53 protein-coding genes (2 of these 53 only partly in view) are annotated in these 56,149 nt (G+C 63.1%); 19 read left to right on the top strand and 34 right to left on the bottom strand.

Annotated elements, in window-relative coordinates; all coding sequences use genetic code 11:
* On the bottom strand, positions 1 to 775 hold the 5' portion of the coding sequence (treZ, locus tag OZ911_RS19330; protein ID WP_016488157.1) for a malto-oligosyltrehalose trehalohydrolase. Its footprint begins 968 nt before the window's first position; the window shows 775 of its 1,743 coding nt (coding positions 1-775); its start codon is at positions 773 to 775; its stop codon lies off the left edge, out of view.
* A gap of 14 nt (positions 776 to 789) precedes the next feature.
* On the bottom strand, positions 790 to 2,349 hold the full coding sequence (gene glgA / locus OZ911_RS19325; RefSeq protein WP_016488156.1) for a glycogen synthase GlgA: 1,560 nt from the start codon (positions 2,347 to 2,349) through the stop codon (positions 790 to 792).
* A gap of 620 nt (positions 2,350 to 2,969) precedes the next feature.
* Here glgA and OZ911_RS19320 point away from each other — a divergent pair.
* Complete coding sequence (locus OZ911_RS19320; protein WP_083283716.1) at positions 2,970 to 3,719, top strand: RHS repeat-associated core domain-containing protein; 750 nt, start codon at positions 2,970 to 2,972, stop codon at positions 3,717 to 3,719.
* A gap of 9 nt (positions 3,720 to 3,728) precedes the next feature.
* Here the strand turns inward: OZ911_RS19320 and OZ911_RS19315 are convergent, their stop codons facing one another.
* Positions 3,729 to 3,896 (bottom strand): DUF6026 family protein, encoded by a 168-nt coding sequence (locus OZ911_RS19315; RefSeq protein WP_016488155.1) that lies wholly within the window; start codon positions 3,894 to 3,896, stop codon positions 3,729 to 3,731.
* Between the two features lie 203 nt (positions 3,897 to 4,099).
* Between OZ911_RS19315 and gnd the strand changes: the two genes are divergently transcribed.
* The 5 genes from gnd (at position 4,100) to OZ911_RS19290 (ending at position 9,664) form a co-directional block, all read left to right on the top strand.
* The gene (gnd, locus tag OZ911_RS19310) at positions 4,100 to 5,083 is read left to right on the top strand and encodes a phosphogluconate dehydrogenase (NAD(+)-dependent, decarboxylating) (RefSeq protein WP_016488154.1); all 984 of its coding nucleotides are present in this window, start codon (positions 4,100 to 4,102) and stop codon (positions 5,081 to 5,083) included.
* The gene (gene zwf / locus OZ911_RS19305) at positions 5,080 to 6,585 is read left to right on the top strand and encodes a glucose-6-phosphate dehydrogenase (RefSeq protein WP_070086566.1); all 1,506 of its coding nucleotides are present in this window, start codon (positions 5,080 to 5,082) and stop codon (positions 6,583 to 6,585) included. The genes gnd and zwf overlap by 4 nt, the downstream gene beginning before the upstream one ends.
* A gap of 162 nt (positions 6,586 to 6,747) precedes the next feature.
* Entirely contained in the window at positions 6,748 to 8,544 is a 1,797-nt protein-coding gene (locus OZ911_RS19300; RefSeq protein WP_070086567.1) for a glycoside hydrolase family 15 protein, read from the top strand.
* A gap of 143 nt (positions 8,545 to 8,687) precedes the next feature.
* Complete coding sequence (locus tag OZ911_RS19295; RefSeq protein ID WP_023047436.1) at positions 8,688 to 9,044, top strand: VOC family protein; 357 nt, start codon at positions 8,688 to 8,690, stop codon at positions 9,042 to 9,044.
* Complete coding sequence (locus OZ911_RS19290) at positions 9,044 to 9,664, top strand: TetR/AcrR family transcriptional regulator (RefSeq protein WP_024717560.1); 621 nt, start codon at positions 9,044 to 9,046, stop codon at positions 9,662 to 9,664. The genes OZ911_RS19295 and OZ911_RS19290 overlap by 1 nt, the downstream gene beginning before the upstream one ends.
* A 177-nt stretch (positions 9,665 to 9,841) precedes the next feature.
* Here OZ911_RS19290 and preA read toward each other — a convergent pair whose 3' ends face one another.
* The 3 genes from preA to hydA all read right to left on the bottom strand — a co-directional run bounded on the left by preA (position 9,842) and on the right by hydA (position 13,991).
* On the bottom strand, positions 9,842 to 11,116 hold the full coding sequence (gene preA, locus OZ911_RS19285; protein ID WP_023047434.1) for an NAD-dependent dihydropyrimidine dehydrogenase subunit PreA: 1,275 nt from the start codon (positions 11,114 to 11,116) through the stop codon (positions 9,842 to 9,844).
* Positions 11,117 to 12,484, bottom strand: coding sequence for an NAD(P)-dependent oxidoreductase (locus OZ911_RS19280; protein WP_268968456.1), 1,368 nt, complete (start codon positions 12,482 to 12,484; stop codon positions 11,117 to 11,119). It lies immediately after the preceding gene.
* Between the two features lie 67 nt (positions 12,485 to 12,551).
* Positions 12,552 to 13,991, bottom strand: coding sequence for a dihydropyrimidinase (gene hydA, locus OZ911_RS19275; protein ID WP_016488147.1), 1,440 nt, complete (start codon positions 13,989 to 13,991; stop codon positions 12,552 to 12,554).
* 345 nt (positions 13,992 to 14,336) lie between these two features.
* On the opposite strand from hydA, the gene OZ911_RS19270 reads away from it, so the two are divergent.
* Positions 14,337 to 15,842, top strand: a complete 1,506-nt coding sequence (locus tag OZ911_RS19270; RefSeq protein WP_023047433.1) for an NCS1 family nucleobase:cation symporter-1 — start codon at positions 14,337 to 14,339, stop codon at positions 15,840 to 15,842.
* Positions 15,843 to 15,871: 29 nt separating this feature from the next.
* The gene (locus OZ911_RS19265) at positions 15,872 to 17,137 is read left to right on the top strand and encodes a Zn-dependent hydrolase (protein WP_269803297.1); all 1,266 of its coding nucleotides are present in this window, start codon (positions 15,872 to 15,874) and stop codon (positions 17,135 to 17,137) included.
* A gap of 141 nt (positions 17,138 to 17,278) precedes the next feature.
* Here the strand turns inward: OZ911_RS19265 and OZ911_RS19260 are convergent, their stop codons facing one another.
* The 6 genes from OZ911_RS19260 to nhaB form a co-directional block, all read right to left on the bottom strand.
* A complete protein-coding gene (locus OZ911_RS19260; protein WP_016488144.1) occupies positions 17,279 to 17,818 on the bottom strand; it encodes a P-loop NTPase family protein in 540 nt (179 codons plus the stop codon).
* Between the two features lie 35 nt (positions 17,819 to 17,853).
* Entirely contained in the window at positions 17,854 to 18,813 is a 960-nt protein-coding gene (locus OZ911_RS19255; protein WP_016488143.1) for an MBL fold metallo-hydrolase, read from the bottom strand.
* A gap of 16 nt (positions 18,814 to 18,829) precedes the next feature.
* A complete protein-coding gene (locus OZ911_RS19250) occupies positions 18,830 to 19,135 on the bottom strand; it encodes an NIPSNAP family protein (protein WP_016488142.1) in 306 nt (101 codons plus the stop codon).
* Positions 19,136 to 19,204: 69 nt separating this feature from the next.
* Positions 19,205 to 19,750, bottom strand: a complete 546-nt coding sequence (locus tag OZ911_RS19245; RefSeq protein WP_016488141.1) for a lipocalin family protein — start codon at positions 19,748 to 19,750, stop codon at positions 19,205 to 19,207.
* Positions 19,751 to 19,821: 71 nt separating this feature from the next.
* Positions 19,822 to 20,445 carry a dihydrofolate reductase family protein gene (locus OZ911_RS19240; RefSeq protein WP_016488140.1) on the bottom strand — a complete coding sequence of 208 codons (624 nt, stop codon included), beginning with the start codon at positions 20,443 to 20,445 and terminating at the stop codon, positions 19,822 to 19,824.
* Between the two features lie 258 nt (positions 20,446 to 20,703).
* Entirely contained in the window at positions 20,704 to 22,206 is a 1,503-nt protein-coding gene (gene nhaB, locus OZ911_RS19235; RefSeq protein ID WP_023047431.1) for a sodium/proton antiporter NhaB, read from the bottom strand.
* Positions 22,207 to 22,356: 150 nt separating this feature from the next.
* Between nhaB and OZ911_RS19230 the strand changes: the two genes are divergently transcribed.
* Positions 22,357 to 23,169, top strand: a complete 813-nt coding sequence (locus OZ911_RS19230; protein WP_023047430.1) for a crotonase/enoyl-CoA hydratase family protein — start codon at positions 22,357 to 22,359, stop codon at positions 23,167 to 23,169.
* A gap of 37 nt (positions 23,170 to 23,206) precedes the next feature.
* The gene (gene nudC / locus OZ911_RS19225; protein WP_016488137.1) at positions 23,207 to 24,037 is read left to right on the top strand and encodes an NAD(+) diphosphatase; all 831 of its coding nucleotides are present in this window, start codon (positions 23,207 to 23,209) and stop codon (positions 24,035 to 24,037) included.
* Here the strand turns inward: nudC and OZ911_RS19220 are convergent.
* From OZ911_RS19220 to OZ911_RS19170, 11 genes are all read right to left on the bottom strand, one after another.
* Positions 24,005 to 24,784, bottom strand: a complete 780-nt coding sequence (locus OZ911_RS19220; protein WP_024717416.1) for a TSUP family transporter — start codon at positions 24,782 to 24,784, stop codon at positions 24,005 to 24,007. The two genes, nudC and OZ911_RS19220, sit on opposite strands and share 33 nt — an antisense overlap.
* 201 nt (positions 24,785 to 24,985) lie before the next feature.
* Positions 24,986 to 25,816 carry an alpha/beta fold hydrolase gene (locus OZ911_RS19215; protein WP_016488135.1) on the bottom strand — a complete coding sequence of 277 codons (831 nt, stop codon included), beginning with the start codon at positions 25,814 to 25,816 and terminating at the stop codon, positions 24,986 to 24,988.
* 80 nt (positions 25,817 to 25,896) lie between these two features.
* A complete protein-coding gene (locus tag OZ911_RS19210; protein WP_016488134.1) occupies positions 25,897 to 27,186 on the bottom strand; it encodes an NAD(P)/FAD-dependent oxidoreductase in 1,290 nt (429 codons plus the stop codon).
* 153 nt (positions 27,187 to 27,339) lie between these two features.
* The gene (locus OZ911_RS19205) at positions 27,340 to 29,301 is read right to left on the bottom strand and encodes a DNA topoisomerase III (RefSeq protein ID WP_070086363.1); all 1,962 of its coding nucleotides are present in this window, start codon (positions 29,299 to 29,301) and stop codon (positions 27,340 to 27,342) included.
* 201 nt (positions 29,302 to 29,502) lie between these two features.
* Positions 29,503 to 29,931 (bottom strand): GNAT family N-acetyltransferase, encoded by a 429-nt coding sequence (locus tag OZ911_RS19200; RefSeq protein WP_016488132.1) that lies wholly within the window; start codon positions 29,929 to 29,931, stop codon positions 29,503 to 29,505.
* Complete coding sequence (locus OZ911_RS19195) at positions 29,924 to 31,090, bottom strand: ribosomal protein uL16 3-hydroxylase (RefSeq protein WP_016488131.1); 1,167 nt, start codon at positions 31,088 to 31,090, stop codon at positions 29,924 to 29,926. The genes OZ911_RS19200 and OZ911_RS19195 overlap by 8 nt, the downstream gene beginning before the upstream one ends.
* Positions 31,091 to 31,171: 81 nt before the next feature.
* The gene (gene purB / locus OZ911_RS19190; RefSeq protein WP_024717417.1) at positions 31,172 to 32,542 is read right to left on the bottom strand and encodes an adenylosuccinate lyase; all 1,371 of its coding nucleotides are present in this window, start codon (positions 32,540 to 32,542) and stop codon (positions 31,172 to 31,174) included.
* 214 nt (positions 32,543 to 32,756) lie between these two features.
* The gene (hflD, locus tag OZ911_RS19185; protein WP_016488130.1) at positions 32,757 to 33,383 is read right to left on the bottom strand and encodes a high frequency lysogenization protein HflD; all 627 of its coding nucleotides are present in this window, start codon (positions 33,381 to 33,383) and stop codon (positions 32,757 to 32,759) included.
* Positions 33,380 to 34,504 (bottom strand): tRNA 2-thiouridine(34) synthase MnmA, encoded by a 1,125-nt coding sequence (gene mnmA, locus OZ911_RS19180; RefSeq protein WP_016488129.1) that lies wholly within the window; start codon positions 34,502 to 34,504, stop codon positions 33,380 to 33,382. The genes hflD and mnmA overlap by 4 nt, the downstream gene beginning before the upstream one ends.
* Before the next feature lie 57 nt (positions 34,505 to 34,561).
* Complete coding sequence (locus OZ911_RS19175) at positions 34,562 to 35,002, bottom strand: NUDIX hydrolase (protein WP_016488128.1); 441 nt, start codon at positions 35,000 to 35,002, stop codon at positions 34,562 to 34,564.
* Positions 35,003 to 35,223: 221 nt separating this feature from the next.
* Entirely contained in the window at positions 35,224 to 37,449 is a 2,226-nt protein-coding gene (locus OZ911_RS19170; protein WP_016488127.1) for an NADP-dependent isocitrate dehydrogenase, read from the bottom strand.
* A 412-nt stretch (positions 37,450 to 37,861) separates the two neighbouring features.
* Here OZ911_RS19170 and icd point away from each other — a divergent pair, with 412 nt between their 5' ends.
* Positions 37,862 to 39,118, top strand: a complete 1,257-nt coding sequence (gene icd, locus OZ911_RS19165; RefSeq protein ID WP_268968455.1) for an NADP-dependent isocitrate dehydrogenase — start codon at positions 37,862 to 37,864, stop codon at positions 39,116 to 39,118.
* 71 nt (positions 39,119 to 39,189) lie between these two features.
* Here icd and cspD read toward each other — a convergent pair whose 3' ends face one another.
* Positions 39,190 to 39,456: a cold shock domain-containing protein CspD gene (gene cspD, locus OZ911_RS19160; RefSeq protein WP_016488125.1), complete on the bottom strand. Its 267-nt coding sequence runs from the start codon at positions 39,454 to 39,456 to the stop codon at positions 39,190 to 39,192.
* A 230-nt stretch (positions 39,457 to 39,686) separates the two neighbouring features.
* Between cspD and clpS the strand changes: the two genes are divergently transcribed.
* Positions 39,687 to 40,049, top strand: coding sequence for an ATP-dependent Clp protease adapter ClpS (gene clpS, locus OZ911_RS19155; RefSeq protein WP_016488124.1), 363 nt, complete (start codon positions 39,687 to 39,689; stop codon positions 40,047 to 40,049).
* Positions 40,050 to 40,079: 30 nt separating this feature from the next.
* A complete protein-coding gene (clpA, locus tag OZ911_RS19150) occupies positions 40,080 to 42,350 on the top strand; it encodes an ATP-dependent Clp protease ATP-binding subunit ClpA (protein ID WP_016488123.1) in 2,271 nt (756 codons plus the stop codon).
* Positions 42,351 to 42,524: 174 nt separating this feature from the next.
* Here clpA and infA read toward each other — a convergent pair whose 3' ends face one another.
* The 3 genes from infA to aat form a co-directional block, all read right to left on the bottom strand.
* Positions 42,525 to 42,743, bottom strand: coding sequence for a translation initiation factor IF-1 (infA, locus tag OZ911_RS19145; RefSeq protein WP_002553999.1), 219 nt, complete (start codon positions 42,741 to 42,743; stop codon positions 42,525 to 42,527).
* Between the two features lie 101 nt (positions 42,744 to 42,844).
* Positions 42,845 to 43,552, bottom strand: coding sequence for an arginyltransferase (locus tag OZ911_RS19140; protein ID WP_016488122.1), 708 nt, complete (start codon positions 43,550 to 43,552; stop codon positions 42,845 to 42,847).
* A 56-nt stretch (positions 43,553 to 43,608) separates the two neighbouring features.
* Entirely contained in the window at positions 43,609 to 44,289 is a 681-nt protein-coding gene (gene aat / locus OZ911_RS19135) for a leucyl/phenylalanyl-tRNA--protein transferase (RefSeq protein WP_016488121.1), read from the bottom strand.
* A 383-nt stretch (positions 44,290 to 44,672) separates the two neighbouring features.
* Between aat and OZ911_RS19130 the strand changes: the two genes are divergently transcribed.
* The 6 genes from OZ911_RS19130 to cysG all read left to right on the top strand — a co-directional run bounded on the left by OZ911_RS19130 (position 44,673) and on the right by cysG (position 52,317).
* Complete coding sequence (locus OZ911_RS19130; RefSeq protein ID WP_371918306.1) at positions 44,673 to 47,219, top strand: DNA translocase FtsK; 2,547 nt, start codon at positions 44,673 to 44,675, stop codon at positions 47,217 to 47,219.
* A gap of 62 nt (positions 47,220 to 47,281) precedes the next feature.
* Positions 47,282 to 47,905 (top strand): outer membrane lipoprotein periplasmic chaperone LolA, encoded by a 624-nt coding sequence (gene lolA / locus OZ911_RS19125; protein WP_016488119.1) that lies wholly within the window; start codon positions 47,282 to 47,284, stop codon positions 47,903 to 47,905.
* A gap of 12 nt (positions 47,906 to 47,917) precedes the next feature.
* Entirely contained in the window at positions 47,918 to 49,243 is a 1,326-nt protein-coding gene (locus tag OZ911_RS19120) for a replication-associated recombination protein A (RefSeq protein ID WP_016488118.1), read from the top strand.
* Positions 49,240 to 49,614, top strand: coding sequence for a fluoride efflux transporter CrcB (crcB, locus tag OZ911_RS19115; protein WP_016488117.1), 375 nt, complete (start codon positions 49,240 to 49,242; stop codon positions 49,612 to 49,614). The genes OZ911_RS19120 and crcB overlap by 4 nt, the downstream gene beginning before the upstream one ends.
* 30 nt (positions 49,615 to 49,644) lie before the next feature.
* Complete coding sequence (gene serS, locus OZ911_RS19110) at positions 49,645 to 50,925, top strand: serine--tRNA ligase (RefSeq protein ID WP_016488116.1); 1,281 nt, start codon at positions 49,645 to 49,647, stop codon at positions 50,923 to 50,925.
* Positions 50,926 to 52,317, top strand: a complete 1,392-nt coding sequence (gene cysG, locus OZ911_RS19105; RefSeq protein WP_016488115.1) for a siroheme synthase CysG — start codon at positions 50,926 to 50,928, stop codon at positions 52,315 to 52,317.
* Between the two features lie 130 nt (positions 52,318 to 52,447).
* Here the strand turns inward: cysG and OZ911_RS19100 are convergent, their stop codons facing one another.
* The 7 genes from OZ911_RS19100 to OZ911_RS19070 form a co-directional block, all read right to left on the bottom strand.
* A complete protein-coding gene (locus OZ911_RS19100) occupies positions 52,448 to 53,407 on the bottom strand; it encodes a glutathione S-transferase family protein (RefSeq protein ID WP_016488114.1) in 960 nt (319 codons plus the stop codon).
* A 94-nt stretch (positions 53,408 to 53,501) separates the two neighbouring features.
* The gene (locus OZ911_RS19095) at positions 53,502 to 54,503 is read right to left on the bottom strand and encodes a glycosyl transferase family protein (RefSeq protein WP_024717418.1); all 1,002 of its coding nucleotides are present in this window, start codon (positions 54,501 to 54,503) and stop codon (positions 53,502 to 53,504) included.
* Positions 54,504 to 54,514: 11 nt separating this feature from the next.
* A complete protein-coding gene (locus tag OZ911_RS19090; protein WP_016488112.1) occupies positions 54,515 to 54,850 on the bottom strand; it encodes a TusE/DsrC/DsvC family sulfur relay protein in 336 nt (111 codons plus the stop codon).
* Positions 54,847 to 55,143: a sulfurtransferase complex subunit TusB gene (tusB, locus tag OZ911_RS19085; RefSeq protein WP_016488111.1), complete on the bottom strand. Its 297-nt coding sequence runs from the start codon at positions 55,141 to 55,143 to the stop codon at positions 54,847 to 54,849. Before tusB ends, OZ911_RS19090 begins: the two co-directional genes overlap by 4 nt.
* Positions 55,143 to 55,502 carry a sulfurtransferase complex subunit TusC gene (tusC, locus tag OZ911_RS19080; RefSeq protein WP_016488110.1) on the bottom strand — a complete coding sequence of 120 codons (360 nt, stop codon included), beginning with the start codon at positions 55,500 to 55,502 and terminating at the stop codon, positions 55,143 to 55,145. The genes tusB and tusC overlap by 1 nt, the downstream gene beginning before the upstream one ends.
* A 1-nt stretch (position 55,503) precedes the next feature.
* The gene (gene tusD / locus OZ911_RS19075; RefSeq protein WP_016488109.1) at positions 55,504 to 55,896 is read right to left on the bottom strand and encodes a sulfurtransferase complex subunit TusD; all 393 of its coding nucleotides are present in this window, start codon (positions 55,894 to 55,896) and stop codon (positions 55,504 to 55,506) included.
* Positions 55,897 to 56,071: 175 nt separating this feature from the next.
* A protein-coding gene (locus OZ911_RS19070; protein WP_023047266.1) for a nucleobase:cation symporter-2 family protein crosses the window boundary here: on the bottom strand, positions 56,072 to 56,149 show its 3' portion. Its footprint extends 1,302 nt past the window's final position; only the last 78 of its 1,380 coding nucleotides appear in the window; its start codon lies beyond the right edge, outside the window; the stop codon is at positions 56,072 to 56,074.

Here is a 56,149-nt window from a genome sequence, read left to right as displayed (position 1 = left end):
GCTGGTCGATGGCATGCACGGCATCCAGGCGCAGGCCGTCGCAGCGGTAGTCGCACAGCCACATGAGCGCGTTCTGGATGAAGTACTCGCGCACCTGCGGGCGGCGGAAGTCGATGGCCGCGCCCCAGGGTGTCTGCCGGTCTTCGCGGAAGAACGCGCTGGCGTACTGGTGCAGGTAATTGCCATCGGGGCCAAAGTGGTTGTACACCACATCCACCAGCACCATCAGCCCTTCGCCGTGGGCCTGATCGACCAGTGCGCATAACTGCTCGGGGCTGCCGTAGGTATTTTGAGGCGCGTAGGGCAGCACGCCGTCGTAGCCCCAGTTGCGCTCGCCTGGGAACTGCCCCAGCGGCATCAGCTCGACAGCACTGATGCCCACCTCGGCCAGGCGCTGCAGGTGCCGGGCAACCCCGGCGTAGCCGTCGAGCAAACCGACATGCAGTTCCTGAATCACCGCTTCGTGCCACGGCCGGCCTTGCCACGGGTGTTGCCAGGGGTAACCGGCCACATCCACCACCTGGCTTGGGCCTTGTACGCCTTGGGGCTGATAACGCGAAGCCGGGTCAGCCACCTGGAGTTCGCCGTCGATACGGTAATGATAAAGGTCGCCAGCCTTGCACGGGGCAACGCCGGTGAACCAGCCATCGTCATCGGCCAGCAGCGCCACGGGCGGCTGCTGCTCCAGTTCCACGCTCACGCTGCGCGCATCCGGCGCCCAGAGGGCGAAGCGCGCCGACGTGGCGTCCATTAAGTGTGCGCCATGCCTGTGCATCTTCTGACCCTCGCTCAGTAATGGCTCAGCTGTGCCTGCTTGACCAGGTCCTCGTAAAGGCGGGCGTAGGGCTCAACCGCCTGGCACCAGTTGAAGGGTTGGGTCATCGACAGGCAGCGCATGGCGTTCAGCAAGTCCTTCTTGCCGTACACATAGAAGGCGCGGCTGAGTGCCTCGCGGTAGCTCTCCACGGTCGACTCGTTGAACAGAAAGCCCGTGACGCCGCACTCGATGGTGTCGGCCAGGCCACCGGTATTGCGCGCCACCGGCAGCGAGCCGAAGCGTTGCGCGTACATCTGGCTGAGGCCACAAGGTTCATAGCGTGACGGCATCAGCAAGAAGTCGCTGCCGGCGAACATGCGCCGGGCGTCGGTCTCGTTGAAGCCAATACGCACGCCGATGCGGCCCGGGTGGCGCAGCGCCAGCTCGCGCATGGCCTGTTCTTCTTCCGGCTCGCCACGGCCGATGATCGCGATCTGCCCACCTTGTTCGACGATGTAGTCGGCCACACCCAAGGTCAGGTCCAGGCCTTTCTGATAGACCAGCCGTGACACCACGGCGAACAACGGGCCTTCGGATTCCTCCAGGCCGAACAGCTCGCGTACCTCATGAGTGTTGCGCGCCTTGCCTTCCCAGTCGTTGATGCTGAAGTTGTGTTGCAGGTGTTTGTCGGTGGCCGAGTCCCAGCTTTCGTCGATGCCGTTGGGGATGCCGCCAAGCAGGCCTTGCTGGGCTTTGCTGGCGAGAAAACCGTCCAGGCCGCAGCCGAATTCCGGCGTGGTGATTTCCCGGGCATAGGTGGCGCTGACGGTGGTGATGTGGCTGGAGTAAGCCAGGCCAGCCTTGAGGAACGACAGCTTGCCGTAGAACTCCATGCCTTCCTGCTGCATGGCGTGATCGGGAATCGCCAGCTCCGGGCTGCAACCTCGGCTGTACACACCCTGGTAGGCCAGGTTGTGAATGGTGAACAGGGTGGGCGTGTTCAGCCCGCGCCAATGCATGTAGGCCGGGGCCAGGCCCGCGGGCCAGTCATGCGCGTGCACCACTTCTGGCGTCCAGTGGATCTTGCCTTCGCCAGCTGCGATTTCGGCAGCAGCCAGGCCCAGGCGTGCGAAGCGGATGTGGTTGTCGGGCCAGTCGCGACCATTGTTGGCACCATAGGGTGTGCCGTCGCGCTGGTACAGCTCGGGGCAGATCAGCACATAGATGACCAGGCCGTCGGCCATGTCCATACGCCCGATCTTGCACGGCGGCAGGGCCGCGTGGCCGCCTAGCTCACCCACGATGTGGATCGGGTTGTCACTTTCCATCACCTGCCGGTAGCCAGGGATCAGCACCCGCACATCGTGCAGGTGGGCCAGGGCACGGGGCAGGGCGGAGGACACGTCGCCCAGGCCGCCGGTCTTCACCAGGTCTGCGATTTCCGAGGTCACGAACAGAATCTTGCGCATGTTCGGGTTGTGCTGGCGCTGGGCGCCAGGTGCCTTGCCTGTCGTGGCGAAATCCGGGGTGAGCGGCTCGCGGTTGTCCGGTTTGAATGAATCTACGTGAGGCTCGACAGCGGCACTGATCATACTTCTCTCCGTCCCTATGCTTGACCGGGTGCTGGCACCCGTGACGATATTGCGTGTTGGTTCTCTCTGTTTCTGGATTCTGCGTAGTGCGTTCCATGCCCCAGGTTCGTGCGCGCAGGCACAACGCGATCAGCACTCCGGCCGAAGGCGATTGGACTGGTTGGGATGGGTGGGCCGAGCCAGGGAATGTCCCTTGCGTTTGGCCTACTTAGTTCCTGACCTGCCGGCGTTTGCGAAAGTTCGACTTTTTTTCGTCGCTCTTCCGTTGAGCAAATGGCGGGCCGAAACCCGAGTGTAGGAGAGAAAAAGATAAAAAGGTGACCCATTGGTCACTATTGCCATGCGCGGAATAGACGCAAACGTTGGCGTATGTGACCGGATGTGAAAAGAGGTGGGCGAAGGCAGTGCGGGGTGTTTGGAGGATGCGCCAAATTGTGGCTAGGGTGGGGTAACGCACCATGATGGTGCTAGCAGCAAGTCACTTCTTCATCGTGGACAACCCGGTCATCATGGCATTGGATTCTCTACGCGCAGTGAATCCCTTGGCTGGCATTTCTGACAGTTGTGTCATTCAGGGCTAGGGCACCACCATTGTGCCGATCTCCCCTAGGACGAAGGTCATGGAAAAAATTGATCAGCTGACCTCAGTGCATAAGCACTCTTCAGGCATCCCTTATGCACCCTATGGATACTCTGTGTGGCTCGACTCATCTCTGAGCTTCAACGCTCAACACAGGGACTTGCACTCAAAATTTTACCTGCTCGGTAACGGGTATCGGGGATATAAGCCCGAACTTATGCGGTTTAACTCACCCGATACGCTCAGTCCGTTCGGCAAAGGGGGGGCGAACGCATACGCCTACTGCGCTAACGACCCGGTGAATCGCCTGGACCCCTCAGGCCATGTCTTCAAATGGTTGAAACGGGGTGTAGCCAGCATTTTTGGCAACTCCGGCAGGTCGCCAGGACGCCGAACAGATTCAATCACCGCTATTACCCTAAGCGAACCCGGTCCAGTTAAGCGGAGTTCAGATCTCTCTTTTGGGGCGCCTTCGGGAGGTAGCGGTGCGAGTCACGTTCAAACAACGTTCGAGGAAATTCAGCGTCTTGAACGCGACATTATGGATGTGAGGGTTTTTTCGCCGCAAAATCCTCGTGAGGTCAATGCTCAGCTCGAAACCCTATCTGTTTTGCAGCATCGACTTGCTGATGCCCACAAGCGGATTAAACCGAGGGATCAGGTATGGCTAGCCTTGCATGTACGGGAAAGGATTCGTGAAACAAAAAATCACGGATTATCCGTCTCAGATTCAGCCAGCTGGCACAGCCATAGTGAGTTGCGATTGCGCATTACCAGAAGCCTGATTTGAAGAAATCGATCAGAGGCTTACAGCCTTTTCGCCATCACGTTGTTGCGCCAGCAGCAGGTTCAACTGGGCGACCTGTTGGCGCAACTGGTCACGTTCGTCTTTCAGTTTACGCAGCTCATCACGGCGCACGGAGACATAAAGTGTCTGGGTTGGGGTTGCAGGCATCAAGGTACCCATGAGCACACCTCGCGGTTTTGGCTGGTGACAAGTCAAAGCGTAGACGCTTCACGCGGGGCGCATTCTGAATTCTTTTGCAGTTGGTGGGAACTTTTTTGTTTATCGTGGTCTTGCCGTTCGTCGCTGAACCCTCGGGCGGCAGGCTGGACTAATCTGAAACGCTGGACTGTGTTGTCATCCATTTCGTAAGGGAGCATCGGCTCATGCAATTGGGAATCGTCGGGCTGGGCCGCATGGGCGGCAATATCGCAAGGCGCCTGATGCGCGCCGGCCACCGCACCGTGGTGCACGACCGCAACCGCGAGGCCATTACCGGGCTGGAGGGCGAGGGTGCCCAAGGCGCGCACGACCTTGGTGCGCTGGTACAAAAGCTGAAAGCCCCACGCGCAGTGTGGGTGATGCTGCCGGCCGGCGAGCCAACCGAGCAGACCATCGCGCAGTTGGCTGACCTGCTGGAACCGGGCGATGCGATCATCGACGGCGGCAATACCTTCTACAAGGACGACATGCGCCGTGCTGCCGAGCTGGCAAAACGCGGCCTGCATTACCTGGACGTCGGCACTTCTGGCGGCGTATGGGGCCTGGACCGTGGCTACTGCATGATGATCGGCGGCGAAAAGGACGTGTTCGAGCGCCTGGAGCCACTGTTCAAGGCGCTGGCCCCGGGCGTGGGTGACATCCCGCGTACTCATGGCCGCAGCGGCGAGCATCAGCGCGCCGAGCACGGCTATATCCACGCGGGCCCACCCGGCGCCGGGCACTACGTGAAAATGGTGCATAACGGTATCGAGTACGGCCTCATGCAGGCCTATGCCGAAGGCTTCGACCTGCTGCGCAGCAAAGGCGGCAACGAGCTGCCGCAAGACCAGCGCTTTGACCTGAACGTGGCCGAGATCGCCGAGGTGTGGCGGCGTGGCAGCGTGGTAACCTCATGGCTGCTCGACCTCACCGCCGATGCCTTGGTGGCCGACCCGCAGCTGTCGCAGTTCAGTGGCTCGGTATCCGACAGTGGCGAAGGCCGCTGGACCATCGATGCCGCCGTTGAGCAGGCGGTGCCGGTGCCGGTGCTGTCCAGCGCACTGTTTGCGCGCTTCCGCTCGCGCCAGCAGCAGGGCACGTATGGTGACAAGATCCTTTCGGCCATGCGCCTGGGCTTCGGTGGCCACGTCGAGAAGAAAGGCGAATGACCAAACAGACCATTCCAGCCGCACCTCCCTGTACCCTGTTCCTGTTTGGCGCCAATGGCGACCTGGTCAAGCGCCTGCTGATGCCGGCGCTGTACAACCTCAGCCGCGACGGTTTGCTGGACCGCAACTTGCGCATCGTTGGCGTGGACCACAACCCGGCCAGCGCCGAGGAATTTGCAGAGCGCCTGCATGCGTTCATGCTCGAGCGGGATAAAGGCGGCGAGGGCAGCGCCAAGTGCCTGGACGAAAAGCTCTGGGCACGCCTGGCCAAGCGCCTGGATTACCAGACGGGCGATTTCCTCGACCCGGCCACTTACCAGGCCCTCGCCAAGCGCATCGACAAAACCAGCCACGGCAATGCGATCTTCTACCTGGCCACCTCGCCGCGTTTCTTCCCCGAGGTGGCGCAGCGCCTGGGGCAGGCCGGCTTGCTCGACGAGTCTGGCGGCGGCTTTCGCCGCGTCGTGGTCGAGAAGCCATTCGGCACCGACCTGGCCAGCGCCGAGGCGCTCAACGCCTGCCTGTTGAAAGTGATGGGCGAACGGCAGATCTACCGTATCGACCATTACCTGGGCAAAGAGACGGTGCAGAATATTCTGGTGAGCCGCTTCTCCAACGGCCTGTTCGAATCGTTCTGGAACAACCACTACATCGACCACGTGCAGATCACCGCTGCGGAAACGGTCGGCGTCGAAACCCGTGGTGCGTTCTACGACAGCACCGGGGCCCTGCGCGACATGGTTCCCAACCACCTGTTCCAGTTGCTGGCGATGGTGGCCATGGAGCCGCCGGCTGCGTTCGGGGCTGACGCGGTGCGCGGCGAAAAGGCCAAGGTGGTCGGTGCTATTCGCCCATGGTCGGCGAAAATGGCCCTGAAGAACTCGGTACGCGGCCAGTACAGTGCCGGCAAGCAGGGGCGCAAGCCGCTGCCCGGTTATCGGCAGGAGCCCAATGTCGCGCCTGACAGCCAGACCGAAACCTACGTGGCGCTGAAGGTGATGATCGACAACTGGCGCTGGGCCGGCGTGCCGTTCTACTTGCGCACCGGCAAGCGCATGAGCGTGCGCGACACCGAAATTGCCATTTGCTTCAAGCCCGCGCCGTATGCGCAGTTCCGCGAGTCGGAGCTGGAGCGGCCCAAGCCCAACTACCTGAAAATCCAGATTCAGCCCAACGAAGGCATGTGGTTCGACCTGCAGGCCAAACGGCCAGGGCCGGAGCTGGTGATGGAGAATGTGGAGCTGGGCTTTGCCTATAAAGACTTCTTCAAGATGACCTCGGCGACCGGCTACGAGACGCTGATTTACGACTGCCTGACCGGTGACCAGACCCTGTTCCAGCGGGCTGACAACATCGAGAACGGCTGGCGAGCGGTGCAGCCGTTTCTCGATGCCTGGGCCCAGGATGGCGAGGTGCATCAGTACCCGGCCGGTGAAGACGGGCCTGACGCTGGCAATGAATTGCTGACCCGCGACAAGCGCGAGTGGCACCGCTTGGGCTGACCTGATCAAGCTGGGTTGCCTGTGCCGGCCGCTTCGCGGGGCAAGCCCGCTCCCACAGGGAACCCTACTGCACTTAAGCCGTGTGCAGTACCTGTGGGAGCGGGCTTGCCCCGCGAAGCGGCCGGCACAGGCAACAAACCGGTTCAACCGAAAGGAGACTCAATGCCTGCCCACATCGAAGACTATGCCCTGCTGGGCAATTGCCGCAGCGCCGCCCTGGTCAGCCGCGATGGCTCGCTCGACTGGCTCTGCCTGCCACGCTTCGACGCCCCCGCCGTGTTTGCGGCCCTGCTGGGCAACGAAGAAAACGGCCGCTGGCGCGTGGCCCCCTGCGACCCCGTCGAGCACAGCAGCCGCCAATACCTGGACGACACCCTCGTGCTGGAAACCACCTGGGTCACTGCCACCGGCCGTGCCCGGGTGCTCGACTTCATGCCGCTGGGCGAAGTCAATTCGGTGGTGCGGATCGTCGAGGGTCTCAGTGGCGAAACCAATTTTGAAATGGACCTGGTCATGCGCTTCGACTACGGTCGCAGTGTGCCATGGGTGGAACGGCTCGCCCCACTGACCCTCAGCGCCGTTGCCGGCCCTGACCGGCTGATCCTGTGCAGCACCGTCCCCCCGCATGCACTCGACCACCATACCGTCGCGCGCTTTCGTGTTGGCACGGGCGAGCGCCAAATCTTCAGCCTGCGTCACCAACCCTCGCACCTGCCCGTGCAGCCCGACTGCGATATCGACCAGGCTTTTGCCCAAACCGTCGAGCAGTGGCAGGCCTTCGCCACCCGCTGCCCGCAGGTAGGGCCATACACCGCCCTGGTGCGCCGCTCGTTGCTCACCCTCAAGGCCATGACCTACGCCCCCACCGGCGGTATCGTCGCCGCCGTCACCACCTCGCTGCCCGAGCGTGTGGGTGGGGAGCGCAACTGGGACTACCGCTTCTGCTGGCTGCGCGATGCCACCATGACACTGCTGGCCTTCATGAACCTCGGCTACTTTGACGAAGCCCAGGCCTGGCGCGAATGGCTGCTGCGCTCGGTGGCCGGCAACCCTGAGCAGATGCAGATCATGTATGGCCTGGCCGGCGAGCGTGACCTGCAGGAATACACCTTGCCGTGGCTGGCCGGTTACGAGCATTCGCAACCCGTGCGGGTAGGCAATGCCGCGTCGCAGCAGATGCAGCTGGACATCTATGGCGAACTGGCCGATGCCATGTCCCAGGCGATCAAGGGCGGCTTGCCGCGCCATCCGCGCAGCGCCGCCATCTCCCGCCTGATCATGCCTTACGTCGAAGGCATCTGGCGCGAGCCGGACGAAGGCATCTGGGAAGTGCGCGGCGGCCGGCAACAGTTCGTGCACTCCAAGGTGATGGCCTGGGTCGCCTTCGACCGTGCCGCAGGGTTGGCCGACACCACTGAAGAAGGCCGCGAGCGCGGGGACCATTACCGCCAGGTGGCTGACGACATTCACCGCGAAGTTTGCGAGAAAGGCCTGGACCCCAGTGGCCGTTTTTTTGTTCAGGCGTACGGCTCGTCCGAGATGGATGCCAGCCTGTTGCAGATCGCCCTGACTGGCTTCTTGCCCGCAGATGACCCACGCTTTTTGCGCACGCTGGAGCAGGTCGAACAGCGCCTGCTGAAGAACGGCCTGCTGATGCGCTACGACAGTGACAGCTGCAGCGACGGCCTGACGCCGGGGGAAGGCACCTTCCTGGTGTGCTCGTTCTGGCTGGCAGACGTTTATGTATTGTTGGGGCGCCAGGCTGAAGCCGAAGCGCTGTACCAGCACCTCACCGGCTTGAGCAACGACCTTGGCTTGCTGGCGGAACAGTACGACCCGGCCGGCCAGCGCATGCTCGGCAACTTCCCCCAGGCGTTCAGCCATATCGGCATCATCAACACCGCACTTAATCTTCATCGCGCACAGTGCCCGGTGCGGGACCGGGCGAGTTGCGGATAGACGTGCTTCTGATCGCAACCAATGGGTGACGCATCAAGCCATCGCCATCAGCCTGTAATCACACGGATGTTTCAGGCCGCCTGATATAAAAGTGTGAAACGACCGGAGTAGACTAGGCCAAACCCCTACGGCACGGAGCACACATGGGCATTCGCGGTACTGACCGGCAGATCGACAACATCGAGTTCAATGTCAGCGACATCGCAAGCAGCAAAGCCTTCTATGGCAGCGTGTTCGGCTGGGCGTTCACCGACTATGGGCCTGCCTATACCGAGTTCAGTGACGGCCGGCTGACCGGTGGCTTCACCACCGGCGAGCCAGTACGCCCGGGCGGGCCATTGGTCATCTTGTACGCCGACGACCTCGATGCCACACAGCAGCGGGTCGAGGCCGCCGGGGCGACAATCAGCCGGGCGACCTTTGCCTTTCCGGGCGGGCGTCGCTTCCATTTCATCGACCCGGACGGCTATGAACTGGCGGTGTGGACGGCCCAAGCCTGATGGCCAACCACAAGATCGAAATCCGCCGACGCAATATCGAGAAAATTTTGCAGGCGGCGGAAAAGGTGTTCGCCGACAAAGGTTATGGCGCCACGTCCATGGGCGATATCGCCGAGCAGGCCGAATTGCCGCGCTCCAACCTGCATTATTACTTCAGCACCAAGGACGAGCTGTTCCGCGCGGTGCTGCAGGACCTGCTGGATGTGTGGAAGCAGGACGCACTGTGCTTCGAGAACTTCGACGACCCGCGTGTGGTGCTGACCAGCTACATCAGGGCCAAGATGGGCCATTCGCGCTCGCGGCCACTGGGCTCGAAGATCTGGGCCGAAGAGATGCTGCACGGGGCGCCTGTGCTTGGGGTGAACCTGGATGACAGCCTGGTGCCCTGGGCGAAATTGAAAGAAGCCAAGATCCGCCGTTGGGTGGAGGAGGGGCGTATTCTGCCGGTTGAGCCGTCGGCATTGCTGTACATGATCTGGGCGTCCACCCAGCACTATGCCGACTTCGGTTACCAGGTGCAGTTGCTCAATGGCGGCGAGATGCTGTCGGACATGGCGTTCGAGAGTGCGGTGCAAACGGTGACCAGCGTGATCTTGCGGGGGATCGGGCTGGAGCCTTGAACCGAGGTTCCAGCCTGACGCGGTCCATTGTAGGAGCGGCCTTGTGCCGCGATGGGGCGCGAAGCGGCCCCGGCAATTTCGGCGGCGAAGCTCAAACCCCAGGGCCGCTTCGCGCCCCATCGCGGCACAAGGCCGCTCCTACACCGATCGCGTTGCGGGTTCAGGCAGTGATCTACCTCAACTGGCCTCGCGGTAGGGGTTACGCGGGTCCTGTGTCCAGTTCAGGTACGGTTTGCCGGTATCCTGCGCCTGCATCTCGATGCAGTTTTCAACCGGGCAGGTGATCTGGCACAGGTTGCAGCCCACGCATTCCTCCTCGATCACGCTGTAGGCATGGGTGCCATCTGCCTTCAGCGTGCTGGCAATGGCCTGGTGTGAGGTGTCCTCACAGGCAATGTGGCAGCGCCCACAGCCAATGCAGGCGTCCTGGTCGATGTGCGCCACCGATTTGTAGTTGATGTCCAGGTACTTCCAGTCGGTGGTGTGCCCTACCGCCTGGCCACGGAACGCCTCGAGGGTGCGATGCCCATGCTGGTCCATCCAGCGCGCCAGGCCGTCCTTCATGTCCTCGACAATGCGAAAACCATGCAGCATCGCTGCCGTGCACACCTGGACGGCGCCACTGCCCAGGGCCATGAACTCCGCCGCATCACGCCAGTTGCCGATGCCGCCAATGCCGCAGATCGGTAGGCCACGCGTCTGCGGGTCGCGGGCAATTTCTGCCACCATGTTCAGGGCAATCGGCTTTACGGCCGAGCCGCAGTAACCGCCATGGGTGCTTTGGTCGCCGACGATGGGGTGGGCCACCATACGGTCCAGGTCGACGCTGGTGATGGAGTTGATGGTGTTGATCAACGACACCGCATCGGCCCCGCCACGGTGGGCGGCGCGGGCCGACTGACGGATGTCGGTGATGTTGGGCGTAAGCTTCACGATCACCGGCAGCGAGCAGTAGGTCTTGCACCAGCGGGTGACCAGCTCCACATACTCAGGCACCTGGCCGACCGCCGCACCCATGCCGCGCTCCGGCATGCCGTGCGGGCAGCCGAAGTTCAGCTCGATGCCATCGGCACCGGTGGCCTCTACCAGCGGCAGGATGAACTTCCACGAGTCCTCGACGCACGGCACCATCAGCGACACGATCAATGCCCGGTCGGGCCAGTCCTTCTTTACCTGGGTGATTTCACGCAGGTTGATTTCCAGCGAACGGTCGGTAATCAGCTCGATGTTGTTGATGCCCTGCACCAGGCGGTTGGCGCCGTAGTGCGCCGAGTAGCGCGACGACACGTTGACCGCTGCCGGGTCCTCGCCCAGGGTTTTCCAGACCACGCCGCCCCAGCCAGCCTCAAAGGCGCGGACCACGTTGTAGGCCTTGTCGGTTGGCGGTGCGGAAGCCAGCCAGAAAGGGTTGGGTGCCTTGATGCCGGCAAATACGATAGACAAGTCGGCCATTTACGCTGCCTCCACGTTGAGCATGAGTTGGGCATGGATGGCTTCGGCGGCCAGCTTGCCGTGCTGCACAGCCTGGACAGTGAGGTCCTGGCCCAGGGCCGTGCAGTCGCCGCCGGCATATACGCCCGGCAAGCTGGTCTGCAGGGTGTGGTCAACGCGGATGCGCTCACCGTCCCGGGCCAGTTGTGCAGCCACCGGGTCGACGAGGCAGGCATCGTCGAAGCGCTGGCCGATGGCCTTGAAGATGGCATCGGCCTGCAGCTCGAAGGTTTCGCCAGTGTCGCGCAGTCGGCCGTCCGTTAGTTCGGTGCGAGCAAAGCGCATGCCGCGCACCTTGCCGGCGTCATCCAGCAGCACGGCGTCGGGGCGCGCCCAGGTGTGCAGGCGCACCTGGTTAGCCTTGGCGATGTCCTGCTCGTGGCCGGTGGCGCCCATGTCGGCGTGGCCACGGCGGTACACCAGGTTGACGTCGCGGGCGCCCAGGCGGCTCATCTGCACCGCCATGTCGATGGCCGTGTTGCCGGCGCCGATGACCAGGCAGCGGTCGGCCAGCGGCAGCTGGCTCAGGTCGTCTGCCTGGCGCAGTTCACGGATGTACTCGGTGGCGGCGAGCAGGCCGGGTGCTTCCTCGTCTGGCAGGCCTAGCTGGCGCACGGCATTCAGGCCGAGGCCGAGGAACACCGCATCGTACTGGTCGCGCAGTTCGCCCAGGCTGAGGTTGCCGCCCAGGCGCTGGCCATGGCGTATTTCGATGCCGCCAATGCCCAGCAGGAACTCCACTTCCCGCTGGGCGTAGTCGTCGACCAGCTTGTAGCGGGCAATGCCGTACTCGTTGAGGCCGCCCGCCTTGTCGCTGGCCTCGAACACCACCACGTCATGCCCGTGCATGGCCAGGCGATGGGCGCAGGACAACCCGGCAGGCCCGGCGCCGACCACGGCGATGCGCTTGCCGGTAGCCGGTGAGCGCGTGAACGGGTGCTCGGTGAAATGCGCGTTGTCCAAGGCGTAGCGCTGCAACTGCCCGATCAATACGGGTGCACATTCCTGCGCGTTGTTGCGCACGCAGGCCTGCTGGCAGAGGATTTCGGTGGGGCACACGCGGGCGCAGCTGCCACCCAGGATGTTGGCCGAAAGGATGCGCTCGGCGGCACCTTGCAGGTTTTCATCGCTGATGCGGTGGATGAACGACGGGATGTCGATGTCGCTTGGGCACGCATTGACGCAGGGGGCGTCATAGCAGTACAGGCAGCGCGCGCTTTCGACGGCGGCCTGGCGAGCGGTGAGGGGTGGGGCCAGGTCGCTGAAGCGCTCGGCCAGCTGGTCGGCGCCGGCCCGGGGGCGCGGCAAGTGGTTCAGGGCGTCGATCACGGTTGTAGCCTCTCTCTTTATTATATTTGGCTTGCCGGCGATGGGCTGCGCAGCAGCCCCAATGGCCTCAGCGCTGAACGGGCGTCGGGCGCTGCTGTTCGGCGCGTCGCCCCAGCACCTCGTACACGGACGGATACGCCGGCCGTTCCACATACCGCCCCGCCCCGGCCTCGGCGCGCAGGTCACCATCGGCCCAGAGCACCTTGCCCTGGCTGATGGTGTGGCTGGGGACCCCGCGCACGGTGCGGCCTTCAAAGATATTGAAGTCCACCCGCTGGTGGTGGGTCTGGGCCGATAGAGTGCGAGTGCCCTGCGGGTCCCACAGCACCAGGTCGGCGTCGGCACCCACGCGGATGGCGCCCTTGCGTGGGAAAAGGTTGAAGATTTTTGCCGTGTTGGTGGAGGTCAGCGCAACGAACTCATGCATCGACAGGCGCCCGCTGTTGACACCGGCATCCCACAGCACTGCCATGCGGTCTTCGATGCCGGCGGTGCCGTTGGGGATGCGACTGAAGTCGTCGCGGCCCATGGCTTTCTGTTCGGCGCAGAAACAGCAGTGGTCGGTGGCCGTGGTGTGCAGGTTGCCCGACTGCAAGCCACGCCACAGCGCCTCCTGGTGCTCGCGCGGGCGGAACGGCGGGCTCATCACGTAGCCAGCGGCTGTGGCCCAGTCCGGGTCACGGTAGACGCTGTCGTCCAGCAGCAGGTGGCCGGGCAAGACTTCGCCGTAAACCGGCTGGCCCTTGGCGCGTGCATAGGTGATTTCATCCAGTGCTTCACGGCTGGAAATGTGCACCACATACAGCGGCGTACCGATGGTTTCGGCAATACGGATGGCGCGGCTGGCCGCTTCACCTTCCACTTGTGAAGGGCGCGAAAGGGGGTGGGCCTCTGGTCCGGTCAGGCCCTGGGCAAGCAGTTTTTTCTGCAGGTGGTACACCAGTTCGCCGTTCTCGGCATGCACGGTGGGCACCGCACCCAGTTGCAGGCAGCGCTCGAAGCTGGCCACCAGGGTGTCGTCGGCGGCCATGATTGCATTCTTGTAAGCCATGAAGTGCTTGAAGCTGTTCACCCCATGCTTGGCTACCAGTTCGCCCATTTCTTCAGCCACCTGTTCGCTCCACCAGGTGATGGCAACGTGGAAGCCGTAGTCGCTGGCGCTCTTCTGCGCCCAGCCGCGCCAGGTGTGGAAGGCCTCCAGCAATGACTGCTGCGGGTTGGGGATGACGAAGTCGATGATCGACGTGGTGCCGCCGGCAAGGCCCGCTGCGGTGCCGCTGAAGAAATCCTCGCTGGCCACGGTGCCCATGAATGGCAACTGCATGTGGGTATGCGGGTCGATGCCGCCGGGCATCAGGTACTGGCCGCTGCCGTCGAGGATTTCACAGTCGGTGGGCGGTTCGAGGTTTGGCCCGATGGCACGGATCAGGCCATCGACACACAGGACATCGGCGGGGTAACTCTCTTCGTGGGTGACCACGGTGGCGCCACGGATCAACAGGGACATGCCGTTTTTCCTCGCAGGCTGACCGGTCTGGGCCGGTTCTTGGAATTGTCTCGGGTGCAGGGCAGGCAGGGCGGTTAATCCTGTCAGACCTGACAAGATTCGAGGCTAGATGCTGATTTGGGAATCTTCAAGAAAATTTTCCTATTATTTTTGTGGTTTTTAACTGTTTGAAATTTAACACTTAATTTTTATTGACCTGCTGACTTCGGGGGTTTCAGGGGTTATTGACTGACTTGACAAGATGGAATTCTGGTCAAGATTTCTAAGCACCAATACGCGTGTGTACTCCGGCCATCGAATTAGCCCGATGAGCAAACAACTACAAGAAAATCTGGAGAAGGGCCCATGCAACAGAGCAGATCGGAAGTGGTCGAGCAGGATGGCCTGTTTGAGCTGTCCGAGGGCAGTGATGTCCTCGACAGCCCGCGCTACAACCAAGACATCGCGCCGACCAAGGTGCACCAGCGCACCTGGAACAAATGGCACATCACTGCCCTGTGGGTGGGCATGTCCATTTGCGTACCCACCTACACCCTGGGTGGCGTGCTCACCGCCTACTTCGGCCTGAGCGTTGGCGAAGCGCTGCTGGCGATCCTGCTGGCCAACGTGATCGTACTGATCCCGCTTACCCTCAACGCCTTCCCAGGCACCAAGTACGGCATCCCGTTCCCGGTGCTGCTGCGTTCGTCGTTCGGCATCCTGGGCTCCAACGTACCGTGCCTGATCCGCGCCGTGGTTGCCTGTGGCTGGTTTGGTATCCAGACCTTGTTCGGCGGCTTGGCCATTCACCTGTTCCTGGGTTCGGTGTTCGATGGCTGGAAGGCCTTGGCCGGTACTGGCGAGGTGATCGGCTTCATGATCTTCTGGTGCCTGAACCTGTGGGTGGTGCTGCGCGGCGCCGAGTCGATCAAGTGGCTGGAAACGCTCTCGGCACCGCTGCTGGTGGCGGTGGGTGTCGGGCTGCTGTTCTGGGCCCTGCCGCACATGTCGATGACCGAGCTGCTGGCGCAACCGCCCAAGCGGCCGGAAGGGGCGAGCGTGGTCAGTTACTTCTGCGCCGGGCTTACGGCCATGGTCGGCTTCTGGGCCACCTTGTCGCTGAATATTCCCGACTTCAGCCGTTACGCACGTAGCCAGAAAGACCAGATTCTTGGGCAGATCTTCGGCCTGCCGCTGACCATGTTCCTGTTCGCTTCGCTGGGTGTGGTGCTGACCGCCGCGTCGGCGTCTCTGGTGGGCGAGACGGTGTCCGACCCGGTCAGCCTGATCGGCAAAATCCACAGCCCGTTCTGGGTGGCCCTGGCCATGGCGCTGATCGTGATTGCCACACTGTCGACCAATACGGCGGCGAACATCGTGTCGCCGACCAACGACTTCCAGAACATTGCCCCACGCCTGATCGGGCGCAGCCGTGCGGTATGGCTGACCGGCTTTATCGGCCTGGCGCTGATGGGCCATGAACTGCTTAAGAAACTGGGCCTGATTGTCTCGGACCTGAGCCTGGAGAGCGTGTACTCCAACTGGCTGCTCGGTTACTCCAGCCTGCTCGGGCCGATTGCCGGGATCATGGTGGTGGACTACTTCCTGGTCCGTCGGCAGCAGCTGGACCTGGCCGGGTTGTACCGCGATGACGTCTACCCGGCGTGGAACTGGGCCGGGTTTGCCGCCTTTGCCTTGCCCGTGGGGCTGACGTTACTGGCGATTGGCAACAGCAGTTTCAGCTGGTTCTACGACTACGGCTGGTTTACCGGCTCGCTGCTGGGCGGCGCGCTGTACTACGTTCTCGCCGGTTTGGCTGTGGGAGCGGGTTCACCCGCGAAGAGGCCCGCACCGACCACAAAAAAAGCCTGAAGGAGAAACCCGTGACCCCAGTCAAAGAGATGCTTGAAACCACCGCCCGGCACGTCGACAGCAACCGCCTGTGGCAATCGCTGATGGACCTGGCCCGCCTCGGTGCCACCGCCAAGGGCGGTGTCTGCCGCCTGGCCCTGACCGACCTCGACCGCCAGGCCCGCGACCTGTTCGTGCAGTGGTGCGAGGCGGCCGGGTGTGAGGTCAGTGTCGACGGCGTCGGCAACATCTTCGCCCGCCGCCCGGGGCGTAACCCCAAGCTGCCCCCGGTGATGACCGGCAGCCATATCGACACCCAGCCCACGGGCGGCAAGTTCGATGGCTGCTTCGGTGTGATGGCCGGGCTGGAGGTGATCCGTACGCTGAACGACCTGGGCGTGGAAACCGAAGCACCGCTGGAAGTGGTGGTGTGGACCAACGAAGAGGGCTCGCGCTTTGCACCGTGCATGATGGGTTCAGGCGTGTTCGCCGGCAAGTTCAGCCTGGCGGAAACCCTGGCCAAGCGCGATGCCCAGGGTATCAGCGTGGGTGAAGCCTTGAACGCCATCGGCTACGCCGGTACGCGCGCGGTGCTGGGCCATCCGGTTGGGGCTTATTTCGAAGCCCATATCGAACAGGGCCCGATCCTTGAGGACCAGGCCAAGACCATCGGCGTGGTGCTCGGAGCGCTGGGGCAGAAGTGGTTCGACCTGACCCTGCGCGGCGTCGAAGCCCACGCGGGCCCGACACCCATGCACCTGCGCAAGGACGCCCTGGTCGGCGCTGCCGCCGTGGTGGAGGCGGTCAACCATACCGCCCTCGGCCACCAGCCCCATGCCTGTGGCACTGTGGGTTGCCTGCAGGCGTATCCAGGCTCGCGTAACGTGATCCCGGGTGAGGTGCGCATGACCCTGGACTTCCGCCACCTGGAGGGCGAGCAACTGAGTGCGATGATCGCCGAGGTGCGCGGGGTGATCGAGGCAACCTGTACCAAGCATGGCTTGAGCCACGAACTGGTGCCTACGGCCGACTTCCCGGCATTGTACTTCGACAAAGGCTGTGTCGATGCCGTGCGCGCCTCGGCGCAGGCGCTGGGGTTGCCGCACATGGACATTGTCAGTGGCGCGGGGCATGACGCGATCTTCCTGGCCGAACTAGGGCCAGCGGGGATGATTTTCGTGCCCTGCGAAAACGGCATCAGCCACAACGAAATCGAGAACGCCACGCCCGATGACCTGGCGGCGGGCTGCGCAGTGTTGCTGCGGGCGATGCTGGCGGCGTCGGAGGCGATTGCCAGCGGGCGCTTGGCGGCCTAGCACCTCGGGCATCAGGCGACCGCGCTTTTTGTGGGAGCGGCCTTGTGTCGCGATCGGGCTGCGCAGCAGCCCCAGGGTTTGGAAGTAAACGCTGATATCGCTGGGGCTGCTGTGCAGCCCGATCGCGACACAAGGGCGCTCCTACAGGGACCGCGCTGCTGGTGCTGGTTGTGTGAGGCCTTCCACAAACGCCGCAATCTGCCGGTCACCACGCAGATGCACAACCGGCACCTGCGGGCCGATTGCCTGGCGGTTGGCTTCGATACCTGGCCGATAGCCCCGGTCGAACGTCCACACAAACTTCAGGAAGGTCAGAAACGCCCGGTCCAGCCGCTCGGTACACCCAGCCGGCAGGTCTGGCCGTGGCTTGTTCAGCACACTGCGCAGGATGACCCGCTTCAGGCATGTCAACCGTGGTGTATCCAGCCAGATAACCAGGTCGGCCCGTGGCAAGCGCAGGTCGAAGGTGCGGCGGCTGTAGTTGCCCTCGCATACCCACGCTTGCCCGCTAACCGCATCGCGTACCCGGCTGCGAAAGGTCTCGGCATCCGGCTCTACCCAGCCGGCCTCCCAGAACAACGTGTCAAGGTGTACCACCGACGCCCCCAGGCGGGCGCCGATCTGCCGGGCCAGGGTCGATTTGCCACTGCCGGCGTTGCCCAGAATCACGATGCGTTGCATGACCAAGTCCTTTTGGAAAAACCGGCCATGTTAATTCATCCGGTCAGCTCAAGACAGCCATCCCGGCCAAGGTGATAGCGCTGCAGGTCCTGCGCCAGGGTCAGGTGCCCGCTGTAGTGGACGAGGGCTTCGTCACGCACGTTGTCGATATTCGGGCTGCGCCTTGGGTCGCTCTGGTAGCGGGCGCTGAAATGCGTCAGCACCAGGTTGCGCACGCCCGCCGCTTCGGCAAAGCGCGCCACCGCCGCTGCAGTACTATGGCCGAAGGTGACCCCGGTGCGTTCGACCACGGCCTGGGTGAACGTGGCTTCGTGCACCAGCACATCCGCGCCTTGGGCAGCGTCGGCCAGCAGCTCGGGGGTATCGTTGTCGCCGCACACGATCACCCGCCGCGGTGGCCGGGAAGGGCGCAGGTAGTCGTTGCCATTCAGCAACTGCTCGCCATGCTGCACCGTCAAACCCCTGGCCAGCTCGCCCCACAGCGGGCCACGCGGTATGCCTTCGGCTTCCAGGCGGGGGATGTCCAGGCGCGGTTCGGGGTTGAGTTCGGTGAATATGAACCCGACGCTCGGAACGCGGTGTGACAGCTGAACGGTGGTTACCTGCAGAGTATCGTTGCGCCATTCGACCAGATCTTCCACGGCCAGCAGGCGCAGTTCGAACGGCAGGAAGGTATCGCTGGCGGCCAGGCCCTGGCGTACCCAGTCATGCAGCGCGGCGGGCAGGATCAGTTCCAGCGGCTGCGTACGCCCGCTCATGCCGGCACTGGCCAGCAGGCCGGGCAGGCCGAAGCAATGATCGCCGTGCACGTGGGTGATGAAAATGGCGCGCAGGTCGCGGATCGACAGCGGGGTGCGCAGCAGCTGGTGCTGGGTGCCTTCGCCGCAGTCGACCAGGTACCAGCCGCTGCCACTGGCTTCGATCACCGCCGTGGCGCTGACATTGCGTGCCTTGGTGGGCACCCCGGCGCAGGTGCCGAGGAACAGCAGGTCCATGTGCAACCTCCTTGATTCAGCCCAGCAGCGGTTTCAGGAAGCTGCGCTCGTAGCTGAGGATGAAGCGTTGCTCTGTAGCTGTGGCTACTGCAGCGATGCATTCCGGGTCGGTCTCGGCCTGCCTGCGGTACTGCTCGTAGGCCGCCAGGCTGGGGAAGCTGAACAGGCAGTACGCGATGTTGTTAGCGCCCTCAGCAGGCAGGAAGTAGCCGTGATGCTGGCCGCCCATGCGCGTGACGAGGCCTATCCACTGGCGTGAATAGGCCTCGAACGCAGGCAGCTGGTAAGGGTCGACGATGTATTTGACGTGGCAGGTGATCAATGTGCTCGCTCCTTCGAGGTATGACGGGCGCACACCTTAGCCGCATTGCTGCCTGCCGTCGACGGCCTGCTAGTCTCCCTGCCGCCAAATGAGCTTGCTGGTGTCATAACCTTGCTCCCGGGCGATGGTCAGCAGTTGCTCGCGCTGCTGGTCGGTGACCGCAGGCGTGCGTGAAAGCAGCCACAGGTACTCGCGGTTGGGGTGGCCCACTAGCGCCACCCGGTAATCCTTGTCGTGATACAGCACCCAGTACTCGCCCTTGGTCAGGCCCGGTGCCAGGCGGCTGAACCAGTTGTCGAAGCGCACCCACAGCTTGTCGGTGCTGCCCGGCTGCTGGGCCTCGGCGATGCCCTTGGCTTCGTTCCACTGGCCGTCCTTTTCCTTGCAGCGGTTGGTCACGTCGATCCGGCCATCCGGGCGCAGGCCATAGTGCGCCTCGGACTGCACGCAGTTGCGCTGGAAGAACATCGGCAGCCGGCCCAGTTCATACCAGGTGCCCTGGTAGCGTTGCAGGTCGACCTGCTGGGTGCGCGGCGGTGCCGGTTGATCGTTGCCGGCGCAGCCGAGCAGCGCCAGGGTCATGCAGGAAAGCAGCAGCGTAGTGCGCAGCGCCATGGTTGACCTCCTTGGAGCGGATAGGGGCTTCCTGTGTTTCGATGCCTGCGCGGGGCAAAAGTTGTATGGGATTACACCGTGTCGAATGAACCGGTCTGCACCTGGCCTGCGCGCACGTAGCGGCTGATGATCACGCCCTTGGGCGAGACTTGCGACTGCTGCAAGGTAAAGGCCGCTGCTGCTGCGTCATGACCGAACAGGCGTTTGCCTTGGCCGAGCAGCAGCGGGTGGATCAGCAGTTGCAGTTCATCTACCAGGTCTGCCGCCAGCAGTTGCTGCACCAGTTCGGCGCTGCCCTGGGTCAGCAGGTTGGCGCCGTCCCGTTGCTTGAGCGAGCGTACTGCAGCGGCGATGTCCGCGCCGAGGGCGTGGCTGTTGTGCCAGTCGAGGGTGGCAGGGGTGTGGGTGGCCACATGTTTGGGCACGCTGTTGAACAGGTTGGCGATGGAGAAGTCTTCGGCGTTGTCTTTGATGTTTGGCCAATAGCCGGCAAAAATGTCGTAGGTGCGCCGGCCCAGCAGCAGCTCAAAGGGCTGGCTGAACAATGCCTGCATGGCCTGGCCAAACACTTCCTCGGCGTAGGGCACGATCCAGCCGCCGTAGGCGAAACCGCCGCTGGTGTCTTCCTGCGGGCCGCCGGGAGCTTGCATCACGCCGTCGAGGCTGATGAAGGCGGCTACGATGAGTTTGCGCATGGGGACTCTCCTGTTGGCAGCCCGGTGGCTGCTTTCATGGGTAGTCGAATGGCACCAGGCAGAATCGACACAGGTCTCGAAAGCGATGCAGTTCCTGTGTAGGAGCGGCCTTGTGTCGCGAACGGGCTGCGAAGCAGCCCCGGCAATTTGTGCATTTGCGCTGAAATCCCGGGGCTGCTTCGCAGCCCGTTCGCGACACAAGGCCGCTCCTACAAGAGACTGCATTAGCCGATCAGGTGGGGCCAGTGCAGGTTTACGTCACAGCCAGTAGGTCACCGCCCACCAACCCAGCCCACCCATCACCACGGTATAGGGCAAGGCCATCCACACCATCCGCCCATACGACAGCCGGATCAGCGGCGCAATCGCCGAGGTCAGCAGGAACAGGAACGCTGCCTGCCCATTCGGCGTTGCCACGCTGGGCAGGTTGGTGCCGGTGTTGATCGCCACCGCCAGCGTTTCGAAATGCTCGCGGCTCATGCTGCCATTGAGAAACGCCTGCTTCACTTCGGTTATGTAGATGGTGGCGACAAACACGTTGTCGCTGATTGCCGACAGCAAACCGTTGGCCAGGTAGAGCATGCCCGGTTGCTGCTCGGCCGGCAGTGTCAGCACCCAGCTGATCAATGGGCTGAACAGCTGCTGCTGATGAATGACCGCGACCACGGCGAAGAACACCACCAGCAACGAGGTGAACGGCATGGCGTCCTGGAAGGCGCGGCCCAGCCGGTGTTCGTCGGTGATACCGGTAAACGCCGTGATCAGCACGATCACCATCAGGCCGATCAGGCCAACCTCGGCCACATGCAGCCCCAGGCAGACAATCAGGATCAGCGCCGCGAGCCCTTGTACCCACAGCGCGACGCGCTGTGCCTGGGTGCGTGCGGCGTCATCCTCTGCCGCATAGGCGGCCAGCACCTGACGCACTGGCTCGGGCATCAACGTGCCGTAGCCGAACAGGCGCAGTTTTTCCAGCAGTACGCAGGTCAGCAGGCCGGCACCCAGCACTGGCAGCGACACAGGTGCCACCTTGAAGAAGAAGTCGGCGAAGTGCCAACCCATCTCGTGGCCGATCAGCAGGTTCTGTGGCTCGCCCACCAACGTGCACACGCCACCCAGGGCGGTACCCACTGCGCCGTGCATCAGCAGGCTACGCAGGAAGTCGCGGAACTGGTCGAGGTCTTGGCGGTGCAGGTGGGCGATCTGCTGGTCGCTGTCCAGCGCGCTTTCCTCGCGTGGGTTGGCGCCAGACGCGACGCGGTGGTACACGGCGTAGAAGCCGACCGCAGCGCTGATGATCACCGCCGTCACGGTCAGCGCATCGAGAAACGCCGACAGGAACGCCGACAGCACGCAGAACAGCAACGCCAGAATTGCCTTCGAGCGCACCCCGAGCAAAATGCGCGAGAACAGGAACAGCAGCAGCTCCTTCATGAAATGGATGCCGGCGACCATGAACATCAGCAGCAGGATCACCGGGAAGTTGTGTTGCAGTTCCTCATACAGCGCCTGTGGCGTGGTCATCTGCAACAGCAAGGCTTCGATCAGCAGCAGGCCGCCCGGCATCAGCGGGTAACACTTCAGCGCCATGCCCAAAGTGAAAATGAACTCGAGCACCAGCGCCCAGCCGGCTGCAACCGGGCCAACGGTAACCAGCAGCAGCGGGTTGAGCACCAGGAACAGGCAGATGACCACCTTGTACCAAAGCGGCGACTGGCCCAGAAAACCATGGGCGAGGGCGCCGGACAGGGAGCGTGGCATGAATATGTATCCTTATGATTCGGCGATGGCGCACGGTGCCGGATTGGCGCGTCTTAGGCAAGGCGTGGAGTCCCGTTTTTGGCACAAGTACGGCCATCGGGCTGGGTTACCATCCACGCCATGAATCCTTCACCCGCAGGAGTGCCGCCCGTGACCGAGTACAGTGCGTTCAAGGTTGAACTGACCGACAACATCGCCCACGTTCAGATCAATCGCCCGGAAAAGGTCAACGCGATGAACGCGGCCTTCTGGGAAGAGATCATCGCTATCTTCCAGTGGATCGACGACACCGATGCCGTGCGGGCGGTAGTGATCAGTGGTGCCGGCAAGCATTTTTCCGCAGGCATCGACCTCATGATGCTGGCCTCGCTGGCTGGGCAAATGGGCAAGGACGTGGGGCGCAATGCGCGCTTTCTGCGTAGCACCATCCAGCGCCTGCAAGCCTCGTTCACCGCCGTGGACAAATGCCGCAAGCCAGTGCTGGCGGCCGTGCAGGGCTACTGCATCGGCGGCGCCATCGACCTCATCTCCGCGTGTGACATGCGCTACTGCAGCAGCGACGCGCAGTTCTCGATCAAGGAAATCGACATGGGCATGGCCGCCGACGTCGGCACATTGCAACGTTTGCCACGTATCATTGGCGACGGCATGATGCGCGAGCTGGCCTTCACCGGGCGCAACGTTGCGGCCGACGAGGCCCTGCGCATCGGCTTGGTCAACCGGGTCTATGATGATCAGGCCGCACTGATGGACGGTGTCTTTGCCATAGCCCGCGAGATTGCTGCAAAATCACCGATCGCCGTGGCCGGCACCAAGGAAATGCTCAGCTACATGCGTGACCATCGCATTGACGATGGCCTGGACTACATCGCCACCTGGAACGCCGCGATGCTGCAGTCCGAAGACCTGCGCGTGGCCGTGGCGGCGCACATGAGCAAACAGAAACCGACGTTCGCCGACTGATCGGGCCGGGGGACGCGCAGTCAAGGAATCTCCCGACATGTCAGCACGCTGGACTACTGCAGTACTCGACCCGCAGATCACCGGGGGTGTGGCCGTGGCCCGCAGCCCGGAAGGGTTTCTGGTGGACGACAACGGCGCGCTGTTCCCCCGCGACTGGCTGAAGCGCCAGGACCTCGATGTGCTGTGCGAGCATGGCATCGGCCACTTTGACGGCCAGCCGGTATTTTTGCTGGAACTGCGCAGCGCCACCGATGTGCCCGGCTGCAGCTGGCGTGGACTGCGTGCGTTCATGCTCGAAGGCGACTTCGACACCTACAAAGTACTGGGTTACGCCGCGCAGATCGGCACCTGGGCCCGCGAGCACCGTTTCTGCGGCAGCTGTGGCCAGGCGATGACACAAATTCACTGGGAGCGGGCGATGTACTGCCAGCCGTGCGACCTGCGCAGCTACCCGCGTATTTCGCCGAGCATGATCGTGCTGGTGACCCGTGGTGATGAAATCTTGCTGGCGCGCTCGCCGCGCTTCGTCACCGGTGTGTACAGCACCCTGGCGGGTTTTGCCGAGCCGGGTGAGTCGGCCGAAGACTGCCTGGTGCGCGAAGTGCGCGAGGAAGTGGCCGTGGACGTGCAGAATATCCAGTACGTCGGCAGCCAGTGCTGGCCGTTCCCGCATTCCATGATGCTGGGTTTCCATGCCGAATATGCCGGGGGCGAGATAGTCATGCAGCCGGACGAGATCGAGGATGCCCAGTGGTTCAGCGTCCACGACCTGCCGCCGCTGCCGGCCGGGCGGTCCATTGCCCGGTACCTGATCGATCTGTATGTGGCCAGGCGTTTAGGCTTGCCCGAACCAGTGCTGCCACGCTAGGCGCACAGTCAGTGCCAGCACCACGGTGATGAACACCGGGCGGATGAATTTGCTGCCGCCGCTGATCGCCGTGCGTGCGCCGAAGAAGGCGCCCACCATGACCGACAGGCCCATGCACAGGCCGACGATGTAATCCACCTGCCCGGAAATGACGAACACCGTCAGCGCCGCGATGTTGCTGACGAAGTTCATGCTGCGCGCCACCCCGCTGGCGCGGACCAGGTCGATGGGGTACAGCAGCAGGGTGCTGACCGTCCAGAACGCTCCGGTGCCTGGCCCTGCGACGCCGTCGTAGAAGCCCAGGGTGAAGCCTTGCGGTACCTGCCACTTCTTCTTGATGGGTGCATCGGCATCCAGCGGGGCCTTGGGTGTGCCGCCGAACAGCAGGTAGATGCCACAGGCGAAGACGATTACCGGCAGCATCTTGTTCAGCCATTCGGCTGGCATGTAGTGGGCGATGACCGCGCCGAGCAACGCCCCGGTCAAGGTGGCGAACAACGCCGGGCGCCACTGCGCCGGGTGGAACAGTTTGCGCTTGTAGTAGGTGAAACCTGCGGTGGCCGAACCGAAGGTGGAACTGAGTTTGTTGGTGCCCAGCACCAGGTGCGGTGGCATGCCGGCAGTGAGCAGGGCCGGGGTGGTGAGCAGGCCCCCGCCACCGGCGATGGCATCGATGAAACCGGCGACGAAGGCGACCAGGGCCAGAATCAGCAGGGTTAAGGGTTCTACGGTGAGTTCGAAGGGCATGGGGGTCTTGGCAGGCAGGGAGGCAAGGTGCGGCAAAAGGCCGCGCTAGAAGGGTGACATGGTAATCCTGGGAGGGGTGTGTTGCCAGTGGCGGCCTCTTCGCGGGTAAACCCGCTCCCACAGGTTCAGCGTCGAACCTGTGGAAGCGCTGTACCTGTGGGAGCGGGTTTACCCGCGAAAGGGCCGTTACAGGTGATCACATCAGCTACGGATAAACGCCAGCAAATCCGCATTGATCACATCGGCATGGGTAGTCGGCATGCCATGCGGGTAACCTTCGTAGGTTTTCAACGTGCCATTGGGCAGCAGCTTCGCCGAAAGCACCCCAGAGTTTTCATACGGCACGATCTGGTCATCGTCCCCATGCATCACCAGTACCGGCTGGTTTATGCCTTTGAGGTCTTCGGTGAAATCGGTCTGGGAAAACGCCACGATGCCATCGTAATGGGCCTTGGCGCTGCCGATCATGCCCTGGCGCCACCAGTTGGCGATGATGCCCTCGCTGGCTTCGACACCGGGGCGGTTGTAGCCGTAGAACGGCCCGGCCGGTACATCCCGGTAAAACTGCGCACGGTTGTTGGCGACCTGGGCCTGGAAGTCATCGAACACCGACTTGGGCAGGCCGCCAGGGTTGTCGGGCGTTTGCACCATCAGTGGCGGCACGGCGGCGATCAGCACCGCTTTGGCCACCTTGTCCTGAGGGTAGCGGGCCATGTAACGCACCACCTCGCCACCGCCGGTGGAGTGGCCGACATGCACGGCGCCCTGGACACCCAGGTGGGCAACCACGGCTGCCACATCATCGGCGTAGTGGTCCATGTCGTGGCCGTCCCATACCTGGCTGGAACGGCCATGACCACGCCGGTCATGGGCTACCACGCGGTAGCCCTGAGCGAGAAAGAACAGCATCTGGGCATCCCAGTCATCTGCGCTCAGCGGCCAGCCGTGGTGGAAGTGAATGACCGGGGCGTCGCGTGGGCCCCAGTCCTTGTAGAAAATCTGCACGCCGTCCTTCGTGGTTACATGGCTCATGATCGTGTCTCCTGTCTGCAGGAACCGAAGGGAGCTATTGAGAATAGGAGAGATTCCGGCGCAGCAAGCGCCGGTCGTCTTCAGACAGTGTCGCGCAGTCTGTACCAGGCTTTGGCGGCGGCTTCCAGCGGTGCTGCGAGCAGGTCCCCGCCGGGGAACCGGCCATTGTCGATGCCTTGGTACAACGCCAACAGGTCGTCGTCACCGAGGATGGCATCGCTGACCGCCCGCGCCGCGGCCAGGGTAGGCAGTATGCCGTGGCCGGAGAAACCCTGCAGCCAATAGCGCTGGTCTTCGCGGCCGACGTCAGGGGTGCGCCGGGTGCTGCAATCGATATGGCCGCCCCAGGCATAGTCAATGGCTACCCCGGCCAGTTGCGGGAACACCCGCTCCAGGTAAGGGCGCGTGGCGCTGGCGACGTCCTTGGGAATGCCGCCCAGGTAAGTGCAGCCGCCACCGAACAGCAGGCGATGGTCCGGGGTGAGGCGCAAGTAGTCGGGTACGAACTGGTTGTCGATCACGCAGCTGTTGCGCGGCAGCAGTGAGCGGGCGAAGTCGGCGTCCAGTGGTGCGGTGGCGACCTGGTAGGAACCGACTGGCAACAGGCGTCGCGACAGGCCGGGGTCGAGGCGGTCGATGTAGGCGTTGCAGGCCAGCACCAACACCTGGCAGCGCACTTCGCCGTTGTCTGTGCGGGCAACATAGCCGTTGCCGGCTTTTTGATAACTGAGTACCCGGCTTTGTTCGTAGATGTGCCCACCACCCGCTTCTAGGGTGCTGGCCAGACCTTGGGCCAGCTTCAGCGGGTTGAGGTGGGCGCCTTTGGCGTCGTAGAGCGCAGCCTGGTAACGCGGGCTGTCGATCCATTGCGGCAGCTCGTCGCGGCTGATCAGGCGCAGGGCGTCGTAGCCCCATTTGCTTTCGGCATCGTGCAGGGCTTCTTCAAGCATTTTCACCCGGCGCGGCAGCACGGCGGTCCACAGGCTGCCCAGCCTGTAGTCGATATCGAAACCATGGCGCTGGGGCAGCTCGCGCAGTTCGTCGGCGGCCCAGCACATGCTCGCCCACAGGCGCTGGGTACGTTCCAGGCCCAGGGCTTTTTCCAGTGGCGGCATGTCGCAGGACCAGCCCAGCAGCGCCTGGCCGCCATTGCGCCCGGAGGCAGCCCAGGCCACGCGGCTGGCCTCCAGCAATGTGACGCGCTTGCCGGCCTGGGTCAGGCGCAGGGCGGTATGCAGGCCACTGAAGCCGGCGCCGATGATCAGCACATCAGTGTCGTGGAGGCCTTGCAGGGTAGGGCGCAGCGGAATGTTGGCGGGGTAGGTCTGGGCGTAGTAGCTGGCGACGTGCTGGGCGGATTGTTTGAACATGCAGAAGCCTCGTGAAAATTATTGTGATTATTTTCATGAAAACTTAGCAGGGAAATTTCATAGCGCCAATGTGTCAGGCAGGGTTTAGTCGTTTGCCTGTTATTAATGTGCTGCCTGAGCAGGCCCTATCGCCGGCAAGCCAGTGCAGAAGTTTCAGGTTGTCGCTTTTTTCCGGGGCTGGCGCGGCTTGCCCGCTGCCGACTTGCTTCCGGCCGCTTTGCTTTTTCCACTGCCACCGCGACGCTTCTTCTTCCAGGGCGGTGCTGCCCCGGCTGCCGGCCCGCTGATGGTCATGCGCATGCCGCTGCAACGTTCCACCAGTTTGCCCATCCACGCCGACTGCCGGGCCACGAATTCTTCCAGGCTCATCTCGCCGCTTTGCACCATGTCCAGCGCCTGCTCCCAGATCGCCGTGGTGCCGGGGTCGGCGATGGCGCGGGGTACGGCATCAATCAGGCTGAAGGCCGCGGGTGTGGCCGCGAGCGCCTTGCCGTTCTTCACCAGGTAGCCGCGGTCGAGCAGGCCCTGGATGATGCTGGCGCGGGTGGCCTCGGTGCCGATGCCGGTGGTTTCCTTGAGCTTCTGCTTAAGGCGCGGGTCGTCCACCAGCTTGGCCACGTTTTTCATGGCCTTGATCAGGTCGCCTTCAGTGAACGGCTTGGGCGGCTGGGTCCACAGGTCTTTCAGTTGCAGGCCTTGCACGGTGCAGTCCTGGCCTTCGCGCAGCACGGGCAGCACCTGGGCCGGCGGTGCTTCGCGGCCTTTTGCCGGGGTCAGCGCCTCGGGCAGGGCGCGGCGCCAACCCGGTTCGACGATCTGCTTGCCCACTGCGCGCAAGGCATGGCCGGCACAGTCGAAGTCGGCCTGGGTGCGGTCGTACTCATGATTGGGCAGGAACTGCGCCAGGTAGCGGGCGCGGATAAGCGTGTACACCGCCTTGTGCTTGGCCGGCAGGCGTGAGGGATCGCTGGCGGCGGCGGTGGGGATGATGCCGTGGTGGGCGCTGACCTTGGCGTCGTTCCATGCCCGCGAGCGGCGTTGGGGCTCCAGGTAGGGCTGTAGCGGCGCCAGGCTGGCATCGGCCCGTTGCAGGGCAGCCAGGATGGCGGGGGCCTCGGCGTGCTGGCTATGTGGCAGGTAGCCGCAATCGCTGCGCGGGTAGGTGATCAGCTTGTGGGTCTCGTACAGGGCCTGAGCGATGTCGAGGGTTTCCTGGGCGCCCAGGCCGAACTTTTTCGAGCACAGCTCCTGCAGGGTGCCGAGGTCGAAGGGCAGGGGCGCGGCTTCACGCATGCGCTCGGTGGTCACCTTGACGGCCCGGGCCGTACCGGCATTACCGATGGCGGTGGCAGCCTGTTGCGCCAAACCCTGGTTCAGGCAGCGGCCCTGATCGTCGCAGGCATCTTCGGGGGCACGCCATTGGGCGTTGAAACGTTGGCCTGCGTGTTCAAGCTGTACGTCGATGGCCCAGAACGGCACCGGCACGAAGTCGGCAATGCTGCGGTCGCGGTCGACCACCAGGCGCAAGGTGGGTGTTTGCACCCGCCCCACCGGCAGCACGCCCTGGTAGCCGGATTGGCGGCCAAGCAGGGTGAACAGCCGGCTCATGTTCATGCCGATGAGCCAGTCGGCGCGGGAGCGGCCCAGCGCCGAGTGGTACAGGTTGAACGTTTCGTGGCCTGGCAGCAGGCGCGCCAGGGCCTTGCGGATGGAGGTGTCATCCAGCGCCGACAGCCAAAGGCGCTGCACCGGGCCGCGGTAGCGGCAATGCTCGACCAGCTCGCGGGCGATCATTTCGCCTTCGCGGTCGGCATCGGTGGCAATTATCAGCTCCCGGGCTTCGCCGAGCAGGCGCTTCACCGCCTTGAACTGGCTGGCGGTTTTGGGCTTGACCAGCATCTTCCACGTGTCCGGGATGATCGGCAGGTCGGCCAGGTTCCAGCGCTTGTAGCGTTCGTCGTAGCTGTCGGGCGGGGCGGTTTCCAGCAGATGGCCGATGCACCAGGTTACGCAGACATCGGTACCTTGCCAGCAGCCGTCGCCCTTGCGAGTGGCGCCAAGCACTTTGGCGATGTCTTTTGCCTGTGAGGGTTTTTCGCAGAGGAACAGGCGCATGGCCGGGAACGCTTCATCGGGGGTGATGGGCACTAGGATGCGCAAGCGGGGGCGCGGAGGCAAGTTTTATCTGGATGGATGTACAGGTTTTTGTCAGGGGAAGTATCTTGGGCCTGTTCCGGCCCTTTCCCGGTTGAACCCGCTGCCACAAGGGCCCCCACAATTTGCAGATGTATGGGGCCCCTGTGGGCTGGTCATGGATCAGGCGTGCGAGTCGCGCACCATGTCCACGTGCGGGATGCCGGCTTCGAGGAATTCCTCGCTGACCACGCGAAAGCCCAGCCGCTCGTAGAACGGGGTGGCGTGCACCTGGGCGCTGAGCGTCTGCTGCTTCAGGTCGCGGTTCTGTGCTTCGACGATGACCGCATTGACCAACGCATCGCCAACCTTCAGGCCCCGCCAGTCCTTGAGCACGGAGATGCGACCGATGGTGCCGTCAGCCAGCAGGCGCGCGGTACCAATCGGATAGTCGCCTTCCTGGGCCAGGAAGTGGACGGCGTCCTGATCTTCCGAATCGAACTCCAGCTCTGGTGGAATGTGCTGCTCGGCGACGAACACCGCTTCACGGATACGGCGGATGTCGGCGTTGTCTTTGTGCCAGTCGGCAAGGCGAACGCTGATCTTATTCATTGGCGAATCCCAGGCTTCCTTGTTTGACCAGCTGCTGTACAAGCATAAGGCCATCTTCATCCTGCAGCCACTCGGCGAGGTTGTCGACATGCAGGGCATCGGCCGCGCACACCAGCTTCAGCAGCTCGCGCAGTTTGCCTGGCAGTGGGCAGCTACGGCCGCTGGCGAACAGCAGCAAGTCGTCTTCGAACTCTGACCAGGCCATGCGGGCGCTCGGGTTGCGGATCAGGATGGCGCCTTGCTCGAGGGCGTCGACCAGCTCCTGCTCGCTCAGCTCTTCGCCAACGATCTGTTCGGGGTAACGCGGCTCGGTCATGAACTGGCCGAACCAGGTCAGCAGCAGGTCCTTGTCGCCCATGTGCTTGTCGAGCAGGGCCTTGAGGCGGTCGAGGGCGTCGTGCTGGATCTGGTGTGGGTCGCTGACCGGCTGGGCGTCGGCGTCACTGTAGCGTTCTTCGTCCGGCAGGAACTGGCCCAGGAAATCGGTGAAGTGGGTCAGTACTTCGGCGGCGCTTGGCGCGCGGAAGCCGACCGAGTAGGTCAGGCAGTCGTCCACGGCTACACCGTAGTGGGCCAGGCGTGGCGGCAGGTAGAGCATGTCACCTGGTTCCAGGGTCCATTCGCCGCTCTGCTCGAAGTCGGCAAGGATACGCAGGTCGGCGTGCTCCAGCAGCGGGCTGTCGCTGCTGCACATCTGGCCGATCTTCCAGTTGCGCTGGCCGTGGCCCTGCAGCAGGAACACGTCGTAATTGTCGAAGTGCGGGCCAACGCTGCCACCGGGGGCGGCGAAGCTGATCATCACATCGTCGATACGCCAGCTGGGCAGGAAGCGGAAGTTTTCCAGCAGTTCGGCCACTTCCGGGACGAACTGGTCCACGGCCTGTACCAGCAGGGTCCAGTCCTTTTCCGGCAGCTCGGCGAAGGTGTCTTCATTGAACGGGCCGCGGCGCAGCTCCCACGGGTGTGCACCGTGTTCAAGCACGATACGCGACTCGACTTCCTCTTCCAGGGCCAGGCCAGCCAGTTCGTCGGGGTCGATCGGGCTGATGAAGTCCGGGAAGGCCTGGCGCACCAGCAGGGGCTTCTTCTGCCAGTAGTCGCGCATGAATTCGCGGGCCGAGATGCCGCCGAGCAGCTGCAGTGGAGTATCAGGATTCATGTTCAACCTATTGAAAAAACGTAGTTTTCGTCCGGGAATAAAAACGCCCGGCCAGGCCGGGCGTTGTATGCGACGCTCAGCTTAGATGCGTTTGGCCTGGGCTGCCGCGTTACCGATGTAGGTAGCGGGGGTCAGCTGCTTGAGCTCGGCCTTGGCTTCGGCTGGCATGTCGAGGCCGTCGATGAAGGTGAGCAGCGCGTCCGGGGTGATGCCCTTGCCACGGGTCAGCTCTTTGAGCTTCTCGTAGGGGTTTTCGATGTTGAAGCGGCGCATCACGGTCTGGATCGGCTCGGCCAGCACTTCCCAGCAGGCGTCCAGGTCGGCGGCGATGCGGGCTTCGTTGACTTCCAGCTTGCCGATGCCTTTCAGGCTGGCTTCGTAGGCAATGACGCTGTGGGCAAAGCCCACGCCCAGGTTGCGCAGCACGGTGGAGTCGGTCAGGTCGCGCTGCCAGCGCGAGATCGGCAGCTTGCTGGCCAGGTGCTGGAACAACGCATTGGCGATACCCAGGTTGCCTTCGGAGTTTTCGAAGTCGATCGGGTTGACCTTGTGCGGCATGGTCGAGGAGCCGATTTCGCCGGCAACGGTCTTCTGCTTGAAGTAGCCCAGCGAGATGTAGCCCCACACATCACGGTCGAAGTCGATCAGGATGGTGTTGAAGCGGGCGATGGCGTCGAACAGCTCGGCGATGTAGTCGTGCGGCTCGATCTGGGTGGTGTACGGGTTGAACTGCAGGCCCAGCTCGTCTTCGATGAAGGCGCGGGCGTTCTCTTCCCAGTCGATCTGCGAGTAGGCCGACAGGTGGGCGTTGTAGTTGCCCACGGCGCCGTTGATCTTGCCCAGCAGTGGTACGGCAGCGACCTGGGCGATCTGGCGCTCCAGGCGATACACGACGTTGGCCAGCTCTTTACCCAGGGTAGTCGGCGAAGCCGGCTGGCCGTGGGTGCGCGACAGCATTGGCACGGCGGCGTGTGTGTGGGCCAGGGTGCGGATGGCGTCGGCGATCTGGCGCATCAGTGGCAGCAGCACGTCGTCACGGCCGGCGCGCAGCATCAGCGCGTGGGACAGGTTGTTGATGTCTTCGCTGGTGCAGGCGAAGTGGATGAACTCGCTGACCTTGGCCAGCTCAGGCAGCTTGGCAGCCTGCTCCTTGAGGAGGTATTCGATCGCCTTGACGTCGTGGTTGGTGGTGCGCTCGATTTCCTTGACGCGCTCGGCGTGCTCAAGTTTGAAATCGGTGGCCAGGTTGTCCAGCAGGGCATTGGCTTCGGCGGTGAACGCCGGCACTTCGCCGATCTGCGGGTGGGCGGCCAGGCGCTGCAGCCAGCGCACTTCGACCAGGGCGCGGAAACGGATCAGGCCGAATTCGCTGAAAATGGGGCGCAAGGCCTGGGTTTTGCCGGCATAACGGCCGTCTACAGGGGAAACCGCAGTGAGCGAAGAGAGCTGCATGGGGTGTTCTCGGACAGTCAGGCTTTTGGAGGGCGCATATCATACATGAAAAATACGCCGAGGTCGGGTGGCTGACCAAAGGTCGGGCCTATTTGATGCTGGTGGCAAACCCTGTGGGAGCGGGCTTGCCCGCGAACACCGGCGAAGCCGGTGCCATCCACCGAGTCGCCTGCTTCGCGGGCAAGCCCGCTCCCACAAGGATCAGCGCAGCCCCTCAGCTGGCGCTGCGCATCATGTCGTACAGTTCGTTCAGCAGCTTGCGCCGGCTGAACACCAGCTGCCAGCGGTGACCGCCCAGCTGGCGCCACAGGCGTGCGGCGCGGATACCGGCCAGCAGCAGGGCGCGGATTTTCGAGGCGTTGCTGGCCTGCTGCAGGAAGCGCATGTCGCCATGCACCTGAATACGCTGGCGCAAGGTGCTCAGGGTGTCCTGGTACAAGGCTCCACTGGAAGCAATGACGTTTTCGTGAACCAGGCCAAAATGGTCAGCCTGGGACTGGATTTGTGGCAGGCGGTTGCCAATGGTGTCGAGCAGGTCGCCACGTTTGTTCAGCTGGCGCTCCAGGCCCAGCATCGACAGGGCATAGCGCAGTGGCTCGCGCTGCAGGCTGCTGGGGTCGCGCTCCAGGGCACCGGCCAGCGCACGGTAGCCGTCACGCAGGTTCAGGTCGTCACCGCCGAACACCTCCAGGGTGTTCTTGGGGTCGCGGACCAGCAGGCTGCCGAGCATGCAGCCGATGTTGGCCTCACTGGCCTGGCCGGTGCGGGCGATGCGGTCTACCAATACGGCGGCCTGAAACACACCGCCCAATGCAATCAGCTGCTCCTGCAGGTTGCTCATGCGCGCGGGCTCCAGGGCTCGGCGGCTTCGATCACGCCGCCGCCCAGGCATACTTCACCGTCATAGAACACTACCGACTGGCCTGGGGTAACGGCGCGTTGCGGTTCGTCGAACACAGCGCGGTAGCCGCTGGCCGTAAGCGCCAGGGTGCACTGCTGGTCGCTCTGGCGGTAGCGGACCTTGGCGGTGAGCTGGCGCGGGCTGCTGAGGTCGATGGGGTTGACCCAGAAGATGTCCGAGGCGAGCAGGGCGCGGGAGAACAGCCAAGGGTGTTCGTTACCCTGGCCGACCACCAGCACGTTGCGGGCCAGGTCCTTGTGCAGCACGTACCACGGCTCGTCACCGGCATCCTTCAGGCCGCCAATGCCAAGGCCCTGGCGCTGGCCGATGGTGTGGTACATCAGGCCATGGTGGCGGCCGATCACTTCACCTTCGGTGGTTTCGATGTTGCCCGGCTGGGCTGGCAGGTACTGCTTGAGGAAGTCGCTGAAGCGGCGCTCGCCAATGAAGCAGATGCCGGTGGAATCTTTTTTCTTGGCGGTGGCCAGGCCGTGTTTTTCGGCGATGGCGCGCACTGCCGGTTTTTCCAGCTCACCGACCGGGAACAGGGTGCGGGCAATTTCCTTGCCGCCGACGGCGTGCAGGAAGTAGCTCTGGTCCTTGTTCGGGTCCAGGCCCTTGAGCAGTTCGGTGAGCGCGCCAGTGTCACGACGGCGCACGTAGTGGCCGGTGGCGATCAGGTCGGCACCCAGTGACAGGGCGTAGTCGAGGAACGCCTTGAACTTGATTTCGCGGTTGCAGAGGATGTCCGGGTTGGGCGTGCGGCCGGCCTTGTATTCTTCAAGGAAGTGCTCGAACACGTTGTCCCAGTATTCGGCGGCGAAGTTGGCGGTGTGCAGCTTGATGCCGATGCGGTCGCAGACGGCCTGGGCGTCGGCCAGGTCTTCACGGGCGGTGCAGTATTCGGTGCCGTCGTCTTCTTCCCAGTTCTTCATGAACAGCCCTTCCACCTGGTAGCCCTGCTCGATGAGCAGAAGGGCGGAGACGGAAGAGTCCACGCCGCCGGACATGCCGACGATGACGCGGGTCTTGGCGGGGTCTTTGAGTGCTGGGCTGGTCATGGTTACCGGTGTGTATCAAGGGAAAAACGTCGATTCTATCAAACCCGTGGCGACGCGTCAGTCGCGTAGCAGGGTAAGGCTGTGCAAGGGGCCTTTGAGGTAGTCTTCAAGGCAACGTGGCACCAGCTCGCTGCGCCAGCGGGCCGGGTCGGCCAGCAGCTCGTCGCGGGTCAGCCACACGGCGCGGACGATGTCGCTGTCCAGCGCCAGGTCGGCGTGATGGCACACCGGGCGGGCAGCAAAGCAGATGCGCTGGTAGGTCACGCCGTTGCTGGGGGCAGTGTAGAGATAGATACCGACCACGCCGGTGAGCTCGACTTCCCAGGCGGTTTCTTCCAGGGTTTCGCGCAGCGCGGCCTGGGGCAAGGTTTCGTTGGGCTCCAGGTGGCCGGCGGGCTGATTGAAGACGTGCAGGCCGGCTTTGAATTCTTCGACGAAGAGGAACTTGCCCTCGTGCTCGACGATGGTGGCGACGGTGATGTGGGGTTGCCAGGTCATGAGCATTTCCTATGGTTGGCACGGGCCCTGTAGGAGCGGCCTTGTGCCGCGAAAGGGCTGCGAAGCGGCCCCAGGTAATCAGCTTCGCAGCAAAAAACGCCGGGGCCGCTTCGCGGCCCTTTCGCGGCACAAGGCCGCTCCTACAGGGGCCGTGCAAGCTCTTTCAGAAAGCAAAAACCCCGGTGCGTGGCCGGGGTTTTTGCTGTTACTTCAAGCGAACCTTACAGGGCAGCAATGGCGCTGTTCAGGGTCTGGCTTGGGCGCATCACCTTGGCGGTCAGCTCGGCATCCGGGGCATAGTAGCCACCGATATCGGCCGGCTTGCCCTGAACGGCGTTGAGCTCGGCGACGATGGTCGCTTCGTTCTCGGCCAGGGTTTTTGCCAGCGGTGCGAAGCGCGCTTGCAGCGCAGCGTCGTCGGTTTGAGCGGCCAGGGCTTCAGCCCAGTACAGGGTCAGGTAGAAGTGGCTGCCGCGGTTGTCGATACCGCCAACTTTGCGCGAAGGCGACTTGTTGGTGTCGAGGAACTTGCCGGTGGCCTGGTCCAGGGTGCTGGCCAGAACCTTGGCGCGCGGGTTGTCGTAGGTGTTGCCCAGGTGCTCCAGGGAAGCGGCCAGGGCCAGGAATTCACCCAGCGAGTCCCAACGCAGGAAGTTCTCTTCAACCAGCTGCTGCACGTGCTTGGGCGCCGAACCGCCGGCGCCGGTCTCGAACAGGCCACCACCGTTCATCAGCGGCACGATCGACAGCATCTTGGCGCTGGTGCCCAGTTCCATGATCGGGAACAGGTCGGTCAGGTAGTCGCGCAGCACGTTGCCGGTCACCGAAATGGTGTCCTTGCCTTCGCGGATGCGGGCCAGGGAGAACTTGATGGCGTCGACCGGAGCCAGAACACGGATGTCCAGGCCAGTGGTGTCGTGATCCTTCAGGTACTGCTGCACCTTTTCGATCATCACGCCGTCGTGGGCGCGGGCCGGGTCCAGCCAGAACACCGCAGGGGTGTTGCTCAGGCGGGCACGGTTGACGGCCAGCTTGACCCAGTCCTGGATCGGCGCGTCTTTGGTCTGGCACATGCGGAAGATGTCACCGGCTTCGACGTTCTGCTCCAGCACAACGTTGCCTTTGCCATCGACCACGCGCACGACGCCGTCGGCCTTGATCTGGAAGGTCTTGTCGTGGGAACCGTACTCTTCGGCTTTTTGCGCCATCAGGCCAACGTTCGGCACGCTGCCCATGGTGGTCGGGTCGAAGGCGCCGTGCTGCTTGCAGTCTTCGATGGTGGCCTGGTAGATACCGGCGTAGCAACGGTCCGGGATCACGGCCTTGGCGTCTTGCAGTTCACCGGCGGTGTTCCACATCTTGCCCGAGTCACGGATCATGGCCGGCATCGAGGCGTCGACGATCACGTCGCTCGGCACGTGCAGGTTGGTGATGCCTTTGTCGGAGTTGACCATGGCCAGAGCCGGGCGCTGGGCGTACAGGGCCTGGATGTCAGCCTCGATCTCGGCCTGCTTGTCGGCTGGCAGGTCCTTGATGCGGGCGTACAGGTCGCCGATACCGTTGTTGGCGTTGAAGCCTACTTCGGCCAGGGCTGCGGCGTGCTTGGTCAGCACGTCGTTGTAGAACTCTTCGACGATGACGCCGAACATGATCGGGTCGGAAACCTTCATCATGGTGGCTTTCAGGTGCACCGACAGCAGCACGCCGGCGGCCTTGGCATCAGCGATCTGCTCGGCGATGAAGGCTTTCAGGGCCTTGCGGCTCATGGTGGCGCAGTCGATGATTTCGGCGGCCTTGACGGCGGTTTTTTCTTTCAGGACGGTGGTGCTGCCGTCTTTGCCAACCAGCTCGATGCGCAGGCTGTCGTCAGCTTCGATCAGTGCGGCTTTTTCGCTGCCGTAGAAGTCGCCCTGGGTCATGTGGGCAACGTGCGACTTGGAGTCAGCGGACCAGGCGCCCATCTTGTGCGGGTGCTTGCGGGCGTAGTTCTTGACCGACAGCGGCGCGCGGCGGTCAGAGTTGCCTTCGCGCAGCACCGGGTTCACGGCGGAGCCCTTGATGCGGTCGTAGCGGGCACGGGACTCTTTCTCGTCCGCGGTGGCCGGCTCGTCGGCGTAGTCAGGGATGTTGAAGCCCTTGCCTTGCAGTTCCTTGATCGCGGCCTTGAGCTGCGGTACCGAGGCGCTGATGTTTGGCAGCTTGATGATGTTGGCTTCAGGGGTGGTAGCCAGCTGGCCCAGTTCCGCCAGGTGATCGCCTACTTGCTTCTCTGCGCCCAGTTGCTCCGGGAAGGCGGCAAGGATACGGCCGGCCAGGGAGATGTCGCGAGTTTCGACGGCGATGTCAGCCGAAGCGGTGAAGGCTTCGACGATCGGCAGCAGCGAGTAGGTGGCGAGGGCGGGGGCTTCGTCGGTGAAGGTATAGATGATCTTGGAACGGGTGGGCATGCGGGTTAACTCTCTGTGTGCTGAGCGTGCTCGAGTCTCGTGGTGCGCAGGGTAGGCGCATCGCCCTGGCAGCGCCATGAGCGGAAAGTCGAGAGGCTGCGAGCGGTGATGGTGGATGCATCAGTCGAGCGTCAATGCTGAGCTGCGGTAACAACCCAGGCTTTTCGGCCATTCATGGCCAAGGGCGGTCCGCATTTTCCTGGGATTCGCCCCGATGACCCTACGGTCGCGGCGGAGTATACCAAACCATTCGGGCTAATCAGCAAGGCCAAGTGATATCGGCCCATTTATAAGACCAAAGACGTAGCTGCAATGTGGCGGGTTGTCGCATGCCTTGCAGGTCGGCAGATGTGGTTTAGGCTCAGTGGATCGCACGATGTCCAATCACACCCGACAGCGGAGTAGTGCAAGCATGGGATACCAGAAAATCAAGGTTCCGACCGACGGCACCAAGATCACCGTCAATGCAGACCATTCGCTCAACGTTCCTGACAACCCCATCATTCCTTATATCGAAGGCGACGGGATTGGCGTCGATGTCTCGACGGTAATGATCAAAGTAGTGGATGCGGCGGTGCAGAAGGCCTACGGCGGCAAGCGCAAGATCGCCTGGATGGAGGTGTATGCTGGCGAAAAAGCCACCCAGGTTTACGACCAGGACACCTGGTTGCCGCAGGAAACCCTCGATGCCGTACGTGATTACGTGGTGTCGATCAAGGGCCCGCTGACCACCCCGGTAGGGGGTGGCATCCGCTCGCTCAACGTGGCCCTGCGCCAGCAACTGGACCTGTACGTGTGCCTGCGCCCGGTGCTGTGGTTCCAGGGCGTGCCGAGCCCGGTGAAGAAGCCCGGTGATGTCGACATGGTGATCTTCCGCGAGAACTCCGAGGACATCTATGCCGGTATCGAGTGGAAGGCCGGTTCGCCTGAGGCGAACAAGGTGATCAAGTTCCTCAAGGAGGAAATGGGCGTCACCAAGATCCGCTTCGACCAGGACTGCGGCATCGGCGTCAAGCCGGTATCCCGCGAGGGCACCAAGCGCCTGGTGCGCAAGGCCCTGCAGTACGTGGTGGACAACGACCGCGAATCGCTGACCCTGGTGCACAAGGGCAACATCATGAAGTTCACCGAGGGGGCCTTCAAGGACTGGGGTTACGAGGTGGCCAGGGACGAGTTTGGTGCCGAATTGCTGGATGGCGGCCCTTGGATGAAGTTCAAGAACCCCAAGACCGGCCGCGAGGTCATCGTCAAGGACGCCATCGCCGACGCCATGCTGCAGCAGATCCTGCTGCGCCCGGCCGAGTACGACGTGATCGCCACCCTCAACCTCAACGGTGACTACCTGTCCGACGCCCTGGCGGCGGAAGTGGGCGGTATCGGCATCGCGCCGGGGGCCAACCTGTCCGACACCGTGGCCATGTTCGAGGCTACCCACGGCACCGCGCCCAAGTATGCCGGGCAGGACAAGGTGAACCCTGGCTCGGTGATTCTCTCGGCAGAGATGATGCTGCGGCACATGGGCTGGGCCGAGGCGGCCGACCTGATCATCAAAGGCACCAACGGTGCGATCGGTGCCAAGACCGTGACCTACGACTTTGAGCGCCTGATGGACGGCGCCACGCTGGTGAGCAGTTCAGGCTTTGGCGATGAAATGATCAAGCATATGTAGGCAATGCAAAACCGGCCGCTTCCAGGTAAAGAAGCGGCCGGTTGTTTCGTATACCGGCACAGCGCAGGCAGTCAGGCTTTGGCAGTTTCGCTCTGCGGCTCGCCCAGGGTTCTGGCACCCTCTGCCGCGGCCACCGCAGCGTCTTTGATGTCGACGGCGTGCAGACCTTTGGGGCCCTGTACGATGTCGAACACTACGCACTGGCCTGCCTTGAGGGTCTTGTATCCGTCCATTCGGATGGCCGAATAATGGGCGAACAGGTCATCGGATTTACCTTCTTCATTGATGAACCCATAGCCCTTGGCATTGTTGAACCACTTGACTTTACCGCTTGCCATCCCTATGTCCCTCTGCAAAGGACTCCATCACTGGAGTATCATCCACTTCATCCGCATACGAACCTTGCGAAAAATCTGGTTGACTGCGCGGATCTTTATCGACCACGGTGGGTTCTTATTGGTTGTAACACCGTTTTGCCGATAGTCAAGGTCGCCCGGCGCCTGCGCCGGCCGTGGCCTGTGCCGTCAACCCACAACCTTAACCTGACGCTCATGATGAAATTCTTTCCATGCATGCACCTAGTGAGATTCGACTAACATTCAATCAGGATCGCCCGCAAACGAATGAGGACGACGGCTCGGGTCTTGCAGTCCAGGAAGCCAAGCCGATCCTGCAGGCGCCACCGATGTACAAGGTGGTTTTGTTCAACGATGACTACACGCCAATGGATTTCGTCGTCGAAGTGCTCGAGACGTTCTTCAGTCTGAACCGCGAGCTGGCGACCAAGATCATGCTGACCGTCCATACAGAAGGGCGGGCAGTGTGCGGATTGTTTACCCGTGACATCGCCGAAACAAAGGCTATGCAGGTCAACCAATACGCCAGGGAAAGCCAGCATCCGCTACTCTGTGAAATCGAGAAGGACGGTTAATCGCCGACCACTTGGGTATGAGGTGAAGCTATGTTAAACCGCGAGCTCGAAGTCACCCTCAATCTGGCCTTCAAGGAGGCCCGTTCGAAACGTCATGAGTTCATGACCGTCGAACATCTGCTGCTGGCACTCCTTGACAATGAGGCTGCCGCGACCGTTCTGCGCGCCTGTGGCGCCAATCTCGACAAGCTCAAGCACGACCTGCAAGAGTTCATCGATTCCACCACCCCGTTGATCCCTGTCAACGATGAAGACCGTGAAACCCAGCCGACCCTGGGCTTCCAGCGGGTGCTGCAGCGTGCCGTGTTCCACGTGCAAAGCTCTGGCAAGCGTGAAGTGACCGGCGCCAACGTGCTGGTGGCGATCTTCAGCGAACAGGAAAGCCAGGCCGTATTCCTGCTCAAGCAACAGAGCGTGGCCCGCATCGACGTCGTGAACTACATCGCCCATGGCATCTCCAAGGTGCCTGGCCATGGTTCGCACGCTGACAGCGATCAGGAAATGCAGGACGAAGAGGGCGGCGAAACGTCCTCGTCGAGCAACCCGCTGGACGCTTATGCCAGCAACCTGAACGAGCTGGCCCGTGCCGGCCGTATCGACCCGCTGGTAGGTCGCGAGCAGGAAGTTGAGCGCGTGGCGCAAATCCTTGCCCGCCGGCGCAAGAACAACCCGCTGCTGGTGGGTGAGGCGGGCGTGGGCAAAACCGCCATCGCCGAAGGCCTGGCCAAGCGCATTGTCGATGGCCAGGTGCCCGACCTGCTGGCGCAGAGCGTGGTGTACTCCCTCGACCTTGGCGCACTGCTGGCCGGTACCAAGTACCGCGGTGACTTCGAGAAACGCTTCAAGGCGCTGCTCGGCGAGCTGCGCAAGCGCCCGCAGGCGATCCTGTTCATCGACGAAATCCACACCATCATCGGTGCCGGTGCGGCGTCGGGCGGGGTGATGGATGCCTCCAACCTGCTCAAACCGTTGCTGTCGTCGGGTGAGATCCGTTGCATTGGCTCCACCACCTTCCAGGAGTTTCGCGGCATCTTCGAGAAGGATCGTGCCTTGGCACGGCGCTTCCAGAAGGTGGATGTCAGCGAGCCGTCGGTCGAAGACACCGTGGGCATTCTGCGCGGCCTTAAAGGGCGCTTCGAGAGCCACCACAACATCGAGTACAGCGACGAAGCCCTGCGCGCCGCCGCCGAACTGGCCTCGCGCTACATCAATGACCGGCACATGCCGGACAAGGCCATCGACGTGATCGACGAAGCGGGTGCCTACCAGCGCCTGCAGCCGGAAGCCAACCGCGTCAAACGCATCGACGTGCCGCAGGTCGAGGACATCGTTGCCAAGATTGCGCGCATTCCGCCGAAGCATGTCAGCAGTTCCGACAAAGAGCTGCTGCGTAATCTCGAGCGTGACCTGAAACTGACCGTGTTTGGCCAGGACCAGGCGATCGATTCGCTGTCGACTGCCATCAAGCTGTCCCGTGCCGGCCTCAAGGCGCCAGACAAGCCTGTCGGTTCGTTCCTGTTCGCCGGCCCAACCGGCGTCGGCAAGACCGAAGCGGCGCGGCAGCTGGCCAAGGCGCTGGGTGTGGAGCTGGTTCGTTTCGACATGTCCGAGTACATGGAGCGCCACACGGTGTCCCGCTTGATCGGTGCGCCTCCTGGTTACGTTGGCTTTGACCAGGGTGGCTTGTTGACTGAGGCGATCACCAAGCAACCGCACTGCGTCTTGCTGCTCGATGAAATCGAGAAGGCCCACCCGGAAGTCTTCAACCTGCTGCTGCAGGTGATGGACCACGGTACCCTGACCGACAACAACGGGCGCAAGGCCGACTTCCGTAACGTGATTTTGATCATGACCACCAACGCTGGCGCGGAAACCGCGGCACGGGCCTCGATCGGCTTCACCCATCAGGACCATGCGTCCGATGCCATGGAAGTCATCCGCAAGAGCTTCACGCCAGAGTTCCGCAACCGCCTGGACACCATCATCCAGTTCGGCCGCCTGAGCCACGAGACGATCAAGAGCATCGTCGACAAGTTCCTTATCGAACTGCAGGCGCAGCTGGAAGACAAGCGTGTGCTGCTGGAAGTCAGTGATGACGCCCGCGGCTGGCTGGCGGCGTCGGGCTACGATGTGCAGATGGGCGCGCGGCCGATGGCGCGGCTGATCCAGGACAAGATCAAACGGCCGTTGGCCGAGGAGATCCTGTTTGGCGAACTGGCCGAGCATGGCGGTGTGGTGCACATCGACCTGCGCGATGGCGAACTGGTGTTCGACTTCGAGACCACGGCTGAGGTTGCCTGACAAGCGAGGCCCTGTGGGAGCGGGCTTGCCCCGCGAACACCGGCGAAGCCGGTGCCATGCGCCGCGGGGCCTGCTTCGCGGGGCAAGCCCGTTCCCACAGAGAGGGTTGCAACCGTACAATTTCACAGGCACAAAAAAGCCCGGCACATGGCCGGGCTTTTTCATGGCTGGAGCTTAGCGCGCACGGTAGGTGATGCGGCCCTTGCTCAGGTCGTAGGGCGTCAGCTCGACGCGGACCTTGTCGCCAGTGAGAATACGGATGTAGTTTTTGCGCATCTTTCCGGAGATGTGCGCGGTTACGACGTGCCCGTTTTCCAACTCCACGCGGAACATGGTGTTGGGCAGGGTGTCGACGACAGTACCTTCCATTTCGAAGCTGTCTTCTTTCGACATGCAGTTGAGCCCTCGGATCCAGTGTTAGCCCGACGCATATCCGCACCGGGCAAAAAAGTGGCGCCGATTATGCCGGAAATCTGCGTGTCAAGCCAATGCTTTCAGTTAAGGGTGACCCAGCGCTGGTTTATCAGCAGCTCGATAGGCCGATACTGCGTCTTGTAGTTCATTTTCTTGCAGTTCTTGATCCAGTAGCCCAGGTAAACCGCCTCCAGGTCCTGGCGCACGGCTTCGGTGATCTGCCAGAGGATGGCGAAGCGGCCAAGGCTGCGTCGCTCCTCGTCCGGCTCGTAGAAGGTGTACACCGCCGACAGGCCGTTGGGCAGCAGGTCGCACACGGCCACCGCCATCAACCGGCCTTCCAGGCGGAACTCGTAGAACCAGCAGAACGGCAGGTCGCGTACCAGAAAGGTGGAAAACTGATCACGGCTGGGCGGGTACATGTCACCGTCGGCGTGGCGCGTTTCGATATAGCGCCGGTACAGCTCGAAGTACTCCTCCTTGAACGTGGGGCGCGCCGCGCTCACGGTCAGGTCGGCATTGCGCTTGAGAATGCGCCGTTGCTGGCGGTTGGGAATAAAGCGCGCCGCCGGGATGCGCGCCGGCACGCAGGCGTTGCAGTTCTGGCAGTGGGGGCGGTACAGGTGGTCGCCACTGCGCCGAAAGCCCATTTCCGACAGGTCGGCGTACACCTTTACGTCCATCGGCTGGCTGGGGTCGAGGAACAGTGTGGTCGCCTGCTCGTCAGGCAGGTAGCTGCAGGAGTGGGGCTGAGTGGCATAAAACTTCAAGCGCGCCAACTCTGTCATGATCAACCCCTTCGGTGAGACTTTGTTTTAAGTGTAAGCCAGCTATGGCAACTCGCCTAGGCAACCCACGTTGCGCTGTTGGGCTGGTCGAGGTGGCGTGCCAGGTAGCCGGCGAAATCGGCGCGGCTGATGGCATGGGCGCCCAGGCTGTGCAGGTGGTTGGTGGGCATCTGGCAGTCGATCAGCACGAAGCCGGCTTCGCGCAGGTGGTTGACCAGGGTCACGAAGCCAACCTTGGAGGCGTTGTCGGCGCGGCTGAACATTGATTCGCCGAAGAACAGCTGGCCCATGGCCAGGCCGTACAGGCCGCCGACCAGCTCGCCGTCCTGGCGTACCTCCACCGAATGCGCGATGCCACGGCGGTGCAGTTCGCAGTAGGCGTTGCGCATGGTATCGGTGATCCAGGTGCCGTCGGCGTAGTCGCGGGGTGCGGCGCAGGCCGCAATGACGGCAGCAAAGTCGGTGTCGAAGCTGACCTGGTAGCGGCCCTGGCGCATCAGCTTGGCCAGCGAGCGCGAAACGTGCAGTTGGTCGGGCAACAGCACCGTGCGCGGGTCGGGTGACCACCACAGGATGGGCTGGCCGTCCTGGTACCACGGGAAACAGCCATGGCGGTAGGCCTGCACCAGGCGCTCGGGGCTCAGGTCGCCGCCAGCGGCCAGCAGGCCGTTGGGGTCGTGCAGGGCCTTTTCCAGAGGCGGGAAGGTCAGCGAGTCGCGGGTCAGCCAGGTGAGCATGGTCTATCGTGCGGTGGGGGAGGGGAGAGGGCAGCATGGCGCGGGTGAAAAGCAGGGTCAATCTCTTTGGCTGCTTCGCGGGCACGCCCGCTCCCACAGAAACCCCACGGTCTTCAGGCTTGCGCAGGCCTGTGGGAGCGGGCGAGCCCGCGAAGAGGCCGGCACAGGCCAGGAAATCAGGCAATTTCCTGCACATTTATCAAGCCGCAGGCACCATCCGCTATATTTGCGGTCACACCTGTGCAAAAACACAGCATAAGCCTTTGTCACAAAAGAAAATGCATGCTCAAATTGCAGCCATGTGAAAGTCGCCCCCGGGCAAACCCCCATGCGGCGTGCCGCCATGGCGGCTGGCGGGCAGTAATGTTAAAAGTAGTGGTTCATTGGCCGCACAGCCGGCCGATCACTATTGGACGCGCACCACGCGCAGGAATAGACGCGTTTTGAAGAAATCCACCGCAACCCCAGCTCCTTTGCCTGTGCCCCTGTGGCGGCAGCAGCTGCATTATCGCCTCAAGGAAGGTGCGTTGATCGCGATCGGCGCCTTGTGCCTGTACCTGTGGATGGCGCTGCTGACCTACGACACTTCCGACCCGGGCTTCAGCCACACCAGCAACGTCGAGCAGGTGCAGAACGCCGCCGGGCGCGCCGGCGCCTACTTCGCCGACATCCTGTTCATGGTGCTGGGTTACTTTGCCTACATCTTCCCGCTGTTGCTGGGGGTCAAGACCTGGCAGATCTTCCGTGAGCGCCATCAGCCCTGGGACTGGAGCGGCTGGCTGTTCTCCTGGCGGCTGATCGGCCTGGTGTTCCTGGTGCTATCCGGCGCAGCGCTGGCACATATTCACTTCCATCCGCCGGCGAGCATGCCGTTTTCCGCGGGCGGCGCGCTGGGCGAAAGCCTGGGCGAGCTGGCGCGCAACCTGCTGAACGTGCAGGGCAGCACGCTGATGTTCATAGCCCTGTTCCTGTTCGGCCTGACCGTGTTCACCGATTTGTCGTGGTTCAAGGTGATGGACCTGACCGGCAAGATCACCCTTGACCTGTTCGAGTTGGTGCAGGGTGCCGCCAACCGCTGGTGGGAAGCGCGTAATGAGCGTAAACGCCTGGAGGCCCAGCTGCGTGAGGACGAGCCGGTGTTCAAGGCGCCGCCGATGGCCGCCGACAAGCGCGAGCCTGCCAAGCCGGCGTTGCGCGAGCGTCTCTTCAAGCGCGAAGAAGCGCCTGCTCAACCTGCCGCGCCACGCGAACCGACCTTGGCGCGTGAGCCCGTTGTGCCGCGCGAGCCGGTTGTGCCGCGTGAAACCGTGCTGCCCCGCGAGCAGCCTGCAGCCCCGACGATCGTGCCTCCGGCAGCGGCCAGGGCGCCGGAGCCGAGCAAGCGGGTGATGAAGGAGAAGCAGGCGCCGCTGTTCGTCGACAGCGCCGTTGAAGGCACCCTGCCGTCGATTTCCATCCTCGACCCGGCCGAGCAGAAAAAGATCGAGTACTCGCCAGAGTCCCTGGCCAGTGTCGGCCAGTTGCTGGAAATCAAACTCAAGGAATTCGGCGTTGAAGTCTCGGTGGACTCGATCCACCCAGGCCCGGTGATTACCCGTTACGAAATCCAGCCGGCCGCTGGCGTGAAGGTCAGCCGTATCGCCAACCTGGCCAAGGACCTGGCGCGCTCGCTGGCCGTGACCAGCGTGCGGGTGGTCGAGGTCATCCCTGGCAAGACCACCGTGGGTATCGAGATCCCCAACGAAAACCGGCAGATGGTGCGGTTCTCCGAAGTGCTGGCCACGCCGCAGTTCGAGGAGCAGAAGTCCCCGGTCACCCTGGCCCTGGGCCACGACATCGGCGGCAAGCCGGTGATCACCGACCTGGCCAAGATGCCGCACCTGCTGGTGGCCGGTACCACCGGCTCCGGTAAGTCGGTGGGTGTGAACGCGATGATCCTGTCGATCCTGTTCAAATCCGGCCCGGAAGACGCGCGGTTGATCATGATCGACCCGAAAATGCTCGAACTGTCGATCTACGAAGGCATCCCGCATTTGCTGTGCCCAGTGGTCACCGACATGAAGGATGCTGCTAACGCCCTGCGCTGGAGCGTGGCCGAGATGGAGCGCCGCTACAAGCTGATGGCGGCCATGGGCGTGCGTAACCTTGGCGGCTTCAACCGCAAGATCAAGGATGCCCAGGAGGCCGGCGAGATCATCCATGACCCGCTGTACCGCCGCGAGAGCATGGACGACGAGCCGCCTGCGCTGAAAACCCTGCCGACCATCGTGGTGGTGGTCGACGAATTCGCCGACATGATGATGATCGTCGGCAAGAAGGTCGAAGAGCTGATCGCCCGTATCGCCCAGAAGGCGCGGGCGGCCGGTATCCACCTGATTCTTGCCACCCAGCGCCCGTCGGTGGACGTGATCACCGGCCTGATCAAGGCCAACATCCCGACCCGCATGGCGTTCCAGGTATCGAGCAAGATCGACTCGCGCACCATCATCGACCAAGGTGGTGCCGAGCAGCTGCTGGGCCACGGTGACATGCTGTACATGCCGCCGGGTACCAGCCTGCCGATCCGGGTGCACGGTGCGTTCGTCTCCGACGACGAAGTGCACCGCGTGGTGGAAGCGTGGAAGCTGCGCGGCGCGCCGGACTACAACGACGACATCCTCAACGGCGTGGAAGAGGCCGGCAGCGGCTTCGAAGGCGGCGGTGGCGGTGGGGATGGCGAAGATTCGGAAAGCGACGCCCTGTATGATGAGGCCGTGCAGTTCGTGCTGGAAAGCCGCCGTGCGTCGATCTCGGCCGTGCAGCGCAAGCTGAAGATCGGCTACAACCGCGCCGCCCGCATGATCGAAGCCATGGAAATGGCTGGCGTGGTCACCCCGATGAACAGCAACGGCTCGCGGGAAGTGATTGCCCCGGGCGGCCCGCGCGACTGATGAACACCTTGCCGGGCGCCAACGGTGGCGCCCGGTCTTTTCAATGCTCAATGAGGATTACCATGCGCGCGATTCGCATGCTGTTGGTTTCTGCCCTTGCTCTGGGCAGCGTTTCGGCTTTTGCCGGCGAGCAAGATGTACAACGCCTGACCCAGCTGCTGGAAAAGTCGCAGACCATCGAGGCCAATTTCTCTCAATTGACCTTGGGTGCCGACGGCGCCAGCCTGCAGGAAACCGCTGGCCAGATGACAGTCAAGCGCCCGGGCCTGTTCTACTGGCACACCGATGCGCCGCAGGAGCAGGTGGTGGTGTCTGATGGCAAGATGGTTACCCTGTGGGACCCGGACCTGGAACAGGCCACCATCAAGAAGCTCGACGTGCGCCTGAACCAGACCCCGGCACTGCTGCTGTCCGGTGACGTGTCGAAGATCAGCCAGAGCTTCGATATCACCTCCAAGGAGCAGGGCGAAGTCATGGACTTCACCCTCAAGCCGAAGACCAAGGACACCCTGTTCGACTCGCTGCGCGTGTCGTTCCGCAAAGGCCTGATCAATGACATGCAGTTGGTCGACAGCGTCGGCCAACGCACCAACATCCTGTTCAATGGCGTCAAGGCCAACCAGGCGGTGCCGGACAGCAGGTTCAAGTTCGACATCCCCAAAGGTGCGGACGTGATCAAGGAGTAAGCGGAGCTCGTCATGGACCTGTTTCGAAGCGAACCCGTCGCCCAGCCCCTGGCTGCTCGCCTGCGCCCGTCCAACCTGGACGAGTACGTGGGCCAGGAGCACCTGCTGGCGCGCGGCAAACCGCTGCGTGAGGCGCTGGAGCAGGGGGCGCTGCACTCGATGATCTTCTGGGGGCCGCCTGGGGTGGGCAAGACCACTCTGGCGCGGCTGCTGGCGCAGTTTTGCGATGCGCACTTCGAAACCGTGTCGGCGGTGCTGGCCGGGGTGAAAGAGATTCGCCAGGCGGTCGAGGTGGCCAAGCAGCAGGCTGGGCAGTATGGCCGGCGCACCATCCTGTTCGTTGACGAGGTGCACCGCTTCAACAAGTCGCAGCAGGACGCCTTTTTGCCCTACGTCGAAGACGGCACCCTGCTGTTCATCGGCGCTACCACCGAAAACCCGTCGTTCGAGCTGAACAACGCGCTGTTGTCGCGGGCGCGGGTGTATGTGCTCAAGAGCCTGGACGAGGCGGCCCTGCGCAAGCTGGTCAACCGTGCGCTGACCGAAGAGCGTGGCCTGGGCAAGCGCAACCTGCAGGTGGGCGACGAGGCCTTCAAGATGCTCATGGCCGCTGCCGACGGGGATGGCCGGCGCATGCTCAACTTCCTCGAGAACGCCTCGGACCTGGCGGAAGACGGCAGCGAGATCGACGTCGAGATGCTGCAGAGCCTGCTGGGTGACAGCCGCCGCCGCTTCGACAAGGGCGGCGAGGCGTTCTACGACCAGATTTCCGCGCTGCACAAGTCGGTGCGCGGCTCCAACCCCGATGGCGCCCTGTACTGGTTTGCCCGCATGCTCGACGGCGGCTGCGACCCGCTGTACATCGCCCGCCGTGTGGTGCGCATGGCCAGCGAGGACATCGGCAACGCCGACCCGCGCGCGCTCAGCCTGTGCCTGGCAGCCTGGGACGTGCAGGAGCGCCTGGGCAGCCCCGAGGGCGAACTGGCGGTGGCACAGGCCATCACCTACCTGGCCTGTGCGCCGAAAAGCAACGCGGTATACATGGGCTTCAAGACTGCCCTGCGTGAAGCGGCCGAGCATGGCTCGCTGGAGGTGCCGTTGCACCTGCGCAACGCCCCGACCAAGCTGATGAAGCAACTGGGTTATGGCGACGAGTATCGCTATGCCCACGATGAACCTGATGCCTACGCCGCCGGTGAGGATTACTTCCCCGATGCGCTGGAGCCGCGCCAGTACTACCAGCCGGTGCCCCGTGGCCTGGAGCTGAAGATTGGCGAGAAGCTGCGCCACCTGGCCGACCTGGACCGTAACAGCCCCCGCCAGCGGAGAAAACCGTGATTGCACTCATTGCCGCGGTCAGCGCGGGCGGTGTTGCCGGCACCCTGTTGCGCTTCGCTACCGCCAACTGGGTAGCGGCCCACTGGCCACGGCACTTTTATGCCGGTACGCTGGCGGTCAACCTGGTTGGCTGCCTGCTGATCGGCTTGCTCTATGGCTTGTTCTTGCACAAGCCGCTGGCGCCGGTCGAATTACGCGCCGGCCTGATTGTCGGCTTCCTCGGTGGCCTGACGACCTTTTCCTCTTTCTCGCTCGATACCGTGCGCCTGATGGAAAGCGGGCAAGTGCCCCTTGCCTTGGGCTATACCAGTATCAGCGTGGTGGGCGGGCTGCTCGCAACCTGGGCCGGCCTGTCCCTGACCCGATTCTGAACCAACACCTACCTATAACGAGAGAACGATATGCTCGATTCCAAACTGTTACGCGGCCAACTTCAGGAAGTGGCGCAACGCCTGGCCTCCCGTGGCTTCAGCCTGGATGTCGCGCGCATCGAATCACTGGAAGAGCGCCGCAAGGCGGTGCAGACCCGCACCGAGCAATTGCAGGCCGAGCGTAACGCCCGTTCCAAGTCCATCGGCCAGGCCAAGGCCAAGGGCGAAGACATCGCGCCACTGATGGCCGACGTCGAGCGCATGGCCAACGAACTGGCTGCCGGCAAGACCGAGCTGGACGGCATTCAGGCCGAACTGGACGGTATCCTGCTGACCATCCCCAACCTGCCGGATGCCAGCGTACCGGTCGGTGCCAGCGAAGACGACAACGTCGAAGTGCGCCGTTGGGGTACGCCGACCGCCTTTGACTTCGAAATCAAGGACCACGTCGCCCTCGGCGAAGTCAGCGGGGGCCTGGACTTCGAGGCCGCAGCCAAGCTGTCTGGTGCCCGTTTTGCTGTACTGCGCGGCCCGATCGCCCGCCTGCACCGCGCCCTGGCGCAGTTCATGATCAACCTGCACACCGGCGAGCACGGCTACGAGGAGCACTACACCCCGTATCTGGTGCAGGCGCCTGCCTTGCAGGGCACTGGCCAGCTGCCAAAATTCGAGGAAGACCTGTTCAAGATCACCCGCGAAGGTGAAGCTGACTTCTACCTGATCCCGACTGCTGAAGTGTCCCTGACCAACCTGGTTGCCGGTGAAATCCTCGACGCCAAGCAGCTGCCGCTGAAACTGGTTGCCCACACCCCGTGCTTCCGCAGTGAAGCCGGTGCTTCCGGCCGTGACACCCGCGGCATGATCCGTCAGCACCAGTTCGACAAAGTCGAGATGGTGCAGGTGGTAGAGCCGGCCAAGTCGATGGAAGCCCTGGAAGGCCTGACCGCCAACGCCGAGCGCGTGCTGCAGCTGCTGGAGCTGCCGTACCGCGTGCTGGCCTTGTGCACCGGTGACATGGGCTTTGGTGCAGTGAAAACCTACGACCTGGAAGTGTGGGTGCCGAGCCAGGACAAGTACCGCGAAATCAGCTCGTGCTCCAACTGTGGCGACTTCCAGGCGCGCCGCATGCAGGCCCGCTGGCGCAACCCGGAAACCGGCAAGCCAGAGCTGGTGCACACCCTCAACGGCTCCGGCCTGGCCGTAGGCCGTACCCTGGTTGCCGTGCTGGAAAACTACCAGCAGGCCGACGGTTCCATCCGTGTACCGGACGTGCTCAAGCCGTACATGGGCGGCGTCGAGGTCATCCGCTAAATGGATTACCTGCCACTGTTCCACAAGCTGCAGGGCGGCCGCGTGCTGGTCGTCGGCGGTGGGGAGATCGCCTTGCGCAAGGCGCGCCTGCTGGCGGATGCCGGTAGCGTGCTGCGCGTGGTAGCGCCGGACGTCGACGGCCAGTTGGCCGCGTTGGCCCGCGAAGGTGGCGGTGAGGTGCTGGTGCGTGGCTATCAGGCAGCCGACCTGGTCGGTTGCCGGCTGGTGATCGCGGCTACCGACGACCCTGGGCTGAACGCTCAGGTGTCGGCCGATGCCCAGGCCCTCAGCCTGCCGGTCAACGTGGTGGATGCGCCGGCCCTGTGCACGGTGATCTTCCCGGCGATCGTCGACCGCTCACCGCTGGTGATTGCGGTATCCAGTGGCGGTGACGCCCCGGTCCTGGCGCGTCTGATTCGCGCCAAGCTGGAGGCGTGGATCCCCGCAGCCTATGGTGAGCTGGCCGGGCTGGCTGCGCGTTTCCGGCACAAGGTGAAAGCCTTGTACCCGGACGTCAACCAGCGTCGCGGCTTCTGGGAGACGGTGTTCCAGGGGCCGATTGCCGAGCGCCAGCTGGCCGGGCAGGGCGCTGAAGCCGAGCGCTTGTTGCAGGCGATGGTAGAAGGCGCGCCACTGCAGCAGGGCGGTGAGGTGTACCTGGTAGGGGCGGGCCCGGGTGATCCGGACCTGCTCACCTTCCGCGCTTTGCGCCTGATGCAGCAGGCCGACGTGGTGCTGTACGACCGCCTGGTGGCGCCTGCCATTATCGAGATGTGCCGGCGTGATGCCGAGCGGATCTACGTGGGCAAGCGCCGTGCTGACCACTCCGTGCCCCAGGACCAGATCAACCGCCTGCTGGTCGACCTGGCCCAGCAGGGCAAGCGCGTGTTGCGCCTGAAGGGTGGTGATCCGTTCATCTTCGGCCGGGGTGGCGAAGAGATCGAAGAGCTTGCCGAGCATGGCATTCCGTTCCAGGTGGTGCCGGGCATTACCGCGGCCAGTGGCTGCTCCGCGTATGGCGGGATTCCGCTGACTCACCGCGACTACGCCCAGTCGGTGCGCTTCGTCACCGGGCACCTGAAGGATGGCACCAGCAACCTGCCGTGGAATGACCTGGTGGCGCCGTCCCAGACCCTGGTGTTCTACATGGGATTGGTTGGTTTGCCGACCATCTGCGCCGAGCTGATTCGCCATGGGCGGGCGGCAAGTACCCCGGCGGCGTTGGTGCAGCAGGGGACTACGCGTAACCAGCGAGTGTTTACCGGTACCTTGGCGGACTTGCCAGACTTGGTGGCCCGGCATGAAGTGCATGCGCCGACCCTGGTGATTGTGGGGGAAGTGGTGCAGTTGCGTGACAAGCTGGCCTGGTTCGAAGGTTCGCAAAACAGCTGACATTGTTGGGGCCGCTTTGCGGCCCATTCGCAGCACAAGGCTGCTCCCACAGGGATCGCGTGAAGCCCGACGTGATTCCTGTAGGAGCAGCCTTGTGCTGCGAATGGGCTGCAAAGCAGCCCCGGCTATCTCAAGCCTGCCAGATCCCTTTCCCTACCAACTTCTCCCGATCATGCGGCAAGCCAAAGTCCTGCAAAGGCCCTTTAGGCACGATCCCGGTCGGGTTGATGGTCTTGTGGCTCATGTAATAGTGCTTCTGGATATGCTCCATATCCACCGTGCCCGCCACCCCTGGCCACTGGTACAGCTCACGCAGCCAGTTTGACAGGTTGTGGTAGTCGCTGAGGCGGCGCAGGTTGCACTTGAAGTGCCCGTGGTACACCGCGTCGAAGCGCACCAGCGTGGTAAACAGGCGTACATCGGCCTCGGTCAGGTACTCACCGGCCAGGTAACGGTTGCGGCTCAGCACGTCTTCCAGATAATCCAGCTCGTTGAACACGTCGTCGAAAGCAGCCTCGTAGGCGTCCTGCGTGGTGGCAAAGCCTGCGCGGTATACGCCGTTGTTCACCGCTGGGTAGATGCGCTCGTTCAGTGCTTCGATGGTCGGGCGCAGTGCCTCGGGGTAGAGGTCCAGGGTATTGCCGGTCAATTCGTTGAACGCGCTGTTGAAGATGCGGATGATCTCCGACGATTCATTGTTGACGATGCGTTTCTCTTTCTTGTCCCACAGTACCGGCACAGTCACGCGGCCGGTGTAGTGTGGGTCATCCTGGGTATAGCGCTGGTGCAGGTACTGCAGGCCATCGAGGGGGTCACCGCTGGAGCCTTGCTGCTGGTCGAAGGTCCAGCCATGGTCTTGCATCAGCCAGCTGACCACCGATACATCGATCAATGGCTCAAGGCCTTTGAGGGCGCGCAAGATCAGGGTGCGGTGGGCCCATGGGCAGGCCAGCGAGACGTACAGGTGGTACCGGCCGGCTTCGGGAGCCGGCAGTTGATTGCGGCGTTGGGCGTTTTCGCGTTTGAACGTGCCGTCCTTGCCGTTTTCATACCACTGGTCGTGCCAGCGGCCGTCGATCAAAAGGCCCATGACGAGCTCCTGAAACAAAGTTGTTTGTCGTTGGAGCCCAGTCTAGGCCAAATCGTTCGAACAAATAGCGCAAAGATCCAGGTGCTATTATCAGTTAAATCGATCTATCTCGCGTATTCCAATAGCCTTGGGCTGTCGCAAATGCCTGCTCGCGGTTCTGTCCCAGGCCACGCAGGGCCAGGGCCATGGTTGCGATCAGGGCTTTTTCGCCATAACTGTCTTCCACTTCACCGCGCCAGAACGCCCGCAAGTGCTCGGCCTGCAGGCTGGCCGGTTTGACATGGCGGCGCTCGCTCAGCGCTGGCCATTCTTCGTCCCATGCTTCGCCCGCCGTCGTCCCGTAGAGGTGGCTGATGACATCGGGGTTGACTTCGATCTCACCGCCATCGCCCTTGATCACCACGGCATGGTCGCCCAGCAGGCGGCTGGCCTCACGGTGCACAGCCTGGTAACCCGGGTGGAAGATGCTTTGCAGGCCACAGCGTGCGCCCAGCGGGTTGAGCACCCGGGCCAGTGAGTGGATGGGCGAGCGCAGGCCCAAGGTGTTGCGCAGGTCGATCATGCGCTGCAACTGCGGCGCCCAGTCGTGCAGCGGGAAAAACGCCAGGTGATGCTGGTCCAGTGTATTGCCCACAGCAGCCCAGTCGCGGCACAGCGGGATCTGCAACAGGTCGAGCAGTTGCTCTGTGTACATCCGCCCGGCGGTATGCGCGCCACCGCCGTGCATCAGGATGCGCACGCCATTGCCGGCCAGGCACTTGGCCGCCAGCAGGTACCAGGGCAGGTGGCGCTTCTTGCCGGCGTAAGTGGGCCAGTCCAGGTCCACCGCAATGCTCGGCGCCTGCAGGTGGGCGCGCAGCGCCTCGGTGAAGCCGGCCAGCTCTTCGGCGCTTTCTTCCTTGTGGCGCAGCAGCATGAGGAAGGCGCCCAGCTGGGTGTCCTCGACCTTGCCTTCCAGCAGCAGGGTCATGGCCGCGCGGGCCTCTTCACGGGTCAGGCCGCGCGCGCCGCGCTTGCCTTTGCCGAGAATGCGCACGAATTCGGCGAACGGGTGCTCGGCAGGGGTTTCAAGCGTGAGCGGGCGAACTTCTTTCAAGAGGGGCTGGGTCATATGCAGTTGGTCGGCTTGGGCAGGCCCGCCAGCTTGGCGGCAAGTTTGGCGGGGGTGCCATTGAACAGGCGGTTCAGGTGCGGGCTGTTGCCCTTTTCCGGGCCCAGCTTCAGGGCCGTGTACTTGATCAGTGGGCGCGTGGCCGGGGACAGCTGGTATTCCTGGTAGAACTGGCGCAGCAGTTCGAGGATTTCCCAATGGTCCGCCGTCAACGGGATACCCTCGCGCTCGGCTAAAGCCTCGGCGGCGGCGCGGGACCAGTCTTGCAGGTCGACCAGAAAGCCGTCCTTGTCCAGGGCGATCGCCTGATCGCCAACGTTGAGCGTACTCATAGCCAGCTGTTGACCTTGTCGTAAAGCAGCGACAGTTCGACGAACCCGGCGTAGTCCACGGCTTTGGCCAAGTCGTTGCCGACCGCGCGAGCTTGCACATCCTCATCCAGGGCGAACAGGCGCCGGGCCAGGCCGGCAGCTTGCAGTTGGCGATGCGGCTCGCTGCCGCTGCGCAGGGCATACACCGCATCGCCGCACAGCAGCAACGCGTCGTCGGTGCCGAGCAGGCGCAGGCAGCTGGCCAGGCGCTCGTCGCCAAACGGGGAGTGGGCAATTACATGCAGGGTTGTCATCAGAGCGTTACCACCTGGTCGAAACGGGCGATCAGCGCGGCCAGTGCCGCGTCGTCGAGCACTTGCACCGGCAGTGCCAGGGCATCGGCTGCCAGGCCGCGGCGCTTAAGGCTGTGGCTGCAGGCAAACAGTTCTTCGACACCGAACATTGGCAGTGCCTGCAGGTTGGCGGCCAGGTTCTTCTGTTGCACAGCGGTAGGTTGCTGCGCCGGGGCGAGCTGGAACACGCCGTCGTCCAGGAACAGCATGCCCAGCGGCAGGTCGAACGCGCCGCCGGCCAGGACAATGTCCAGTGCTTCGCGGGCTGATGGGCCGTTCCACGGGGCCTGACGGCTGATGATCAACAAGGATTTGGCCATTTCAGTCGCCTCCGAAGCAGACAAGGCGGTCGGCAACCTGCGCCGCTTCATGCAGCTGGCCAAGCCCCGACAGTTCCCACGGTTTGGGCAGGTTCACGGCCGGGCGCTGGTAACGGTTGGCTTCAGCCTCGTCGAGCACGCCACGGCGCAGGGCCGCGGCGATACACACCACCGCGTCCAGCTGGTGGGTCTGGATAAAGGTACGCCATTGGCCTGCCACGTCCAGTTCGTCCTGGGGCGCGACCACGTTGGCCGAGGCACTGTGCACCCCGTCCTGATAGAAAAACAGCCGGGCAATCTCATGCCCGCCGGCCAGTACCGCCTCGGCGTAGCGCAAGGCACGCCGCGAGGAGGGCGCATGGGCCGGGGAGAACACCGCGATAGCGAATTTCATGGATAACTCATGCAAAGGAATGCTGCCATGATAAAGCAAAAAAGCCCGCGCCCGCTTGTGCAAGCGGCGCGGGCTTTCTATGTATCCGTGTGCCCTACGCGACCCCTGTAGGAGCGGCCTTGTGTCGCGATGGGCTGCAAAGCAGCCCCATTGCCCTGTCAGAAGGACACAAGACTCAACCCTGCTCCTTGCTCTCCGGCAAGAACCAGTTCAGCACCAGCGCACAGATCCCCCCGGTAGCCACACCCGACTC

The sequence above is a fragment of the Pseudomonas fortuita genome (assembly GCF_026898135.2).
GTDB lineage: Bacteria > Pseudomonadota > Gammaproteobacteria > Pseudomonadales > Pseudomonadaceae > Aquipseudomonas > Aquipseudomonas fortuita.
Note: the sequence above shows the minus strand (reverse complement) of the source record. Positions and strands in the feature narration are given on the sequence as shown.

What these genes read in the sequence shown, in the direction of transcription:
- tusD (WP_016488109.1), bottom strand. Translation starts at nt 55,896, where the DNA reads ATGAAATTCGCTATCGCGGTGTTCTCCCCGGCCCATGCGCCCTCCTCG.
- OZ911_RS19290 (WP_024717560.1), top strand. Translation starts at nt 9,044, where the DNA reads ATGGCCAACCACAAGATCGAAATCCGCCGACGCAATATCGAGAAAATT.
- OZ911_RS19245 (WP_016488141.1), bottom strand. Translation starts at nt 19,750, where the DNA reads ATGGCGCTGCGCACTACGCTGCTGCTTTCCTGCATGACCCTGGCGCTG.
- purB (WP_024717417.1), bottom strand. Translation starts at nt 32,542, where the DNA reads ATGCAGCTCTCTTCGCTCACTGCGGTTTCCCCTGTAGACGGCCGTTAT.
- clpS (WP_016488124.1), top strand. Translation starts at nt 39,687, where the DNA reads ATGCATGCACCTAGTGAGATTCGACTAACATTCAATCAGGATCGCCCG.
- OZ911_RS19170 (WP_016488127.1), bottom strand. Translation starts at nt 37,449, where the DNA reads ATGCCCACCCGTTCCAAGATCATCTATACCTTCACCGACGAAGCCCCC.
- aat (WP_016488121.1), bottom strand. Translation starts at nt 44,289, where the DNA reads ATGCTCACCTGGCTGACCCGCGACTCGCTGACCTTCCCGCCTCTGGAA.
- OZ911_RS19315 (WP_016488155.1), bottom strand. Translation starts at nt 3,896, where the DNA reads ATGGGTACCTTGATGCCTGCAACCCCAACCCAGACACTTTATGTCTCC.
- OZ911_RS19220 (WP_024717416.1), bottom strand. Translation starts at nt 24,784, where the DNA reads ATGCCCTTCGAACTCACCGTAGAACCCTTAACCCTGCTGATTCTGGCC.
- OZ911_RS19200 (WP_016488132.1), bottom strand. Translation starts at nt 29,931, where the DNA reads ATGAATAAGATCAGCGTTCGCCTTGCCGACTGGCACAAAGACAACGCC.
- OZ911_RS19255 (WP_016488143.1), bottom strand. Translation starts at nt 18,813, where the DNA reads ATGGACCTGCTGTTCCTCGGCACCTGCGCCGGGGTGCCCACCAAGGCA.
- OZ911_RS19090 (WP_016488112.1), bottom strand. Translation starts at nt 54,850, where the DNA reads ATGAGTACGCTCAACGTTGGCGATCAGGCGATCGCCCTGGACAAGGAC.
- OZ911_RS19260 (WP_016488144.1), bottom strand. Translation starts at nt 17,818, where the DNA reads ATGCAACGCATCGTGATTCTGGGCAACGCCGGCAGTGGCAAATCGACC.
- OZ911_RS19100 (WP_016488114.1), bottom strand. Translation starts at nt 53,407, where the DNA reads ATGGGCCTTTTGATCGACGGCCGCTGGCACGACCAGTGGTATGAAAAC.
- cysG (WP_016488115.1), top strand. Translation starts at nt 50,926, where the DNA reads ATGGATTACCTGCCACTGTTCCACAAGCTGCAGGGCGGCCGCGTGCTG.
- OZ911_RS19120 (WP_016488118.1), top strand. Translation starts at nt 47,918, where the DNA reads ATGGACCTGTTTCGAAGCGAACCCGTCGCCCAGCCCCTGGCTGCTCGC.
- gnd (WP_016488154.1), top strand. Translation starts at nt 4,100, where the DNA reads ATGCAATTGGGAATCGTCGGGCTGGGCCGCATGGGCGGCAATATCGCA.
- OZ911_RS19240 (WP_016488140.1), bottom strand. Translation starts at nt 20,445, where the DNA reads ATGCGCAAACTCATCGTAGCCGCCTTCATCAGCCTCGACGGCGTGATG.
- tusC (WP_016488110.1), bottom strand. Translation starts at nt 55,502, where the DNA reads ATGGCCAAATCCTTGTTGATCATCAGCCGTCAGGCCCCGTGGAACGGC.
- OZ911_RS19265 (WP_269803297.1), top strand. Translation starts at nt 15,872, where the DNA reads ATGCTTGAAACCACCGCCCGGCACGTCGACAGCAACCGCCTGTGGCAA.
- OZ911_RS19140 (WP_016488122.1), bottom strand. Translation starts at nt 43,552, where the DNA reads ATGACAGAGTTGGCGCGCTTGAAGTTTTATGCCACTCAGCCCCACTCC.
- OZ911_RS19295 (WP_023047436.1), top strand. Translation starts at nt 8,688, where the DNA reads ATGGGCATTCGCGGTACTGACCGGCAGATCGACAACATCGAGTTCAAT.
- hydA (WP_016488147.1), bottom strand. Translation starts at nt 13,991, where the DNA reads ATGTCCCTGTTGATCCGTGGCGCCACCGTGGTCACCCACGAAGAGAGT.
- preA (WP_023047434.1), bottom strand. Translation starts at nt 11,116, where the DNA reads ATGGCCGACTTGTCTATCGTATTTGCCGGCATCAAGGCACCCAACCCT.
- icd (WP_268968455.1), top strand. Translation starts at nt 37,862, where the DNA reads ATGGGATACCAGAAAATCAAGGTTCCGACCGACGGCACCAAGATCACC.
- nudC (WP_016488137.1), top strand. Translation starts at nt 23,207, where the DNA reads ATGTCAGCACGCTGGACTACTGCAGTACTCGACCCGCAGATCACCGGG.
- hflD (WP_016488130.1), bottom strand. Translation starts at nt 33,383, where the DNA reads ATGAGCAACCTGCAGGAGCAGCTGATTGCATTGGGCGGTGTGTTTCAG.
- OZ911_RS19215 (WP_016488135.1), bottom strand. Translation starts at nt 25,816, where the DNA reads ATGAGCCATGTAACCACGAAGGACGGCGTGCAGATTTTCTACAAGGAC.
- serS (WP_016488116.1), top strand. Translation starts at nt 49,645, where the DNA reads ATGCTCGATTCCAAACTGTTACGCGGCCAACTTCAGGAAGTGGCGCAA.
- zwf (WP_070086566.1), top strand. Translation starts at nt 5,080, where the DNA reads ATGACCAAACAGACCATTCCAGCCGCACCTCCCTGTACCCTGTTCCTG.
- infA (WP_002553999.1), bottom strand. Translation starts at nt 42,743, where the DNA reads ATGTCGAAAGAAGACAGCTTCGAAATGGAAGGTACTGTCGTCGACACC.
- OZ911_RS19320 (WP_083283716.1), top strand. Translation starts at nt 2,970, where the DNA reads ATGGAAAAAATTGATCAGCTGACCTCAGTGCATAAGCACTCTTCAGGC.
- OZ911_RS19270 (WP_023047433.1), top strand. Translation starts at nt 14,337, where the DNA reads ATGCAACAGAGCAGATCGGAAGTGGTCGAGCAGGATGGCCTGTTTGAG.
- mnmA (WP_016488129.1), bottom strand. Translation starts at nt 34,504, where the DNA reads ATGACCAGCCCAGCACTCAAAGACCCCGCCAAGACCCGCGTCATCGTC.
- glgA (WP_016488156.1), bottom strand. Translation starts at nt 2,349, where the DNA reads ATGATCAGTGCCGCTGTCGAGCCTCACGTAGATTCATTCAAACCGGAC.
- OZ911_RS19205 (WP_070086363.1), bottom strand. Translation starts at nt 29,301, where the DNA reads ATGCGCCTGTTCCTCTGCGAAAAACCCTCACAGGCAAAAGACATCGCC.
- cspD (WP_016488125.1), bottom strand. Translation starts at nt 39,456, where the DNA reads ATGGCAAGCGGTAAAGTCAAGTGGTTCAACAATGCCAAGGGCTATGGG.
- OZ911_RS19195 (WP_016488131.1), bottom strand. Translation starts at nt 31,090, where the DNA reads ATGAATCCTGATACTCCACTGCAGCTGCTCGGCGGCATCTCGGCCCGC.
- lolA (WP_016488119.1), top strand. Translation starts at nt 47,282, where the DNA reads ATGCGCGCGATTCGCATGCTGTTGGTTTCTGCCCTTGCTCTGGGCAGC.
- OZ911_RS19300 (WP_070086567.1), top strand. Translation starts at nt 6,748, where the DNA reads ATGCCTGCCCACATCGAAGACTATGCCCTGCTGGGCAATTGCCGCAGC.
- OZ911_RS19210 (WP_016488134.1), bottom strand. Translation starts at nt 27,186, where the DNA reads ATGTTCAAACAATCCGCCCAGCACGTCGCCAGCTACTACGCCCAGACC.
- OZ911_RS19175 (WP_016488128.1), bottom strand. Translation starts at nt 35,002, where the DNA reads ATGACCTGGCAACCCCACATCACCGTCGCCACCATCGTCGAGCACGAG.
- nhaB (WP_023047431.1), bottom strand. Translation starts at nt 22,206, where the DNA reads ATGCCACGCTCCCTGTCCGGCGCCCTCGCCCATGGTTTTCTGGGCCAG.
- clpA (WP_016488123.1), top strand. Translation starts at nt 40,080, where the DNA reads ATGTTAAACCGCGAGCTCGAAGTCACCCTCAATCTGGCCTTCAAGGAG.
- tusB (WP_016488111.1), bottom strand. Translation starts at nt 55,143, where the DNA reads ATGACAACCCTGCATGTAATTGCCCACTCCCCGTTTGGCGACGAGCGC.